Raw genomic sequence first — 56,898 nt, forward strand, 5'->3', positions numbered from 1 at the left:
CCAATCCGCTCGTCTCGACGGTAATGGACGAAGCACGCCGGTTCATCGCCAACGAGACCGACCGCGACGAGGATATCACCGAGAAAGCGGACACGGCACTCGTAGGGCTTGCTGCTCAAGTACTCGATACGGGGAAGGCAGACCACGTTGTTCTCCTTACAACCGACAACCAGCGGGACGGGCGGCCGAAACGCTCCTCCCGCAACACGGCTTCAGCGACCGTATCGAATTCCGGTACGTCAGTGTCGAGTATCTCGAGACGATCACAGCCGACGAATTTCGCTAACGTATCGCCGAGGTGAGGGCCGGTGAGCGACGATCGGTCTTCTTCTGTCTCGAAAGCGCTCTCGACGAGAGCTTCGGGCGCTACCTCCAGGACAAGGGAAAGGCCGCGGTGGCGACGCCGGGAACTATCGACGAAACGCTGCACGCGAGTTGGAACGATTTGCGGAGTGGCCGCCGACGACCGCGGCGGCGATGACTGGACCGGGATTATTCCTGACAACGTCGACCGAGATCCGACCTTCGATGATCTCGATGAACGCGTCTTCCGGGAGTATACCCAGCATCTCAGCGGAGATCGTGGCCTCAAGCAGATACTGTACAAACCTATTACCGCTATATCTCTGCGTGGTGTCGCACAGATGAGACGGAAACAGACCAACAGTACTGGACGACACGCGACCGCGAGCCATCTGTGCCACTGCGACGGCCCGCGTCGACGAAGCCGGATCGGCGATGACATTGACCGTACGGCAGCCTACGCGACCAGGCGCTTGTTTTTGCTCGCCTACTCAGCAGTCCGTAGCGCAGAGCTCGTTGCCGTCTCTATGATGAGGAACGGAACGGCCTGCGGTGGCGTCACGTCGACCTCGAAGCCGGCACAATGCAGGTGTTCGGCAAGAACCGTACCGCGAGTCTGCTCCGATTCTTGACGATGCCGATTCGCCCACTTCGCGCTGGAAGCAACTCCGCGATCCCGATGAAGACGAAGCTGTGTTCCCAGACTCGACAACGCAGCGAAGGCACTGGACCCGACGCCGTCGATCACAACCCAGTCGGCCCGGAACATCTTGGTGGATCTGTGTGAATGATCTGACTCCGAGTTCGAAGACCCACTGAAGCCACATGGCGCCCGCCGAGGTTTCGGGCGAGAAATCTATCGCGAGAATCATCAGTTGGCGCAAGACGTACTCCGTCACAAATCGATCGAGACCACACACGAAGGATACACACAAGAAGCCGCGAAACGCACCCGTGAGGAAGCGAATCAAATAATTTCTGAAAATGAATTAGTGGATGTACCGCCGTTGAAAACACGAAAGTTAGGCATTACCAACCTTCTGTCCCTTTCTATTTACTGATGATCTTTATTATTATGAACAATCGATCAAAATCGCAACGTAATAAATATTCATTCAACGACACATATTAATTCTTAGATCTCATGGATAAAAAGGCAAATATCATGCAGATAAACATTTATATCATATACATTTCATACTGTATAGATGATAAACTAGCTCCATGACTATATCATCAGATACGACTCGTCGACAGATAATCGCGACATTGGGTGGACTGTCATTTTCTACGGGGTGCCTTAGCTTTACTGACAGTAGCGATACGTCACAGACTGCGATAGAACGTACATCACCTAATAGTAGCTCAAGTACAGCATCTGTTCAAACTACGGATACCAAATCGCCAACTCAACGGCTCAATCAAGTACTCCTGCGGTTGAAATCACGGAACATTGGACCTACCAACAGGACGTGACCTCATTTACGACCCAACAAGATCTCGATGAGGGATTGATTGTCTGTTCACCAGAAACGGCATTTGTCCGACTAAAGAAGAGTGATGGTAGTGTTCAATGGCGGCAATCGATCAGTGGATCCGGCTCAACTGATCAGAATATTTCCACTCGCGGCGCTGTGAGCGGGTCGCAAGTGATTGTTGGAGGGGGAACACATCTTTATGCTCTGGATATCAACACCGGAGAAGTCAACTGGGCGACCGAAATTCCAGCACAAGAACCGTTGCACAACACCACAACGGAAATCGTGACTTCAGATAATGTCGCGATTTGTGGATATAGTTATAGTCTGGAAAATGGGGAGGACTTCGCTGGTCTGGCGGGCCTCAATGTTGAATCGGGCGAAATCAAGTGGAACAAAACCCACGATGAGATTGCGTCCACGTATGATAGCTGGCTTGGAATTCAGTCGCTCTTGCCGCCGATTGGGGATCGGGTTATAGTCGCTGGCTGGAACCAGGCGTTCTGGGTTAACATCTCGACAGGTAAGTTGGAAATACGGCTCTGGCTGACGCCCGATATGAATTTCAACTATCTGATGACACACTCTATTCAACAGATGCGGGAAAACTCTACAAGTGGACTATCGGCTCTGGCGGACTAACAGAGGAATGGATGTTTGAACCACTTGGCAGAACGACTTCGGCACCGGCAATTGGGGATGATACGGCCTATGTTCCCGCAGATGATACCGGTATCTACGCCGTCTCTGAAGGGAATCAACAATGGCGGTTCCAAGCTGATAGTACGGTCCAAACCCAACCCGCTGTGGGTGAAACCGGCGTCTGGGTTGCCGAAGACTCGCTATACTGGATTACTAAATCAAGTGGTCAAGGTGTCATGAAAGCTCTTGACCAGATTCCATACGCACTCTCCACAACTGGAAATCGGTGCTTCCTAACTGGTACCGACGGAACCGTTTGTTTCCAGGTTCGTGACTTGTAATCACTGAGTTCGCTTGACTAACCGAATTGAAGAGGAGGCTGTAGGATAAACAAAATAATCCTCTTCAACCGCTGGAAGCAATGACTCTGCTACGCTAGGTGATAGGTCGTGTGTCTGTTTGAGTGTCCCATCCGCAATAGCGAGTTCGTAGAGTGATGATTTTGCAGTGATGAGATGCCCATTGAGGGCCTCAATACGATAGCCAGTTCCAACTTCGGTTCCATTTATAGACCATTGACGACTGCCTGATGTAACATCATACGCATAAATGCCATTACCCCGAGCGGCACAATCACAAGTCCTTGGGTGACGACTGGTTGACCAACGACATTGCCATCCCTGTCAACAGTCGCCCGCCAGCGCTCTTCTCCAGTTGCCGTGTCAAACGCTGCAGTAAGTCCGTAGCGACCGACAAACACCGAGAGAGTACGATCTGATGAGAGTGCAACAGCAGATACCAGCGAATCGCTTGTGATGTCAGTCTTCCATTGGACAGAGCCATCTGTTGGATCTAGCCCGTAAATACGACTTTTTTCACTTGGAATTGTATCCGTATCGCCCGCATCACTCACGATTAGCGTGCCATCCGCTAAATCCGGTTGACCACCCCACGAAGCCGTTCGTTTGTCCCATATACGGTCGCCGGATGCGATGTCAAATGCAGTAAGCCGGGAACCCGATGAATAGTATAAGCGGCCCTGGGAGACAAGCGGCGTATTGATACCGAATCCAGTTATTTGCTCGCTGGTGGAAAACGTTATTTCACCAGTTTCAGTGTCAATGCCGAAGACACCAGCGGGACTACTGCCGTAGATTACTCCTTCAGCATATGTGAGCCCTCTACCGACCTCATCTCCAACATCTACCGCGAACTCTTGCTGTCCAGTCTGCAGGTCAATCTTGTATAGATTGTGATCTTGACATCCAACGAAGACGTTCCCGTCACGAATCAACGGTTGGGTTGTTGGTGGGGCCGGAAACGACTGGGTCCACTCTTTAGCTGGTAGATCCGTTTGTGTCGCCGTGCCCTCTTTTGTGCCTGATTGATCCACTTTCTCTGTTTCCTGTGATTGACTGCCCATCGTGGACCGCAGACATCCACTCACACTACCTGCTAAGACTGCCGTCAGCAGTTGCCTTCGTGTAGATAGACCAGGCATGTTCGATCTAATATTTCCCATCTTTGTTGCTGCTTTAATATCAAGTGAATTCTATTATTTGAAAGTGACCCTTATACGAGAGTCCTTAGTGTCAGATGTGTGTTCTCAAGGTCAGCAGTCTATCCGTTCTAGCCTCAGAAAGAAACCATACCTACGACTGCTGGTGGCATTCGTCGTGGTATCACTGTTCTGCCCAATGGCTAACCGATTGCTATCTTGTTGGTCTCAGAGAATTGGTCCAGGGCGAAGGAACAGGAATATGACCACATTTAGCGCCAACCCGAACAGTGTGGTGACACTCCCCGCTGTCAGCATAAGTGCCCCTTCCCGGGTACTGTACTGTCGTCGAACTACATAGCCACAGATGAGGGCGATTGGACCAAGCACGTATGGGGCAATAACAACAGCGAGTGTGGCAGTAAAGATTCCAGAAAAGAAAAGCAAGCCGTGGCGATTGTTCGCTTTTCCGTGTCGGAGACGGAACTGTGACAGGGCGTAGGCGGCACCCACAACCAAATTGAGTCCTGGAACGAGGGTCCCACCGATGACCGGCCACGAGAATGACCCAGCTTGTCGACTATCAATGGCTACAAGCGGCACCAAAAGAACTGAGGCTCCCCAACAGGCCCAGAGAAGATCCCGGGTAGATCCAAGGGTAAGCAAATACCCAAGCACAAGTCCAGCGATCCAAAGCGACACAGTCACGGTAATTATTAAGGGTAATTTCCCAGCCTGACGAGTCATACTCAACCAATATTATTGTCGATACTAAAAACAGACTATTCAAAAAGTACTATGAAACCAAAAGCTAAGTATCCCTGATAAAATAAGAGGCGTATATGCCTGTGAGAGGTGTGGGGGCAATACTACGCGGTGGATTTGATGCCATCTTTCGCCCGCACAAATTTGTAGAATTTCAAACAGATTCGTATGGGGCTTCCCGACTTGGTGTAATCCGACAATTAGGCTCACTATTGGGAGTCTATGTCGTGAACCTTGCCGCATACGCGATCCCGCTCACCCTCGCTGGCATTGGTATTCAGTCCTCACAGCCTGCCCCAGAAAACTACGCCAGAATCGCTGGTTCATATAGTATTGATCCAGTGGCCAGTTGGCAGTTGCTCATGGCGTTTATTCAGAATTCCTTGTTCATCTCGATAGCAACTGCAATCACGCTAGTGACGTTCCACGCGGGTGTTCTCATCGTTCGGGATTCGCAAGGTATTGTCCAGAGCATGCACACTGTCGTGTACACGACAAGTGCATACCTCGTTGCGACGTTCTCCGCTGTCTGGTATCTGACTAACCAAGCTGGCGTCAGTGGCGCACGCCAACTCATCAGGAACCTTCAGGCCGCGTTCGTCTATGCCATTATTGACGCACTCGGTGCAGGAGTGGAGCTTCCTGGTGGGCGGCCAGACTCTCTTGGCGTTACTACTATTTCGACCGAGGGCCAGTGGATTCTGGCGATCCTAACGCTAACGCTACTATATTACCTCTTTTCACTGTATCTCGGCGCACGAATCAACCATCGGGCAACGCGGAGTAATGCGGCGATTACCGTCCTCGCTGTCGCCCTCTCACCGGTCGTCTACGTTACTGGGTCCATCATCGCATACATTATTTCCTAACATGTCACAACAAGACCAACAGACATCGAATGAATCGAATCAGTCGACTACCACAGGCCAATCAGATGATCACGAAAAAGTCATTCTCGAAACCAATCCGACGACCAAGCCAACGTTGATTCGACTGGCCGTCGTCTTACTCCTCAGTCTGGGTGTGGTTGGGTACCTCCAACTCAATCCAGAGGCACTTGGATCGCCAGATATCACAAATACGGCAGCACTCGTTGTCCTGTTGCTCGGACTTGTATTGACAGTCCGGTTTCTGGTCCGAACTATTATTCTCGTTAGGACAACCTATACTGTTACGAGCAGTCGCGTTGAACAAGAGTACGAGCTCCTGTTCCGTACCCACTCAAAGGGGATCCGATTCGATAAACTCCGGAGTCACGAACTGAACCAGAACCGTATCCAGTCGACCCTGGGGTACGGGACAATCTCGATGAACCGTGGGCTGGGTCCGCTTCGATTAGAGAACGTCGACGAGCCTGAGGCCGTCTACGAAACCATTAGAACGTGTGCCAAGTAATCGGACTAGTCCTGTAAATCGCCTCGGGATCAAGCTTTTCGGCGTCAGTATGCATGATTGCTCATAGCGTGGCCCATCTGATAGAGGCATGCCTGCCGGGGTAAAAGTGAAAGTGCCGGACTATGCCGGCACCGAATGGGGATGGGGTGGGGGTGGGTACACAGACACCGAAAGGTGATTCAGGGTGGTGCCTGTGATTGGATTCGTCTCTTCTCGGCTATCAACCTTCTGGCCTACGTGTTAATCTTCGAATGATTCGTCATCACTATCGACGGTGTTCACCAGCTAACCAACACAAACACCCATTCGACCTGTATATTGGTTAAATTGCTACCACATCAGCGAGCAACAGCAGTGAAGACGTGTCTTCGATTTCTTCGGTCGAAATATCGTGTGTTTCGGGCCGATTGTCAGCACGTTTACCGAGGTTGAAACCGTCCACGGTGTAAATCACGCACGAACCGTCCTCAACGACCGCTACTACTCTTGCTCGGAGGCAAGAGTGAATAAGTGGGTTCTATTCGTCGTCTTCCTCGGGCTGAATATCCCGAAGCCGGCCACCGATCTCCTGCTCGTACTCTTCCAAGAGCTTGTAGAACTCTGCAATCGTCTCCGCAGCAGTCTCACCCTTCGACTTGATGGTCACTCTGTCTTGATCGCGAGTGTCAGTGCCTCGATCCAACCGTGCTTCCATACTGCATCCAAAGTCCGTTCGTTCGACCTTTTCGACTGAGTCTGGAGCCGTGTCTGGCTCTACATCTGGTTCACTTGACATGGGTCTTCTCGGGACGCTCTCACTGGAACGCCCCGCACCCGACTGGGGCACACAAAACAGCCGTCAATCGCTGCCCTCGAACGCATCCAGACTGGCCTGCTCACTTGGGACAGACGTCGCAACAGGAGATGCTTGGTCTTCCGCGCCCGTGTCTGTCCTCTGCGTTGGACTGGGCTGGTTCTCCGCCTCGACCGTATTCTCGAAGGCGTCGGTCACCCACTCGTGAAGCTCTTCGACCTCCTCGTCGTCTAGCTCGCGAACGCTCCCACCCAGCGAAGAGTACGAGGTCTGCCACGCTCGCTGGAACTCAACAGTCAGTGAGTCGCCCTGGATAACGTAGGCACCCAGATTCAGGAAACAGCAGTTCAGCGCCGTCATTCGGGCACACAGTGGGTCCTTGTCTTGCCCGACAAACAGCGCGTCTGGCTGCTTTCGACCGGCGACCAGTAGCGTCCGACCGCTCCCACAGGCTGGGTCACAAACCGTCTCCCGGTCCTCGCTATCGCTCTCGTCTCCGACGCCGGCGATTCCAGCCATTGTCTCGCAAACAGAGTGGGGCGTGAAGTGTTGGCCGAACGCATCGCTGGACATTCCATACGCCTCGTAGACAGCACCCAGAACGTCAGCGTCAGTGGCCGCCATCCGTTCTTGGAGCTGGCCGAACGCCTTGGCGAAGGGGTCGACCGACCGCTGTCCTTCTGGATGGGCCATATCGCCGCGCTCGCGATAGTCGTCAACGATCTCCAGATACGGGTCGTCTCGGTCCTGCAGTGCGAACAGCACGAGGTTGACCCAGTCTCGGAAGACCGTGTGCGCGCTGTGCCCGCGCTGGCGAATTTCCTCAAGCGTTGCAACAATCTCGTCGACGTCGATCTGTGGCGAGCCATGCTCTCTCAGCCACCAGAGAGGCACAAAATCTGGCCTGCCGACAGTCGTGAATCTGGTCAGTTGTAGAACTTATTCTCCCAGTCGCACCGGGCTTGAAGCTCTCGACGCCCACGATTGGTGATTATGTAGCCATTCGTCCGTCCGTCTTTCTTCTCTTTCTCGACGAGACCTTTGTCGATGAGTGTATCCAGATTTGGATAAAGTCGGCCGTAATGAATCTTCTTCTCGTAATATTCTTCAATTTCGTCTTTGATTGCGACACCAGCGGGTTTGGATTTCCCAGCAACTACGAACAATAAGTCTCGTTGAAATGCTGTCAGGTCGTGCATATTCGCGGTTACAATATTACATATATGAGCATATTGGTATGAGAGCGCCGTTTTCACTCCACGTCGTACAGGTCCTCAACCCCCCGTCGGTAGTAGTCCTGGCTGGAGTCTGGAACTGGATCAGCCTCCTCCAGATGCTTCGCGATGATGCTGGTAAACTGCTTGGGCGGCTTCCAACTGTCATCAATTTCGCGGGCCTCCAACTGCCTCATGACCGCATACTCACCGTCGGCGGTAACGTACAGAACGCGGATCCCCGGCTTCTCGCTCAGCGGGCCTCTGAGTAGCTTCCCCGTTCGTGTATTGACCAGCCACTCAAGCAAGAGCCCAGCCCGACACTGGATTGCGTACAGTTGCACCTCATCTTCTTCGGGAGATTCTGTGCGACCGTTGTCGGCCCACGACTGGGGCAGCGACCGATTCTCAGTTGCATCTTTCCAGCGCCACTTCAACTTTTTCGGCCCGGTAGTCCCTCGTCGGTATCCACTACTCATTGTTGGATTCTCTCAGCCACTAGAGAAACACAAAATCCGCTCTGTATCGCCTCTATAGCAACTTTCTTGCTGTTTGAGGATATATGTGTTAGTACGAGGACTCATCATGAAAACAGCCGAGTCCCCAACCGCGACTAGCGAGTGTTCGCCCCCAGATCAGTGGATATCCCGCCAGCCCAGCGGCACCCGTGATCTTGACTTCCAGCAGATCCGACAGCGTCGGTCAGCAACGTGGAACGCCGCCCTCGATGCCAGTGTCGACGTAACGAAGGGCGGTCGCCCGGACCTGTTTCTCGTCTCCGTCGACGGCGACTGTCCTGTGAACTGCTCGCTGGCCGAGCATCCTAACGGGACCCACGCCGGCTGGTGTAGCTGCGAAGTCTTCCAGGCGACGACTGTCTGCCCGCATCTCTGTGTTCTCCGCCAGCACGCTGCCCTCGGTGATCTCGACCTACCGATGCGGGACCAGACCTGAAGCACAGCTCAGTCGTCGCTCATCGAAACGTCGGCCAGCGGTCGGACATCAACGCGCCCAGTCCGATCGTGGTCAAGACACTGGCACAGTCGTTTCCGAACCGTCGCTTGCGAACACGGCTCGACGCCAACCCCTAACCGTGGGTCGTCTCGAATCTGGACATACGCGGCGTCGACGTCCAATGGCGTGTGCTCAACCCGGCACCAGATTGTCTTCGCTCCGGCTTGGTCTAGCTCGGTCACGTACCGAGCAGCCACGGCTTCATGCCGAAGTTCGACAAGGACTCGTTCGACAAACGATGCGACCTTCGTTGGCGACCGTAGCGCTGGGACCGACGCAAAAACACTCGAAGAGTCGTGCTGTGCCGCCGATTCGGGAGTATCTATAACTGACATATGTCTCTCTCAGGACGTGCTTGCTGGCTCGCCCTGCACCCCGCCGGGGCACGCAAAACAGGCCGTCGCGAGAATTCATTCAACGATATGCTCCTCGATCTCCTGGAACCACTGCCGGGCCGTCGTAATATGCACATCCAGTGGCTCGCAGATCGTCGCCTGCGTGAGCCGGATGTCTGACTCTTTCCCGGCGAGGTACAGAGCGCCGGCTGCGATACCGTCTGGTCGCCCGTTGATCTCGGTGGACTCGGTCGCCTGCTCTGCGAGTTCGAGCGCTCGCTGGCGAATATCCGGCGCAATGTCGAATGGAAGGTCCGAACAAATCCGCGCCACCCAGTCCACCGGGAGCGATACTGGGATCGGAAGGTCAAGTTCTGTCAGGAACGTTCGGTAGCAGTTCCATATGTGGGAGTCTGAACACCGGGCAACGTCGGCTACCGTCTCCATCGTCACGAGGCCATTGCATCGGCAGGCAGCGTATACAGCGGCCGCTGCACCGCCCTCAATCGACCGTCCGATCAGGAGGTCCTTGTCTTGGGCTTCCCTGAAGAACGTGGCTGCCTGCTCTTTCACCGCATTGCTCTCAGACAGCGCACTCGCGATGCGTCGGATTTCACCAAGCCCGTGAGCAAGATTCCGGTCGCGCTTGCTGGTGAACTTCGACCGGCCGTGGAGTCGTCGCTGACGAGCAAGCCGTCGACGCCGTCTCGGAGAGATGTCTGCACTATCGACGCTTCCGATGTTCGTCGACAGGCCTCGGTCGTGGCGAGTGACCGTCCGAGGTGCGCCCGTCCGCTGCTGTTCCTCCTGATCGTACGTCCGCCACGATGGCCTGCGGTCGATCCGGTCTTGGTCGGTCACCAGGCCACAGTCCTTGCAGTTCGTTTCTCGCCCGCTGCTATCGAGTTCGCCGCCACACTCGGGACAGCTCGGCGTAGCCGTAGACAACGCTGTCTGGACAGTTTGTGAAGACATATTTCGAGACATCCTCTCACCTGACCAGAGGGGCAGAAAACACACTGCGGCGGCCGGTTAGGCGTCTGGCAGTTTTCCATCCGGGCGGGGGACTCGCTGGGCGTCGATCTCGATCTCGACCCGGCGACGGTGCTTGCATCGCTCGGCCTCATCGGGACAACTGCACGTCTCTTCGAGCACGTCGACCTCGTACCGGCTATCCGACGCCGAATGGACCTCGTAGCGACCGGGCTTTGCAAGGAAGGAAACGTCGATATCTTCCTGCTTCGCTCGTTTCGTACGTGGTTCGTCCTCGGAGGTGACGGCCAAGGGGTCCTCGTTGGGGTCTGTGACACCGCCGTCGTCGAACCGGACCTGCATGACTCCACCGTCAGCGACCGCTTTCCGTGGTTCGCCGTCGACGTGTAGTCCAAACTGGTCGTCTAGGGCGTCGTCGTCCACCCACTGCGGGATGGGCCGCTCGCCGGTCGCGAAGGCGACTCGCTTCTGGTGCTTGCACTCCTCGCCGGGGTTGAACTGTTTCCACTTGCACTCACAACTCCCTGTTCGAGTGTCGACAAGGTACTCTGAGCCAGACCCGGAGTTGACCAAGAAGAGGTCGTCGGCGTTTCGTGCCCGACCAATCGAGTCCAACACGGTCATCACTTCGGTCAGTGCCCGAACGGTCCGGTTGTTCGGGTCAGCCTTCTCCAGTTCGCTCTCGTTGATGCTGCTGGCGTCGCTACGGGATTCTGTAGTAGCCATGAATGACAGGCGGCACGCCCTCTGTGGGACGCCCCTCACCCCGCTGGGGCGCAGAAAATTCGGGGAATAGAGTTTGTAGGAAGGTAACTCTATTCTCTGACAGGAGGTGTCAGTACTGATGAAAAACCGCTCTTTGAGTGAATTACGACTACTTCGGCAACACCGGTTATGCTATAACCTCGCTAAAGACGTTCTATCTCCGGTTTTAGCTCAGCGAAGCAGATTTAATATGTATTAAATCAATTCAAACAGGTGCCTCTGCTTTACTTTCACCGAACCCACGATACCCTTATGCGTGTGACCGCCCAACCCGGGAATTGGCTGCGGCGGCCTACCGCTGTTGAGAAAGACAGAAGGTGTATTCAATGTCTGCTGAATTCTCTGTGCTTGGGGTTACGGCCCCGAGCGTTGCGGTGATTTGCGGAAGTGTGTTGCTATTTGCGAGCCTCTCTGGACCGGTGTTAGGCGCAATTGGCGCTATAATCATCGGTGCAGCACTCTCGGTATGGGGCTACGTGAATAACTAACCGGTCACCACACCCGGTTCCCGCCGCTCGGCGGGTTTGTTGCTGAAAGGTGTATATGTCTGCTGAGTCTCCGCTGACTCATTTGCGGTTATTGCTTTAATCAGCCGTTACGGCGGCTTATTATTCGCAATTCGCGTGTGTTGACTCCGGAACTCTCGGGGTCAACATATGTAATCAGTATCTGCAGAATCAAAGTTGTTGCCCTGAACATCCCAGATCTTGTCTGGAGGCGCATCGACGATCTTGCCTTGGACATTCCGGATATTTCGAGTCTTGTCCGGAGGATTGTTATAAATTCCCCGGAGGTCCCGGACAATGTCTTATGTATTCCGGGCGCTATCCCAGATCTTGTCCTGAGTGTCACGGACGCCACATACACCCTTGGATGTACATATCACCCCTGAAAACTCGCTAACGATTTCTTACACAAACGGAGCTTGAACTCACCGCTTAGTCAGAGTTCTGTCGCCTGCATCTGCTCGTGGGCGTCGGGATTGACCACCGGGATGACGCCCTCAATCTCTTCCTTGCCGTACTCCTCACGAATCAGGTCGTGGATATCGTTCGCGAGAGCAACGGCCTCGTCTTGCTTGTTGGAACTCGCCTCGTTCTCAGGAAAATCTGCTGGCCCGACACCCTCCACGACGATGAACAGCTGGTCGTCACTCATTTTCGACCGCCTCGACGAGCAGCGTCGTTTCCGGCAGGTCGTCGCGAGAGGTCGACAGGAAGTCGGAGGTTTCCAGCGTTTCCTCGACCAACTCGACCAGTTCCTCCGAGACATCGCCAAAGTGAACGATGGCGTCGGGATCGGGGTAGTTGTCATACTGCTGTGCAGCCGTCTTGTCCGTCTTGTTCTTACTCATGATCGGTCAGCAGAGCGCCCTCAGTGGGACGCCCCTCACCCCGCTGGGGCACAGAAAATACACGGCGGCTCGTTCCCTGCCATCCGATTCATCGCGATGAGCCTCACCTACCTCCTGAAGTGGGACCGCCGGACCGGCCTGCCGGTCCAAGGTGGAGCGTGTCCCCCGAGCGCTTGCGCTCGGGAACCGTGAGCGTGAGAGAAAGCGAAAGAGTGGCTGGTACGGCTCCTCGATTATTCCGCGATTACGTTCCCGTTCTCGTCGATGGCATACCTGAGTGGGTACACGTTGCCGTCGATATGCGTGGCCTTCTTCGACAGTGTCTCGTTCAGCCACGCTTCACGGTCGGCGTCGGTTTGGATGTCCTCGTTCGGGGAGTGGACGCTGAACAGGTCCATGCTCACCCAGCGATTGACCGTCAGCTCACCGGACGGGGAATACACCTTCACGCGCTCCTTTTCAGCGTCAACACCGACGACGGCGAGTGCAGACGTGCCCTCGGTCGTTTTCAGTCCATCACCGATATCCACGGCATCAGGGTCGATATCGAGGGCGTCGCACTGCTGTACAGCCGTCTCGTCTGTCTTGTTCTTACTCATAATCGGTATGCGGCACGTCCTCCGTGGGACGCGCCTCACCCCGCTGGGGCACAGAAATTATGCGACGGCTTGCTTCTCGGAATCCGATTCATCGCGACGGATCTCGCGTGCTCGCTCTCGGAGGCGAGACTGGACTGGTGTCCGGTTCTGGTGCTGGTTTTCGTAGGCGAGATACTGCTGGACGGTCTCCATTGAGTGCATACAGTTGATGCCAGCGACGATTGGCTGGAGATGATCGGCGTCCAACAACCGCTCTGGAGGGAGTTCATCGAGAATTGGGTCGCTCATGTATCTTCCTCCCGGAAGTCATCGAGTGTCGTTCTACGTCTGTACCGACAGTTGGGGTAGTCAGCTAGAAGCGTCTTGTCGACGGCCTCCCAGAAGCCGATTTTGTGTGGCGCAACCGACTGCCAGAACCGGGCACGTGCCAGTGCTGCCCCAACTCGTTGGCGTTCCTCACGACGCCACTGCTCGCGCTCGATCATCGCCATGTGGATGCTCCCTCCGGTCGATCCGCCATGTATGAGCTGGCAAGGTCCAGCCCGGCGTCGAGTGACCGTCGCGTCCCGACCAGTTTGGTCGCCCGTTCGAGCGTCCAGCCAGCACCGCTTCGTTTCAGCAGGACGGTCGCTCCAGTGTCGGGAATGTGCCACCCGATCGTGTCGTTGCCAGCGGCGAGAAATTCCCACTCACCCACAGCGGCCTCCTGTGCCGCCCTCTGCGTGTCAATCAGCACATCCGAGCGTGGGCCACCAGCGCCGAAATCGCCCAACGTGGCCGTTCCTGCTGCGTTCATGCAGCGACCTCCCGGCGGCCCCAGCCAGCGAGTTCGGCTTCGATGGCGCTGATGATGGTCGTGATCTGTTCCTCTAGCGTGTCTGCCTGTTCGTCGTCGACGTCCAGAAGCGAACGAAGTTCGAGTACGTCCGGGAGGTCGATACTGTCTGAGCGCCGGGCCACCGTACGGAGGACAACTGCCTGAACATCGGCGCTGCCGGACTGCGCTCGAACGGTTGTCGTGATGGACTCGACGAACTTTGGGATGGTTCGCTGCGACAGGTCTTCCGAACGACGGCAGGACATATTTCGAGACATCCTCTCACCCGCCAGAGGAACACAAAATGGGGGTTGCTACCGCTGTGACTGGAGTTTTATGCTTACTGTGCTGGCTGAGATACCTGCTCAATAAAACTGCAAGTTGCCCGGCTTTTAGACATATATTTTGGCAGATTCAAGTCATTAGCTGGCGGCTCGTGGCGAGATACAGTAAAAATACGGCTGCATCCATACGTGAGCACTTTATAAACTTCCCTGAAGTAGATGGTTCAGGTTATCCAACTCTTCTTTGGCTCCTTCGTGAGTTACATTCGACTGTTCATTCAGTAGGTCAGGCAGGTCCTCGGCTATTTGAGCAAGGTCCTGCCGGGAAGCGTTTCCTACTGCATCGTTGCCGCTGGTCTGCGCCTCATCACAGTGTGGCTTGTGTCCATTACGGGCCGCCCGGGACTCGAAAGTCTGCCCGCAGCTGCTACAGGTAAAGTTCGCTGTATCGCTCTCACTCGGGTCTCTTTCTTCATCGTCCAGAAAGGTTGTGAGCGATTGGCGTACCTGTTTCAATTGGTCGCGCAGGTTGTCACGCTCCAATTTTATCTCTTTCTTCTCCTCTCGAAGTTTCTCCACAAGGCTCACTAACTCTGACTTGTCCATTTCGTCCAAGTCGTTTTCCCACACAGCAGGCAACTCGTACTCTGGTGGAAGCCAAATCGGGTCGTCGCCTTCTTCGCCGAGGTCAAGGTCGGCTAACCGGTGCTCTGGAATCTTACGAACATCGCCCCGTGGTTCGTTGAAGTGATCTTTGTATTTGGGCAGTGTTCCGGGAAGGTCACGGCACTTTTTCTTGTACTCTTCTTTCTTTTCGTAAAAGTGGTTGTAGTGCCGAGCAAGGGGAGACTGGTCCTCATCATCTTTTGTCGCCTCAGATTGTTCCAATGCTGGTCCGACGTATCTCACACCGTCAACGTAGAGCCAATATGCTTCGTACGAGTCAATCCTGCCACCGAAAATTGAGTCGTCATCGCTGTCCCCATCGTCTGGTAGCTCAATATCCATGATTGGCTCCTCTATAATTGTCTGAATAATGCAACAGTAGTACGATTAGTAACAGACTACTGTGATAAGTGTATGTCCTGTACTGCTCATTAGCAGATAAACAGACTCACCGATTTCGTGGAACTACCGCCGGCTACCCAATCCACCCGTCGATCTCAACCTGTGTACTGTCTGCCGGAGCATCGTCTGCTGTCTTCCCAACTGCGTCAAACGGTGGTTCAACGAGACGCGGCACTCCGTCATCGTATGCCCGGTCAGGGCGTTTCACACAGTCGACCGGCAGGATAGGACTGCATTCACTGCAAGAGTGCGTTGCTCCGTCGAAGCCGTTGATACTCACCGACCAGGAGATAACGCTCGCGAGTCGATACGTCTCCGCTGCTGGACGACGAGTACTGGCAGACTGGCAGCCAACAGCGCCACAGACATCGCAAGTAAGGAGATAGTCTTGATCTGCCTCGTAGAAGAGCGAAGCGGCCTGCTCGACGTTGTCGCGGTCTTGAAGCGCACACTCCCGGCAAATCGTGAATCGGAACACGCCGTCTTCTCGGTCGACCTCGTCAGGCCACCGGACATACGTGTACGCCTCGCCGGAGATATCAGCCCTCTCTCCGCAGAACCGACAGCACTCAGCCGTTGCCTCGGGCTGGACGTCGGTCACTGAGACCACCGTGCAAGTGTTGACTGCTCGCGAGCAGTATCCACGGGACAGAGAAACCGCCACTTGTAGCGCTCACGAATCGGCTTGTTCTCGCGGTTGCTTGCCTGCCCTGGTTCACGGTAGCCCGTACAGGTCCAGCCCTTGTCCTGCAGCGCTCGAACCATCGCGCCGTCGTAGTCCGAGCGCACCCACGTCAACAAGAAGCGAGTGTTACGGTCGTCAGCCTGCAAGAATCGCTCCTGTGAGCGGGCTAGCGCCGCCGACGCGAGGTTTGGCATCCGAACGCCCATGCAGATACGCGCGGCCTCGACGAGCGAGTCCCCAGAAATCACCTCACTGTCAACGACTGGTGTGTCCGTCGACGGAAGCACCCGCCGGGCGGTCGCTCGAATCTCTGCTGGAAGACTGTCGATCTCGACGGGCTCGGGACAGAGCTGGCCGTCGACGCCGTACCGGATTCGCTTCTTCGATATGAGCGGGTAGCGGTACGTGATAGCCCCGACTAGCGAGTCCTGAAAGTACAGCCCATGATGAGCGAGATTGACCGACGGCAGTGACCCCATGTAGGAGTGGTGCGCCTCGTACACGGCGGCCGCTGTTTCTCTGTCGATTGGCTCCACGCCGACATGATCGGCAAATCGAATCCCGAGAGGTGCCGTGAACGGGTCGCCGTTGGCGTGAATCGGACAGGAACACTCCCCTGTGTCCGCTGGCGGGCGATGCTGGAACGACTGTGTTCGCGTCGATGCTGAGTGTGTGGACATCCTCTCACCCGCCAGAGGAACAGAAAATCGCTATCGAGTTACCACGGGGTGATGACAATGCCTGCGTCGGGACCTTCGATATACACTGGTTCGCACCCTCGGTAGAAGATCGTGAACCGCTCAGGCTGATACGCAGGATGCTTCGCAAGCGTTGCGATTGCACGGCTCACGTCGGCTGGCGGGAACTGTGGCTCGCCCGACCGGAGTGCAAGGCGGCCAGACTGGAGTGGCCCCCACGACTGGAACTGGTAGTCAGCTGGGGGTGTGAACGTTTCTCGGGCTGTTGCCACAAGACACTCAGCACCGTCGACAACCTGTGCGGCTATCGGATACCGGGCAGACTCCGGACGCACGGTGATAGCCCCATCGAGCGCGGGGACCACTTCATCTTGCCAAACAAACGGCGAGGGAGACTTGACGACTGGAATTGGTTGCTCGTCGACGGGCAATTCGCTGCTGTTCGTGGCTGATCCATCACGGGCTTTGGAGGTGGGTTCTGTCATCCTCTCAGCCACCAGAGGAACAGAAAATCGCCGTCTCAGTCGAGGCCGGGGAGTCGTTCAGCAATGATGATGCCGCCCCTTGGTCCCTCCAAGTACAGTGCTGTGTGCCCCCGGAAGTAGATGGTGTAGCGGTCTGGAACGTACTGGTGGCCGGGTGAAAGCGTCGCGATGGCCTTCGACAAGATCCGCGCCGAGAACAGTGGGTCGCCGTGGTGGTTCGACAGGCGGCCAGATTGGAGTGGGTCCCAGCTGTCGAACTCGTGGTCCGCTGGTGGCGTCAGTGTTGTCCGGGCCGTTGCGATCAGGTAGTCAGCCCCGTCGACAACTTTGGCGGCGGTGTTCGTTACATCTGGAATGAATTCCACATTCCCTCCAAAGTCGGTCATCGGCTCGTTGTCCCAACGCAATGCTTCTGGATGGCCGGCGACCGGCACCGGCGGGCCTCGGAAGCCCTCGCTTCGGATGTGGGATTTTGCTTTGCTCTCGCAACCGAATGTCTCCCCACAGGTGCACTCGAACGATTCGTCGTTGCGATAGTAGCCGTCAGTATCCTGTGAGCGGACGATTTCACCGTCGTCGTCCATGTAGATGGTGTCGACATACCCCCACGAGTATGACGCCTCGATCTCGTGTTCTTGATCTGGCTTGCTGAAGTCGAACCCGGCTTGCTGGTCTGGCTGTCTGTCCTGCGTCTGAGTCGGATCAGTTGCAGTCATCCTCTCACCCGACAGAGGAACAGAAAATCGACCGATATAGCGTATTAACCAACAGAAGCGATGATACTAACTGGCTGTTGGTTAAGTGTTGTGAATACGGCCTCTTTGTTCATCCAACTGGCTGAAACAACCGGTCAGTGAGCGTGCTTATTGAGGATACCCAAGAGGTTCAGCCACAGTCGCTCACGGTGCTGTCTCTCTATAGATTTGCTTGATAATCTCCGGGGGTTTATTGAGCGTGTGCTCGTTAAATTGTCCTTTGCTCCCTTGGTGTTGGTTCCGTGACTCGGTGATTTCAAGAAATGACAGTTCCTCCAAAAGTTGTCTCACACGCTCATGGGTGACTGGATCGACAGCGTGCTCATTGCAGAGTTTTTTGTATGCATCTAATACCTGCGAGGTCCGGAACCACCCTTCATCAGAATTACTAATTGTAAGCGCTGCGAGTGCTCCGATAACATGCTGGGAATGGGCTGGCAAGCCCGTAATAAGGTCGCGAAGCCGTTCAGCTTCAGCCATCTCGCGTACTTTTGGAACATCTTCTTCTGAGATAGTATCATAACCGTTTCGTATGGCGTATTTGCCGAGTGAAAACAACAGTTCAATACCCTTTCGGGCGTCGCCATGTTCTTTCGCAGCGAGAGCTGCCACCCGGGGGATGACTCCCTCCTCAATCACCCCTTCGTGGAAGGCGTCTGATCGGTTCCTAAGAATCTCCCGTAATTGGTTGGCATCGTATGGGTCAAACACGTACTCTCGATGGCCGAACGAACTTTTTGTCCGCTCGTTCATCTGATTCCGGTAGTCAATCTTGTTCGAGATTGCCACGATACTAATGGGTATATCTATTGAACCATTTTCTCGAGCCCGAGAAAGAATCATCAGTGGGGAATCATCGCGAAGTCTGTCGACTTCGTCGAGCGTAATGGCAACACCATCGTAGTGCTGGTTAAGGATCGACCATAGCCGCTCATAGTATTCATCAGTCGAAATACCGCGGGACGGGAATTTGACGCCGCTTTCAGGAGGGTTGATGCGACGGCCAATATTGCGCGGGACTCGGGCAGGACCGTCAGTTTGTGAACAGTTTATATAGGCAGTTCCAACACTGACACCACGACGGTCAGCCTCTGCTTCGACTCTGCCCATTACATGTTTAGCGACAAGCGACTTTCCTGTTCCCGTTTTTCCGAAGATCAGCACCGAACTGGCCGGTTCACCAACAACAAGAGCCCCAATCTCGTGAGCTACCTGTTCAATTTGTTCGTCACGGCCTATAATGCGGTCGGCGTCAGGGACGTGATCCGTGTCGACGAGGTCTCGGTTCTTGAAAATCTCGTTCCGATGCTCCACGACAGGAGCGTCGAAAAGGGGGTCGCCCCCTTGGTCCCCTGCATCTGGCATATCTCGCATATCTTATTGATGGCACAAAAACCTATGGACCTAGTTTGGAGTGAAGATGGTAGTTTTAGCTCCTCATCACTAATTCTATTGGATATTCAATTGACTCCAAATCTATCGGAACACACTGGATTTGGAGTGTACTGGGTGGTTGTATCATATGCCATCAAAATGCAGTCAAAAGGTCCTCAGATTCTGCTGTTGATGAGACATCTCTGTGGAAGATTGGATAAGAGTCGATACTGGGTGTCCATATCTGAAGTCTATTCTAGGAGTTGGGTAAGAAGCGGTCAACACACACACCGGATTTGGAGTCCAGAAACGCGAGAGGCTGGGGACAAGCTCTCGAAGTATGTTTACGGATGTGGCTGGACTCCAAATCTGGTGTCTCCTTCTAGTCTAGTCTAACTAGAATTTGAAAGGAAAGGAAAGATGAGACAGCACAGTAAGTACAGCTTCCGTAAGCGCGGGACTCAAGCACACTCATATTGAGATATCTCGACTCCAAATCTGGTGTGTGTGTAAAATCCCCCATTAGGGGTCTGCTCGTGATTTCCTCCCAGGTATAGACTCCAAACTTGGTGTGTCTGCCGCTAAACTTGACGTTTAATTCTTGGGCTGTATTGACCGAAAGCTCTGTCACAATCTCGTGAATAAGACAGCCGTATTCGCAACGACCGTTAAGACGATGACCACCGTTTCAGGTCGCTCTGGACGTTGGTCTGTCCACGGAACGACAGCCAGTCAGCCATTGGAACGCTCACCGCTTCGCCCTCGCGAGCCACGTAATTATTCAGATATCGGTGGTCATCGTCGCTGTAGCTGCCGTCCTTGTTTGGCTCGCTGTCGGGCGAGACGTAGATGATGCTAAACGCCGGCAAGCCAAACGCTCGAGTTTGCGAGATTTGTAGCACCATCGCGTCACCGGGCCCGTGGCAGTCAATGAGGTCCCCACGATGCAGTTGCTCCCCGAGCGGCGTTCGAGTGGCTTCCGACCGGGAAAGTCGCTGTCCGTCGCGATGGGAGTTCCACGGCTCAAGGAGATCTAGCTCTTGATCTGGGCAGATCCGTGCTGTGGAATCGTCGATCAGCTCCACGACGTACGGGTTTTGCTGGCCGAAGTGGTACTTGTAATCCGGAGACCGCCGGGCTCGCTCGATGTGGGTCTCTACTGCTTCGGCTGCCATCTCCCGGGTTGGGAACAGTCCTTGCCAAGAACAGTGGTTGTCCGAACAAACAGCCAGAAAGCCAGTCTCTGTCATCCGGATCACCTCTCGGTCCAGTGGCGCGTCGACGTGGATATCCGCATCTCGGTCGATATCGCAGGTTTGCGTGCTATCCATCCTGTTCTCCCTCCCCGCCGTCGGTCGCGAGACTTGTTTGTCTCGTGGCAAGGAACCGCTCAGGGACGTTCTCGAATGCATCCAGCCCTGCCTGCTCAGTCCCCTCGACGTCGACGCCACTGTGGCCTGTTTGCCACGTAGCAGAGTCGCGCTCGAAGCCGCCGTCAAAGGCCGAGAGTTCTGATCGTCGGGCTGGAGCCGCTGCTGCCGAGAGTTCTTCGACGCGGTCTGAAAGCCAGCCCATCTGGTCGAACATCCCGTCGAAGTCCCGCTCCTGGAAGGGGAAGCGAACTGTCGCTTTCGGGGGAAGAGCAGTGTAGGTCTCTCGCCCAGTCCGAATCGCAGTTGGTCGGCCGTCGAAGATGTCGCGCTCACGCAGCGCGTCGACGTAGTCGCTGCCGGCCAGAACGACCAACTCCCGGCAGGGGGACTCCTGCTGATCGGCAGCGTATGGCCGCCGGAGCCAATCGCCCAGCGATGAGTGGACACGGAGCGCCCACTGATCTAGTCGGCTCTCAACTCGGTCCCCTGACGGAAGCCGGTAATGTGGCTCTCCCTCGATGGGTTCGCCGCGCAGGTCCTCAATGGTCGTATCGTACGGGGCGACCGTCTGCCGGGGCATCAAGATCCCGTGTTCTGCAGAGAGAACCGCCCAAGTGTTCGCTCGTCGGTCAGCAGTTCGAGCCCACTGGACAGCTGCCTCGGCATACGATCGTTTGACCGAGAAGTACGAGGATGTATAGAGATCGCGAGCTGCAACTGGCTGGTCGGTTTTCGCGTCGCCGCATCCGATGAGTACGAAGCGGCCACGAGTCCGCTCAGTCTGTGTGGTCGTCATCTGTATCTCCCTCAACCAGAAAGGGAGTCACAAAACTACAGTCAGAGTCAGTAGTTGTGGCCGTCTGGCAACGCTTCGGACAGGTGTTTCTCTGGATGGTGAACAGGTGCGTCAACTGACTCAGGTATAATTTTGCTTGGATCCAAAATTGCACGGTAGTTCTTCCGGTCTGGTGTCGCGTCGCGTCCGCATCCCGAACACTCTATCGTACCGTCGTTTCCGTAGTCTCGTGCCTTCGTGCAACCGCAATTCGGACAACTGTACTGTGGTGCCGTCTCCTGTGACGGTTTCGCGCTCATAACTGGAACTCCCTCACCCCACCAGGAGTCACAAAACTCTCTGAGACGACACGTTCGGCTCTAGCCGTGAACTTCACTGGGAGTGAGTCCTGCCCGGTACTCTACTCTGTCTCGCTCGTGTTGGCTCCGGTACGCGAGCGTCTGTCCGTTCTCATACTCGACGACAATCGCATCCTCAAGACCATTTACAGTTGCTCTCGAACCGTCAGCAGCCCAGACGGGGTCCATCGGTTCCGCTGTTAGCGCGCTCCGGTCTGTCTCCACGGTCGGCCACACACCCCGCGATTTCCAGTATGACCGGATGTGCCGCAAGCTCTGTTGAACCGTCTCCCGTATCGAGAGGTGGTCCGCACTCGCGTAGCCGTGTGGCGAAAAATACTCGCCGTGAAGCGCCGCCAGATGAATCCCGTTCCAGTCGACGCCAACGATATCGGCTGGCTCCTCCCCAGTCACACGCGGCTGTGTTAGCTCCTCGATCACCGGATACTGCTTTGTCGGACTTGCCCCCAGCAGATGCACGCGCCGCCCTCGCCAGTCCACAATATCCGTGTACTCGTCGGCGGTCTGGTCGGAGTAGCCCATCGGGTAGCCCAAGATCATATCCTCGTCGATCACGTCGATTGTGTCGCGGCACTTCGGGACGATGATAACCTCTGTCCCCGGAAACTTCCGTTTCAGCTCCCGTGCGGCTTGGTTATACCGTCGCGCTTCCTGCCGGTCGTATGCGTCGCCAAGCATCCCGACCGATGGCTCGTACTGCTCGAAGCGCTCAATGTACCGGTCCAAATCTGGATTCCGAAAGTCGTTGTCTAGAATCTCAATCGGGACGTCGACGTTCCGCAGTTTGGATTGATACGAGTAGTCCTCGCGAACGCCGACGGCGAATCCAAGCCGGTAAGCATCGATTACGAAGGGCTCGCGATGGAGGAACCCGATGTACTCAGCCTGCTGTGCATCGCCGACAGCCGCCGCTGACCAAGAGTGTCGCGCCTCAGAAGACATGGAAAACACCGAGCGCACCGACCGGCGCGCCCAGCTGGCAGGCGCGGCACAAAACGACCCCGCTCCTTAAATACGGAGACGAGCGGAAGTGTCTATCAGAATGAAGGAAGGTATCGAATCGCAGTACGACGACCCTGACAGCTACCGGGGCGAGTACCCACCAGACTGGGCGTACCGGATCGTCTTCCGGAAGCAGTTGGACAACAACACTTGCACCAACTGCGGGACGCGGTTCCCTGCGGAGGATTTGGAAGTTGTGCGACGAATCCCCGCCGAGAGCGGCGGGACAAACGAGACCACGAACCTCCTGACAGTGTGCTCGTTCTGCGAAGAAGATATCACACAGACGGGACGCCTGAACCTGCCAGAGTCAGCGAACCAAGAGCCAGCAAGCAGTCCCGAAACGGACTCCCACAGAGTGCTTGCGTTGCAGAGCGAAGTCCCGATCACCGAGGAAGTCGAGGGCGAAACGGAGGGCAACGGGCAGTCTCGCAATGCCTCTCGTTCGGAGTCTAGCCACATCCAGACACAGTCGAGAAGTCCTCTTGCAGTCAAGACGACGGCCGAGGAAAGCGGCGAGCAGTCCGTCCAGGACGACACTGCCGGCGGGCGTGTTGAATGGAGACGGCTATTCGTCGCATCCATAGGGGGAACAGCGATGTTTCTGATATATCTCTGTGCGATTGCTGTCGCCACTTCCTTGCCCCCGCTTGTGAGTGATGTAGCGTTCTATGGCCTCCCGCTGGCCGGGCTCGTGACTGGTGTCCGATGGCGGCTGTCGACAGCTGTTGCATCCGTTTACATGATTTTGATGTACGCTGGAATCTGGCAGTTCTTCTCGGCGGAGCCGTTCATCTCGGTACTGGCGTGGATTCCCGTGGTTGCGCCACTGGCTGGGGTTGCCTACGGAGTCGTAGCCGAGCGTACTGAGCTCTCGCTGCGGAACCTTCCCTCAGATCCGCGATTGATGGTCCAGCGCTTCCGTTGACGAAATATACGCCAACAACTGGTCCACGACCGAGGGGTCGAACGAGTCAGAAACGTGTCGCACGTTCCACAGCCCAGACTGATACACCTCAGACTTCGGGGAGTGGTATCCAAGCCAATCGAGGTCCGATGGTCCTGCGGATCGACGATGATGCGACACCATCGCGATGGTATTTGACTCAATCTCGGCTCTGTCACACTCTGGGCCGGGCTTGCCCGGAACGTCAACCCAGAGAAACGGCAGATCCCGGATGTACTCCGACACGCGCTGTTCAAGTTCGTGTTCCTGCTCGCGAACAGCAGTCGTCTCGGCGTCGGGATTCGGTTCGCCCCAGTGAGGATACTCGTCGTGCCAGCCGTGCTTCTCGATTAGCGCCCGTCCGACGTGCAAGCGAAAAATCGAACCACGATGGTTGCCACCGCCGGCGTACTTCCCGCGAACGTTCCCACGATGTTGCCTGAGCCGGTTCCAGAGCGTGTTCGACGAACCGGTACTGACGCCGACGGTGCCGATCCGTGAGAGTCGCCAGTCGACCGCTGTCGTTGCCCGAAGGTCGCTTGCTGGCGAGAAGAAAAAGTACACTCCTCGGTCGGGCCACTCCAACCGACCATTGACATCTCCGAGGTAGTACGGCCCTCCGATCTGGTCACGCAACTCTGCTAAGACACTCAAGAACTGTCCGACAGGACTGCCACCTGACGCTGCTGTGGAACGCATATTCGACTCCCTCGGCCACCAGGGGAGTCACAAAACACTCCTCTCAAGCACGTCTGGAAAGACACCGCTCCGTCTCAGCTGGCACCTTCGACGGCGTCGATCAGCCTCGCAGCCGTCTTCGAGATACGGTCCAACCGGTCCCGCAGCGTCTCTGGTGCGTCACCGTCCCACGCCGCCAAGTAGAACGCCGAGTTGTCGGGGTCCAGCCCGAAGTGACGACTGACCACGTAGGCGACTGCCTCGGCTTCGACCTCGCGTTTCGACCGCTCCGCCTCATCCTCGACATTGAAGTGAAGCTCTGCATGGGCGAACTCGTGGATGAGTGTACTCGCGAGGGCGGCCCGATTCTCCCGGTCGACCGCTTCAACCATCGGATTCGTGGTCATGACGTTCCGACGCTCGCAAACGCCCCGTGCAGACCCATGCTCCCACTCTTCGGGAGTGACGATTCTTGCGTCGACACCGATCTCGTCGGTCGCGTCCAACAGGTCCTCGACAAGTCCATCCGGGTCGCCGTGAGCTTCTGTCTCCAGTTCGGGAAGCGGCTCGCCCTCAGTCTGGGAGATATCGAACACCGACGTTGGCCGGAACCCGACCAGTCCCCGCCGCCACTGCTCGGGCTCTGTCTCGTCGTACTCGCAATCAGTGTTCTCGTGATACGACGGCGAGTTCCCGCATTCGGGGCACTTCTTCGTGATGATCGGAGCCCAGATCCAGATCGCGTCCTCGCCTTGCTGGACGTAGCGGTCGAACTCGTCTTGCCACGTATTGTAGCCGGCGACTTGGGTTGCTTCGGGACACTGGAGCTTGATGAGTAGCGTGTTCCGGGCCGAGTAATCGTGGAACTTGCTCTGCACATCGAGCCACTGCTGGAACTGCTCACTGGTCTGCGCTTCGTTCGTGAGGTCGGCGAGGTCTTCGACCCACGCATCGAGTTGGTCGCGCATCTCCTCGTCCCGGGAGTCCGAATCGTCGAAGGTGCAAGTGGTCTGCTGGCTGGACTGCTCTGGGGTGTCTGACTGTATCGTTGACATCGGTCTATCTTCGGGACGCACTCTCGGGCACGCCCCCGCACCTCCACTGGGGGTCACAAAATCGACTTGCTGACTGAGCGAGAGCGAGGTGAGCTGGCTACCTGTACCGCTCTGGCGGGTAGAAGACGACGTGGATAGCCGAGCCAAGGTTGTACCATGACTTTGCGAGAATCGAGACCTCTAGTCCCCACTCGGCGGCAAACTCGAAGACGTCGAACCAGAGATTGTGGGGCGGCTCTGTGGAATCCAATCGCTCGATATTCCCCGGATAGACGTGCATCGAGTACAACGCCGGCTCGCCATCGTCAAGCCAGAGCGTCGAGTGGTCGTCTGCTGGCGGGCTGTGAGGCGGCCCCTTCGGGTCGCTGTCGGCGTCAAGCGGCGAGTGCGGGCACTCATCGTCGCCCGTGATGAGACGGCGTATGCAGGCTGTCTCGGCAGTCTCATCGAGGTCGAAGGCTTGGGCAAACGCATCGCGCTGGTACTCGCCCATGATCGCGCCGAGTGCTTTCCAAATGTCCGCCCACGTTGGGTCCTCTGGCTCGTGATCCAGATAGTCGTGGACGGCCTCGCGGAGCTGCCGGTACTCGTCCCACGCAGGGACAGGCTCGTTCGGGCCGGGTGTCGGCCAGTCAGTGCGGTCCATACGCTTGGGAAAATTCCGATAGGGTATCAACTCTCGGGACGCGCCCATACGCCGCGTCAGAGAAGAGGTCCTGACGCTAACCAACACCGAGTGGAATGTGGGGTACTGTGTTGGTTAGTCTGCGAGTTGGCTACTCCTCGCCTCTAGCCTCCCAGCCTTTGTGGAAGTACACCAGCGCCACGTCGGAGTCAAAACACTGGCCGGAGGGAACGTGCTGTAAGACTTCGTGTTCTGGGATCGGCTCAACCACGCCCTCATCAAGCAGACTGGTGACCACCTCGCGGCCCCGTGGCTCGTCGATCTCGACAGTATCGGGACGCCGTCGGTCGCGGTCCTGTGCGATCTGTTCGCGCTCGAAGCGCTCGTAGTCTGGAACTGTTTCGGTCGGGTCCATGAAGGAAATCCCTCACTCGACCGGGGAGACGCAAAATTAGCGCTAACCAACAGTCGAGAAGTATGGCGGTCGCTGTTGGTTAAGACACACCACCGTTTCCGCAAAACGCTCGAAACTGAGTCAGTTCGGGAGTTTCGGCGCGATCACGAACTGCATCGCTCCATCGGCATCGGGGAACTCCGATTTCAGCACGAGTGGCACCCCGTCTCCGATATGTAGAACCCGATTCGTGCCGTCTGGCAGGCCAGTATTTGCCGATTTGACCAGCGACGAGTCAAGTTTCACTGCGACATCCGCGGGCTCGAAGGCGATGAGATCGGTGTCGTCCCACCGGTAGGTCATGCTGTCAGTGTCGCCGTCTGCGGCAAACCGCACTTCTCCGGCATCGGCGTCAACAGAGAGGTCAAACCGGTCGGCAAGCATATCGGCTGCGTCGAGACCGAGCGAGATGTCGTCTGGATTCAGGTGGACAGTCGCCGGGATGTTGATATCCGGCATCTCGACAGGGTAGCGGAGCGATTCAACCGCATCAAGGTCGATAGTGCGCGTTATCCCATCGATGTTGATTTCCAGTGTGCTATTCGCTGCATCAAGTACGAACTGTGCAAGGTCGCCTGCATCGCCGATTGAGAGTGCATCGCGAACTCGTCCGACATCCACTCCTAGTGTCCCTCTCCCTGCATCGAAGGAGTTGAACGAACTCCCAGAAACACGCAAGTTGACCATCGCGTGTCCCTGCAGGTCAGCCGCCCGGATGGCGATTCCCGACTCTGTAATTCCTATCCGTGTCTTGTCTGCGACCGTGCCAGCCGCCGCGAAAATCCGCTCAAACAACTGGACCTCGCCGCTGATCCGAAGATGCTGCGGGGCATCGAGCGACAGGAGGTCCGCAGTGTCGAGTTCTGCGTCACTGTCTGTCGCCGTCTCTGGCACGCTCGTTTCGGCGTCGGTGGTTGCTGCTTCGGTACTACTGGTCGCTGTGGACTGTGACATTTCGATTTCCCTCCACTTGCCGGAGGGCACACAAAATATGCCGTTGGCGGCGTCGGTCAGGGGACGACTGCCGCGAGTCGATGGGTATGGTAGTCGACCGTCCATCGCGAGTAGTTCCGTGTGATCCGGTACTCGCGAACGACTGCAACGTCTTCCAGCGACTCTTCGGGTTGTTCCCAGGTAAACTCGTAGCCAGCGATCACGTCTCCCTCGTCGAGATATCCAACCGGATGATCCGGCCCGTCCCACTCAACCGAGATTGGATCGCCACCACTGGGGGGCTGGACTCCATGGCCTATCCCCGCCTGAATGACGGATGGATCGGACGTTAACCCGTGCAACTGTGCTAAGTCACTAGCCTTGATCGTGAACTTGTCCTCCTCGCCGACGAACGAGTGCTGGGTTTGCCCACGTACTGTTGCATACTCTACGCCCTCGATATCGACACCGAGAGCGTCGGACAGCAGGTGGGCAAACTCAGCAGCCCCCGTGCGGACTGTTTGGTTCTGCTCCTCGATCTGGAGGGTCGTCTCTGGCGTCCGAAGCTTCCTGGTGTATGGATTCTCCGGCCGCTCAACGGGCATACAGCTGGACAGGAGCGTCCCTTCTGGCCCCGTCAGAATCCACGGCTGCTGCCCGCACGGGATGGCGGTATATTGCGACGCAGTGTATCGGCCACCGCCAGTGAGGACTCGCAATGCCTTTTCGAGTGCTTGGGCGTCAATGCCGTACCCGTAGCTGTCAGCGAGTCCGTCGATGAATGTGACTCGGGTGTCAATGGAGTCAAACTCGCCGTACGTGTTTGGAATTTGCAGGAGGTCGCCAGTTGCGTACTGCTCAACATATGCCCCGACATCCCCATCGACGACCCACCGCGTTTGCTGTTTGGTTGCTCGACCAGCCGACGTGTTGATCGACGACACTGGCCGCTGCGTTGTCAGCCCCCAGTCCTCGTCCGGGGCGGCCCAACTGCTGTCGTCGCGGTCAGGAGCGCGACACGTCGTCGCACATCGGGCGATGCTTGCGGCATCTGGATCGAGGTCGTTGTCGGCGCTGTCTCCGTCTCCGAACGTACCGAGTGAAAGGTCAGTCATCCTCTCACCCGACAGAGGAACACAAAATTTTGGACTGGCTCACGGTCAATACAGAGAGGAATTCGGCTGTCTCGCTGTGTTCTGTAGGAGCCTACCCAGAAGGAGTGTTTCAGAGTCAGAAACACTCTGTGGGGCTTGATTATCCACTGGCCAGTATGTGCAGGTAGCCGCCGGTCGGAGGCGGTCCCCGAAAAGTATCCGACACGCTTGCCCCATCACTCCCCAACTGACCCCCAGTGTTGGCGAGCGCCAAGTTCCCTCTGTCATACCCTCCTCACGCGCTCTATTCCCCATCTTCCACTCTTATCGATTCATTGGGCTTCCAGAGCCTACCACGTTCTCGCTATGAGTTATACTCAAATCAGTCCCATACGTACGGAGATATTGAAGCCCGACAGACTTCCTGCGGCGTCAACTCATTCATAAGCTGACCGCTTTTTGAATTCTTCCACTCCGTGATTAGAATCCACAGGGGACACGGTGAAACGAGACAGACCGACCTACTCAGCCGAGAAAGCCTCAATGGCATATTCCTCAGCCAACTCCACGACATCATAGACGTGAATCCCCGATTTGAACCATAGCACGCGGTCGTCCATCCCGTCGAAATCCGCAGACGAACAGTCTAATCGCTTAGACACAGCGACAATGAGATTATCTCGGTTTGCCTCGCGTATCTTCGCCAACTTCTCAGCAAGGTACTCTGGTGTCCAGAAGCCAACAATCTCGAATATAACTCGCCGGCCGTCTGGATGTTCGATGGCGAAGTCTGGGAGCATAACCTCCGCACCTAAATCCAGCACGTCATCCTCTCGTATGAGTTCCCAATCCGTGTTCGCGCGCTCCCACTTCTTGGCAAGTGTCCGTTCCACATCAGAGTCGAAGTCGCTCTGCGCAGCGTAGTGTGAAGACAGGTCGTCAGTGTCATCAAGCGCAAATGAAAGCGTTTGAGTCGTCGATCCACCCCCATCATCCAGAATGTCGGCCTCCATCTCCCACCGATCACATAACGGCAGTGCTGGCAGAAAGTTCGCCATCCGTATCCCATACTTCCGCGATTTCGAAAAGAGGGACGCCGCCCCATCTAGCGTAGCTTTGTATCCGTCTGCTGCATCGGTACTCCCCACGCGATTGCCGTTGCTGTCGATTGGATAGATACGGTGCATCAACCCGAACAACTTCACGTAACTGAATACCGTCGCAAACGAGTCCCAGACTCGCACCCGCATCTCGGTCGCATCGTAGAGGACAGCCTGTGCTAACGCGAGATTATAGCGAGTGAGAAGCCAGTCAGGCGTAATTGTATCCGCTGCATATGATTCCTCACTATCACCCGTCAGTTGAGTCGTGGTTGAGGACTCCGCCGCATCTTGGCATTCATCGGAAGCACGGTGTCCAAACCGAACAAGTCGTTTGTGTTCCTCCAAGTCGGCGTACATTCCCTGGTGGCACTCTTCGAGTGTGATACCCAGCACATCAGCAACGGAACTGTACACTTCTAACTTCTGCGTATCCTCACCGAGCGTGGGCTGGCGAACAATCGGATACGACTCATTTGCCTTCTCGAACAATCGCTGACGAATCTCATGTGGCTCAACTGGAGCAACCGTCTCGAACTCACACTCATCTTTCAGCAGTTTCGCCAGTCCTTGGACGACTTTGTAGTCCGTATCTGCGATGGTGAGTTGGTCAATAGTGTCCTCCAGATCACCTTTCGGTTCACCGAGATGGGCCTCAAAAATCTGAATGAGTTCCTCGGCTGTCTCCCGATACTGCTGCTCGCTGGCGTCAATGAACAGCGGCGTGATAGTGTCCTCGTGTGTCCGTGAGCGTGCAAGATTAGCTGTCAGCATTCGCTGCCACCCCCTGTCGTCGCTGCTCAGAGACATATGTTTCCACCGTGTCTTCAGCAATAATCTCGTAGAGACGGGCGGGTTGCCTGTCGTCTGTCGGTCGGAGAATCCGACCTAGCCGTTGCGCATACTGCCGTTTTGAGGCACTTCCAGAGAGAATAATCCCGACATTTGCAGAGGGGACATCAATCCCTTCGTCCAGTACCTGTGACGTAGCCAACATCGAGTACTCACCCGTTCGAAACCGCTCCAATATCTCTGTACGTTCGTCAGTCTCAGTTTGATGGGTGATGCAGGGCACGACGAACTCTTGGGAGATCTCGTACGCGAACTCGTTATTGGCGGTGAAAATAATGGTTCGGTCGTTGTAGTGTCGCTTCAGCAGATTGTCGAGCGTATCCAGTTTCTTTGCAGCAGTACGGGCGATGTTTTCCGCCCGTTGCTTGGCAATAAGCGCCCGTCGTCCCTGCGGGTCATACGACGTGCGTTTGAGGAACTCCTGATATCCGTTCTCCTTCCAGAGCTCGAAATCGTGGCTATCCACGTAGTCACGGTATATCTGGTACTCCTCGTCGTACGTTGTCCGTTCCTCGTCTGTGAGTTCGACTTGGAGATGAATGGTCTCGTATTCGCTGAGATACTCTCCAGCAAGTTCATCAACCGCCTCGCGATAGACAACCGTTCCAAGCAAGTCCTCTAATTCTTCGTGTGCTCCATCGGCACGCTCGTACGTAGCTGTGAGTCCAAGTCGATACGGTGCAATCGTCATCTCAGGGATCTGCTGATATGTCGGCGCTGGTAGGTGGTGTACCTCGTCTACAACGAGAAGCCCGAACTGATCCCCATACTCGTTGATATAGCGGTAGGCAGAGTCGTAGGTCGTCACCGTGATGTCCGCTATATTATGGCTACCACCACCGAGAACGCCCACGCTGTCTGGAAGCTGGTCACCGAAAGCGTTGGTGAGAGTCGCGTGCCACTGGTTCATCAGGTCGATGGTTGGCACAACCACGAGCGTACTCACGCCTGCGTCTGCAATGGCTTGGACAGCGAGGAACGTTTTCCCACTCCCTGTCGGAAGGATAACACTCCCCTGTCGGCCATTGTCCTGCCACGCCGAGAGAGCGTCTTGCTGGTACTCCCGTGGTTCGATAGCGACAGACGGTGTGAGATAGAAGTCTGAGTAGGCACGAGCGTCGTCCTCTATCTCATCAACAGTCGCTGTGGATTCTTCGAGGGTCGCTTGTCCATCGGACTCGGTTGCCCACTTTCGGATAGGACGATAGTGCTGTGCCTGCGCCCGATACTCGCCGACGCGATCATCCCATTCGGCATACGGCACAGCGTCAGGAGCGTCTTCAAGCAAAAGCGTGCCATCATCGAATGAGAGACGCATTCAATTCTCTCTATGTAGGTGGGATACTTGTCCTTGCTGGAGTAACACACCAACAGAAGGGTACTACATTGAGAGGTCGTCAGCGATTGAGCGAAGGTCGCTCTTTGTCGGCTGTCGCCCAATGTCGACGGAGTAGTCGCCGACCCAGAACCGAAACTGCTGGTGGTCAACATCGAAGTGGAGTCCACAGGAGACATCTGGCTCTGCTTGCTTGTACTCGGACTTGCTCACGTTCTCGCCCTCTTGAAGCGTTTCAAGAAGGTACTCGGCGGCGTGTGGGCGTTGCTTCATCGCCAAGATATGATCGGTTGCCACGTGTTTCAGCACTTCTCCACCTGTGTCGTATCTGTCGCCAACCAGATAGAATTCTCCGCTGAACTCGTAGGATTCAACGTGGATGCTGAGAGCATATGTCTCGGCCATACGTGATTGTCGTCATTCTGTGACACAAACATTACGCCCCCAGTTGGTGTTAGGACAAGTAATGACAACAGACCGCCGCCCTGACAAAATTGAACTGGATGGGCTTGATCAACAGTTAGCGAGCGCTGACGACGGAGATGTGACCGCCCTCACACGGGCAGTCGCAACGTACGAAACGCGGTTATCGACCGCACATGAGGACGGAGAATCCGACCGCTACCGTAGTATCTCAAGAGCCTATCGTGAACGACTCATCACCGTGCTTGACGACGCAATACAGACCGAAGGGTGGGAGATCCTCGAAGAGTTTCTCAACGCATACCATCCAGAGACAACCGATGGGTTCCCACACGTGACGACAATCCTCCAGAACGTCACTGGTCGCTACCTCATCCGTACCCGACTGTCGGATGGTGTCGATGCTATTCCAGCTCCCGCTCTGGCGTTCTTCAGTTCGATTCTCGACCAAATTGAGGGAGATGGATACGATTTCATTAGAGAGGCACTCCATCCGTACGGCTGGGGAATCGGGCATCCTGACCACTCGGTTGCGGACAACATTCATCAGCACGCCTCAACAGGTCTTCCACTCGTGAATGCGATGCTCGAACACGCGTTCTACGCCGACCAGCATTCAGCGATAGAACTGCTGGAGCAACTGATCAATGACGAAGCAGTTCGACAGACGCTCCCATATCGGTCTGGCAAGATCTCGGGACCACGGTACCTGTTAGATGCTCCCGCCGGTGCGGTCAGCGAATTTAGCCCGACAATTCCACGGTACTGGGAGTGGCAGGAGGACCTTGACTACGAGTTTGTGTTAGACGCGGATGTCGAGAAACGGATTCGAGATATCGTGACTGAGGAAGGGATTGACGGCGACTTGCCCACCGACTGGACGATTGCTGACCTAACCCTGTGATGTGCCCTACCGCTGAATCTGAAGCTTAGGGAGTGAGTCGACAATATTTAATTGTTCGAGTGTTCGCTTTCCGAATGTATGACTGATCTGATAGTCAAATCTGGCGTACGGGAGACAGTTGACGACCACCCAATCTCGGCAGACTTCTACGAAGCTCTCGACGAGAAGGTTGAAGCACTACTTGAGGACGCCGCTCGCCGAGCCGAAGCGAATGAGCGACAGACAGTGATGCCACAGGACTTGTAGGCGTATCTCTACGGAGACACTGAGATTCTTCATCTCCGGCCGGTTACGATTCCATTGCTGCTCTCTGTGCAGGCATGAATCTTTAGCCAATCGTGTGTTTATAACAAACTCCGAGGCCCATTGAATCGTTGCGGTCTTGTGATGCTATCACAATGCAGATTAGATGCCAATTTTGAGTATACTTTCTGCGGCGGCGGTTCTGTATATGAACGGGTGCGGTTTATACGGTACCGTAGAAAGCACTAGCTTTGTGCTGCAAAATTCTGAATATGTACGTAGATCTAATCCATATCCAATTTTATTATCCTAACTGGATTCACAACGACTACGATGACGAATTTGTTGATTTGTTTCGGTTTTCGAGAAATCGATTACACCAAGATGGTAGATCATCCATCGGTCCACTCTCAGTAACGGTACCATCGTTGGTGATCCGAGTGAACACACCATCTCGTCCCCAGCCACACACCAGTGGTTTTAATCCTTGACCTGGTCGGGTTGCGATTTGTTGGTCAAACCGCACTGGTTCTTTACTCACGTCCTGTAGTACTGTGAGAAGTTGCCCGAGAAGTGGGTGCCCCGGCGCAAGATGCTGAACAGATGGGTATTCATCAGCACACTCCGCCGAGAAAGTCACCGCTACGTCGTCAACAGCAGGCGCAATAGCCTGTGCAATCGTCTGTTCCCCATCCCCGACGGGAACCTCAATCAGTGCATCACCTACTGAGAGGCGATATGTACTGTCCGCAAAGTCAAAGTCCCCGTCATCGTACTCGAAATTAATCTCGTGAACCGGGGTGAATTTAATACCGGCCTCGGAAAGCGCATCGTTATCGACTAACACTGACTGAAGACCCGGTGTCTCGAACGGTGGATCGTACTCGTATCCGTCTTCCCCGACCTCAACGAGGTCTGGGTGGCAGTAGGATTGCCACGCATCGAGTTTCGCTTCATCAATGACATCCTGTGCTACGAGATCGTCAACGTCCTCAAGAGACTCGCCAACATCAACGCGGTCGTCCTGCTTCTGGTTTTCAATTTCCTCTGATAACTGTTTATCTGCTTTTTCAACAGTCTCTCGACTCTCATCAGAATCGGCGTTTAGCGTAGCGTCTCGAATCTGTTGGCTGACGCCCGAGAGAATGGGTTGCATTTCTCCCACGACGTTTTCGAAGAGGCCGATTCGGTCGTCAAGACGGTCGTAAATGTCTGTCTCGACAGTATCTTCATAACTGTAGTTGAGAATCGTGACCTCGTCATACCGTTGTCCGATACGGTCGATTCGGCCGATACGCTGTTCGACCCGCATCGGATTCCATGGAAGGTCGTAGTTGATGAGTGCGCCACATTCCTGTAAATTCAGGCCCTCGCTGGCTGAGTCAGTACAAACAAGAATATCGACCTGCCCATCATCGTTAGCGAATTCTCGCTTGACACGCTCTTTACCGACAGTCGTCCAGCCCTCACTGTCAAGGTCATACATCTCGCCACCGCGGCCAGAATATGTCGCGACCGTCGCACCATGAATGGATGTCAGGCTGTTTCGAATGAAGTCCATCGTATCGGCGTACTGTGTGAAGATAATGACCCGATTGTGTCCCTCACGGTCCAGTTTTCCAAGGTCGCTGATGAGTTGACTGACCTTCGGATCTTCGTCGATATGCTTGAGGTCATTCACGAACGACTCCAGTTCCTCGATTTCCTGCTCAAGCAGATTGATTCCTTGGTCAGTGACACTCGGAACAATCTCGGCGAGGTCGGCGTCTTCGAGGTCACCACTGATTTCATCAATCGTATCGAGGTCATCCAGTTCGTACTCAGAGAGGGTTTCCAAGAGGGTCTGGCTGGAGTTACCTTGGGAGTCATTACGATTGGCAGCACGCTGTTTGCCCTTCAGCACGGTCCGCTGAGCGCGAAGCGTTTCGAGACGACTTTGCAGGCTCTGTGAAATCGCGTAGACACTGCTCGTAAGGCGCTGTCGGTAGGTCGTCATCACGAAGCCGATAGCCCTCGTCTCAGCCTCGTCGGACTGCTGAGCGAGCTTGTAGAACTTCCGAGTGTACTCGTCAATGCGGTCGTAGACATCTCGAGTTTCGTCTGTTAGTTCGATCTTCCGCTGCTTCGGGTTTCGATCCGGGACTGTCTCATCCAGCAATCCGACTTTTTCGTACTTGCGCAAAGTGTCGCGCGTATTCCGATGAATGAGCGCATCGACAGGCGTGGATTCTGCAAGGACGTCTCGGACGACTCGCCAACCAGCTTCTGAGAGATCGTCAAGGGCACTGAGTTGATCATTCCGCGAGTAAGTTAGCCACTCTTCCTCAGCCTTCCAGTCTGGGTAGAGAAGGTACTTGAGCTTCTCGTCCTCATTGGCTTCGAACGGGTCGACGTTGTACTCCCGAACTGCAGTTTCGAAACGCTCGACATACCCGTCGTACTGGTCGCCGTGGTCTGAAGCGAGATGGCACGCTTCGAGCACGCGCTGTTTGGCGATTCCGCGTGCGTGCTGCTCATCGGCGACATCAAGTTTCTCCGCGGCAGCGTCGAAGACCCTATCGGAGAGTGCTCGCTCATTTGGTAGCCGATCCTGATACCGCTGTTCGTCTAACGTGGCTTGTGCCGACCATGCTCCTCCTGATGACGCTGCATCGCTTTCGAATTGTTCTTTCAATGCCTGGTTGAGAGCCTGGCGGGTCTCAAAGAACTCGACGAACCGGTCTTTCTTGTCCCAATCGCCGGGGAGGTCAAGCAATGTCATCAGGTCGTAGAGCTCGCCAGCGTGCAGCTGCATCGGCGTCGCCGTCAACAAGTAGTACGTCTGGGTGTGTTCACGAAGCCGCTCAAGGAGTGTATAGAACTTGCTACCGGAGCGGGCGTTGTGTGCTTCATCGATGATGACTGCGTCCCAGACACCCTCTCGGCTGGATGTATCCCGCCCGCGTGCACTCGCTGGAACGTCTTCGCGAGTACGTACGTCGCCTTCGTCGCGCGGGGCAACCTGATTCCAACGGTCGTCAAGCCTGGCAGTATGCCACGACATGATGACGATCGATGGAGCGTCAGTTTGGTTGTCGGACTGCTGATCATAGAGGAATCGCCAAATCGGACTCGCGACCCACGCTTTCGAATGTTCGTCAGCATCAAGATCGAGGCTGCTAGCCGAGGGTGGAGCGTGTTCACGGCCGAACGCATCATGGAAGGCGTACTGGTTCCCGCTTCCCCGATCGAAACGGTAAGCGTTGATATTGAACTTCTCCCAAAGCTCCTCTTGCCACTGAATCGTCAGGCTTGCGGGAACAAGGAGGAGACCGGTTTCCAGATCATCTGTCAGCCCAAGCCGAGAGAGCGTCAGTCCAGCCTCGATTGTCTTCCCGAGCCCGACCTCGTCGCACAGGAGGAAACTATTCGGGTATGTGTTGACAAGTGTGTCTGAGACGACGCGCTGGTGGGGCCAGGGTGTGATCGTACTACCCTCTTCAGCGAGGGCCAATCCGCCAGGAGCGAGCGAGCCGTCTGCGATGATGTTCGCTTTGTCGCGCTCGGTTGGTGGCGCTTCGCCGCGTGCAATCTGGATAGCAGAATCTATCTCAGTATCCGAATCGGGAGCCTTCCAGTCGATAATCTCCTCTTCGATAGCCCTGGGAAGATTGTAAACTTCGACGTAAGGATGATTGTTGTCCCAGAGACGGTCGAACGTGTCGACATCGCCCTTGACGTATTCGCGCTGTCCATCACGCCACTCACGGTGGACCTTGAACCGCTCATAATTGCGCTCCCAGCCGCCTGCAGTTTCGTTGACGCTGCCCTCGAACGACAGCAAGTTCTCCTGATCGTCGTGAAAGATGCCGACTTTCGGATGGAAAATACCCCAGTTTCCTTGCCGAGGCACAGCGACCTTGATTGTGAGTCGGTCTTCTCGAAGAAGTTGAGCGAGGAGTTGGAGTTGGGCGTCAAGCCGCTCATCGTCGAGTTCATCGAGACCCTCGCTGAGTTCGTCCGAGAGAGCTTCCAAAACGGGGCGGTCGGTCTCGTACAGTTCCGCACCGACGATAAGTCGCATCTCTCCATCGTTTTCTACGAGTGCATGGACGCCGCGGGCCGCAACGGCGAGGGCACTGCTCGAGAAGTAGCCTGCCACACGGTCGTACCGAACGCTTCGTTCGAGGGCAGGGACGTAGAATTCATCAACAAGATGAGACCCGCTTGTTGAGGGCTGGCTCTCGTAAATAGAGTCCCAAGAATATGTCTGAAGGTCAGCCATCAGTGAGCTTACTTGATTATCTCATTCTGAGGCTACTTAATCACTCCAGTCGGTCAGCTGTCGTCCATATCTGGAACAAGGGTTAGATCGTCCAAATCTGCGAGAACATCGGCGACGAGTCGGTCGGCGAGGTTCAGCCCCAATCCTACCGCTATCTGGACTGCTTCGACGTAGGTCCCGAACGTGTCCAAGGTAACCGTTCTCCCTCGTGCTGTCATCGAGTGGGAGAGTTCATTCCGCGCATCCCGCAGTGTGTCGTCCAGAACGTCCAGTTCGATATTCTCTGGAGCGAGGCCCTCATCTCGAAGCCATCCTATAACCTCATCAAGCCGGGTGTCATCCAGTTCTGAGTCGACTCCTGTCGCGAGTTCTTTCACTGTGACTGCCCCCACCTCTTCGACCATCGCTGCGCTGGTCAGAACAGCAACCAGTAGCGGCGGGTGGGCGATGTAACTGAACATCTCTGACCCGTACTCTTGGAGGTAACGAGATTCGTCATCCTGGAGATGGGCCGCTAGCTCATCTGCTTGCCAGAGACTTTCACTAATCCACTGGATCCACATCGATGTCTGAAGCGAGAACTCAATTCGGTCCCGTAGCTCTCGTGAATGTCGAAGCCAGCGACGTGACAAGAGTTCGTAGTCGGTTTCATTCCCGAACGTCGCCCGTTTTCGGCACGCATCTATCGACGTGGTGAACTCCTCAAAGGTCGACTCAAAGTTTCTGAGAAGATCCGCGACCTGCCCGATTCCCCAGCTGAGCCGAACAGGTAGCGCATCCAAGACTTGCCCATCAGATGAACGACGGCGTTCGAGGTCGGTCTCGTACACCGACACGGCTGAATTATGCACCTGAAGGCAATACTGGAACCGCTGCCAACAGAGTTCGATAATCGCGGCATGCCACTGACCGTCAGGAAGAGGAACACGAAGCTTCGTCGGCGACCCATCACCCTGCTCCCCGAGAGTGAGGTGAACCGCAGTGAGGTCGCCGAACGCTCGCATTCGGCTTAGTGCTCCCCGAGCGTGCTCTGCGTCGTCTCGTTGCCGTCTTCTGCGAAGACGTTGGGGTTGAAGTCAAGGTCCAACGCGTCGCTCGTCCGGCCGACGGCAAGGTCCCGAGCAAATTCCCAGTCCTCGTGGTTGTGCGGAAGCACCTGGAGCAAGGCTTTCAGCGTCGCCTTGAACTGGCTGTCCGAGTCGAAGTTGCGTTCTCGAAGCCACTCGATGGTCTCGGTCTCGCCACGCTTGGCGTAGACGTGCATCGCGGCGTGGACGGCGTCCAGCGAACGCGGGAACGAGAGGTCGTCAGGGTCAACCGGCAGACGACTGGACCGGTCTTCGGGCTTTTCGTTGATGTTCTGCACGCGGCCGTCGTGTCCGCGGAGGCTGATGTCGCCGCGGCTCTTGCGCCAAGTCTTCGTCGACCGCTTGATTTCGTCGATGTCGACGCCGATTCCGAGGCCGAGTTGGCGACCGTCGTCATAAGAGAATGTCTCGGCTTCGTGGACGAGCCAACAGAGGATATACCACTCTGTAACATCGTCTAGAATGTCGACATCCATCCCTTCCAGATATTCGTCGACGAGGATTTGGGTCACAGCCTCCCGTGCGGTTTCAAGGGCTTTCCGCGGAGGGACCTCCTCGTCCTGATCGTCGACAACAGGATAGGCGTCGGCGAAGACCCGAAGCGTCGGGCCGAACGCAGAGATGATGACGTCGGTCTTAGTCAGAGAGATACCAGATTCAAGGAGGTCACGAGCCGCTTCTTTCGCGGCATTTCGTGTGTCCGCCTCGACGTCGCTCCAGAGTGTAGGGATTGCGTTCTCAGTATCGCGTTCTTCGTGAGGCTTACGGCCTGTTAGTAAGAGAGTTGAGTCTGCAGATGCACTACTCCTCATGTTTGCCCTTTGTGGCATCTCGCTCGTAATTGGATGAGTAGAAGTGATGACGAAACCTGAGTTGATGAGCGACTTAGCCAAAGTATCCCATGCATCGGTCTCTTTGTGAGTGAACATAACTGTCATTACGCCACCCGATGACAGCTGGTTGTAAATATTTGAGAATATCTCGCTCATCTTATTCTCATAGAATTCATTGGCAAGTTCCTTCTTTGAATTGGAACTACTGGAGACGCTATCAAATCTCTCCGGGTTAGCTACCGCCTCGTTCTCTTTATCGGTTAAACCATCTGAGAACAGTTCTGGGTGTACGTCACCAAGGTACTTCTTTAGCCATCCATAGAAGACATCAGCGAGTTCAGAATACATGATGCTGCTATAGTAAGGGGGGTCAACGACCGCTGCTTGGATTTCGCGGCCGGTCGTCAAGTCGGCGGCATCTTCGTTGGTAATAGTCGCCGGCTGGCTACCCTCTGGAAGATACGAGACGAGTTCCTCATATGAATCACGGACTTTCTCGTATAGAGAGTTGAAATCCATCGTACCAAGCAACGGATTATTATCGCAAAATACCCTAGTGAATACTAGAATATTCCCCTTGAATACTGGGTTTGGGTAGCCTTTACTTGTGTCCCAGTCTGCAAGTCGCGCATTTCGGTCAATAAATTTGCTACACGCAAGAGAAAGAACTGAAAGAATCGCCTCTGCCTCATTTTCTTCATGTTCTCGTAATATCTCGGGCTTATAGTGGTTAAACGCCTGAAGGTATTCGTAGTGCGAAATTAATTGCCGAGGTGAAAATAGGTCTCTAAGTTCTGTAACGCCATAGGGGACTGCTCGGTCAGCGTACCCCTCGAATCGCTCAACAGAGAGGATTGTGGAGAGTTCATAATCATTCTCTACGCGCTCTTTCGCTAACTCAAGTGCTTCTCGATCCGTCTGGTTCGGTGCTCGGAAGCCAGATTTACCATTGCTATCAATGTATCTAACGCAGTAAATCTCGTACTCAAAGTCGTTATTTTTGAACTTCTCTCTGATTGTATCCCCCTCCGTAACGACGTTACAGTGAGGGCAATCAGCTTCACCACCCCTATCAACAAACCCATCGTTAGGTTCGAAATCATCGAGATCGGGATGATTAAGATCGGTATAGCAGCGATACGAAACAGTCCGGTCATCCTCTATTTTTGGCTTGACAACTGCGCTCCCAGATTTTATTGTCCATTTTGGAATCAGAGGAATGTCACCGCCACACTGTGGACACTCTACACGATATGACGTGACATATATGTCTGGGCTCTGGCCAGACTCTGATTCTGGATAGAGTTCCTCGAGATTATTGCGCGCTCGGTCATGAATTTTGTCGGCCCAATAATCAAGATCAGAACCAAGAGAACCGGCGGTAGGTGCATACTGAAGAAGGACCTTAAGAATCAGTGACGGTACCGGATTTAGCTCGTTTGCGCTTGTTGGGAGTTCATAACGAATGGATTCGAATGGAATCACTCCACCGCCAGCTGTCGGATCAAGGATAGCTGGCAGTTCGCCATCCCATTGATTACGAAGGAGTGAGTGGAGTTCTTTTGTCTCAGACGGGCTAGGAGACTGCGTGAAAGGACGGGGATACCCATAGTGTTCCCCAAGCGTTCCATTCCGCTCTGATTCAGTTGCCTTCTTCCTCTCAACATACTCAGATAGTCCGCTATCCAGTTCTTTTGGCCCGATCTGCATCCATTGCAGTAATTCGTCTGAGGAAACATCTTGAGGTAGAACCGATGCAAGAATCGCCAGTCTTGAAGCAGGAGTAGGTCGCCGCGCGAACCACGGATGAAGATAGCGGTGTGGCGGCATATGCTTTGGATTCCCTTCCTTCAAGTTCTCAATACCAACTGCCTTCAGCGGAAGCTGTCCTTCGATAGCGAGCGGTTTCAGATCGTCGTTGTGTTCACTCATAGGTGGTCAGTCAGCAAGGTCCGCAGTGCTTTTTCGCCGTTCGGGCTGGACGGGGCGCGACACTTTGCATGCCAGTAGTAACACTCCTCGTCGCCCATGCTGGCGATTCCGCGACAGAGGGCACGCATCCTGTCGACACGCTGGAGCGGTTTGATGCCGCGGAACGCGAGTGCCAGACGCACGCCAACAGTTTCTGGGAGGAAAAGGTCACCAGTGCCGCTGGAGGTGACGATTGTGGCATCAAGTTCCGCGCCGTCGACGGTTTCCTTGATGAGCGGAGAGAGGGCGCGGAAGCGACCACCGTCGAGACGGGCAATTTTCACGGCCGCCCATCCGTCCCAGTCCCAGCCCGTCGCTTCCTTGGCCGACGAATCATCGAAGACCTCCTCGAAGGACTCGACGGTGAGCGAACGCCCGTGGCGTTCGAGCCGATTGCGACGGCTGGCCGCTTGTTCTTCGGGGAGCAGTTCGTACAGCGTGACCTCGCCGCCGTTCGACCCTTCGCGGCGCGTCATCGCGAACGTCGGCCGTCCGCCGTAGACACTACTCCCGAAGGAGGACGCTGGCGCGTCCTCGGTCGCCGTGCTGGCTTGCGTTGAGTCGAGTCCCGTCGTCATTGTGTTGCCTCAGAGGGAACTTCGGTCGGTCCTCTGGCTTGAACTTTCACGTCGATATTGGTCTGGCCGAGGCCCGCCTGTAGTTCTGCGAGCACGTCGTCCTCGGCGTCGGTTATCGGTTCGGGCTCGTCGAGGTCTACACGGAACTTCAGCGTGACGTTGAACGACTCGCCGAACGGATCGGGCTGGTTCGTCACGCGCGAGAAGTCGTCGAGACTTCCCTGATAGCTCGCGCTGTAGCTCGATCCCGTCGACGTCTTCACGTCGTAACTCATCCGAACCGAGACCGCGTCCGACCGGTCAGTGAAGGCATCCCGCTGAGCGATGAACGAGCCCTTCGAGAGCCGATCCTCGCCCACCACTTCGACCGTGACCTGCGAGACGCCTGGTGAGCCACCTGAGGCCGCTTTCGAGAGCGCATGGGTTCGCACCTCGTTGAACGCCCGCGACGCCGCCATCTGGCTTGTCGCCGTGTCCCAGCCCGAGGGCTGAGCGCAGTCGGGGCAGATTCCCTGAGCGTTCAGTTCGCTCTCGTCGTATTTCTCGCCGCAGCTCTGACAACGAGTCTTTTCTGGGGTCTTCTTATGTTTCTCACAATACGCTGGGCCGTCATCTGAGGCTTCGACCTTCGTCGTACAGCCGTCCTCGGCGCACTCGACTTCGGACGCTTCTGGCGGCCGAATCGAGTCGTGGTGTACGTCGAGGAGGGCTTCGATACCCGTGTAGATGACGTAGTCGTTCCCGATCTTCACGTCGGTATCCTGAATCGATGTGCGAACATCGGGCGAGTCAGCGAACGGTGTGCGCTTCCGCCAGTTCTCGGGGTGATCGTCGGCGTCGCCGTCCCAGTACGCGATCTGAGTCTCGGCGTCCCAGTAGGTGTAGCCGCTCTCGTCGACCATCTTCGCGACGGTCTTGCGAAGCGGCTTCGTGCTCAGAAGGTACGGGAGCCCTGGCTTCTTGCCGAACTGCTCGACGAGTTGCTGCGTCGTCATCGAGTCCTGGGTCCGCTGCCAAAGTTTCTGCTTGAAGAACGCGACACCCTTCGCGTCGGCATCAGCCCGAATCAGGCGATCGTCGAGGGTTTCCTCGACTGCATTGACGAGCGAGGTTCCGCCGTTCGCCTCGGTCGCGTTGATCGTAATGTGTGTGAGTCCATCGCGGTCGACGTAGTAGAGATGACGATAGACCCCACGAACGAGTTCACCGAGCAGACCGTACTTTTCCTTCCGCCGCTGTTTGAGGTCCTCGATCTGATCCCCAGAAAGGTCTGCCGTCTGCTGAGAGCCATCGAGGAGCGCTTCGATGGCTTCCAAGTGCCGGGCTTCGTCGATGGCACTTCTCACACGCTCGTCGTCTGGAGCGAGGAACAGGACGTAGTTCTTGTAGACCCGACTCTGGACGTCGCCGCCCTGCTTCGAGGCAGACTTCTGGTACAGCGACTGGACCTTTTCAGGGACGGACTCCGGGTTCGACTCGTCTTCGAGTAGTTGCTTGGTGACCGGCGCCGTATCCATGTGCATCACGGCAAGCTGGGGCGTCGATGCCTTGTCCGGGAGGTCGGCCGGCGACTCGGGGTAAGGAACTGGCTCGAACGCACCAGTCCCGGTTTCACTCTCCAGTCGGGCCTCGAATCGTGAGCGCGCCTGCGCGTCTGGTGTATTGTCGACCCGCTGGTCGATGATCCTGATGAGGTTCGGATCAGATTTGAATCGAACCCGCTCCTCGTCGTAGAGGTAGTAGCACGCGACGCTCATGTCAGATCCCGCCAGCGCATCAAGGGCCGAGTCGTAGTTATCAAAACGAACGTCCGGGTGACCCAGCGTCTCGTTCATTTCAGCCCGGGTAAGCCCGGTTGCTTGTTCTCCGTAGGCTAGGCTATGCCATAGAACGGCGGTAGTCAGATGTGAGCCGAGTTCAGGGATGCCTTTTTCTGTCCACTTGCGATCCTCAAGTTGGGCATGGGCCGTCCCGTCATCGTTGTAGATATCTGCCGAGACAGCCGAACTGAGATCAACAAACTCGAACAACGACTCATGGAGAGTTGAACTGATACTCCCGCTTGGAGCATCGTCAGCTGGCGTGAGGTCGTACAACCGTACCCAATGGCGCTCGTAATGATCTGGGCGATTATTCCAGCGGTAGTAGACAGCGCGGGCAAGAAGCTTCAGTGCTCCACGAGTTCGTTGGAACTTCGGAATCGTGTCGATTTTCTCAGTAAGCGTATCGATAACCGTCGGATGGAACGGATACTCTCGTTCGAGCCGGTCAACGTAACTCGCGTCCGTCGCTTCTTGGGGGAACTGCCGCTCACTGTTGGAGTACAACTGGAAGTACGACTGGGACACCTCGGCTGCGGCTTCATCGTCGATGTCCTCGAAGAGACGATGCTGAAGGACCTTCCCAACTTCACTCTCGTCGGTTGGCGTGACCGTTTTGTGCTGGCGACGCCCAATCTGATTGAGTTCGTCGATTAGCTTACGCACGTCCTCGGCTTCCTCCTCAAAGGCTGTGTCCGCAATCGAGTAGACGATAGTAACATCATCGGACTCAGACGCGGTCTCCAAAAGCGATAGAACAAAGCTGAGTGTCTGGCTGGCCAGCGTTGCACCGCCGACCTCAACGGCAGACGCGCTTTCTAAATAGGCAGCAATCTCATCGATGAGGACTAGCGCCGGGCCGTCGCCGATGTCGAAGAGATCCTTGAGCTTGTTTTGTCCAGGTGCGGTTCGGTTCTGGTCGTACTCCTTCAACTCTTCGTAGCCTTCAGCGCCGTATAGCTGGTAGGCAATCTCTCCCCACATCGTCTTGCTATTCGGGGCATTGGGGTCGCGTCGATCACTGCGTGCATTCCGGGCGTCGACATGGCCTCCGACAAACACAGCTGAGTCGACGGAGAGGCCTTCTTCGACGGCTTCATCATAAGCTTCTGCACTGCTCTCGTCGTCTGGAAGAAGGTGGTCACTGAGGTTGCTGATGTCGTCAGCGTGTTCTGCTAAATGGTAAGACGCGATGAGGTCGTGGGTTTTCCCGCCGCCGAAGCGCGTGTCGAGGCAAAGGATGCTGCTTGTATAATCTGTCTCTTGATTTGTTCCACTTGCAAGGAATCGTCCTGTGAGATTACTCAATAACGTCTTCAAACCCTCAGTGGGGTAGGTCATCTCAAAGAACAGAGAGGCCTCGCGGTAATTCGGTGCAGCTTTGTTGGGATCGTGGGCAACAGTAGCTAAACTCGCAGCGAACTGGTCCTCTTGTAGTGAGCCATCAAGGACGTCGTTACGCGGCTGGCAGGTTTCAAATAACGGCGGAAACTCACTGCTCATCTGAACCCTCCAAGCTAGAGGAACCCACTTCCGGCTTGGATACTATCACGAATTTGTCTTTTGAGCTATTCTCAATGAGGGCTTTTGCGATATCTTTTGATTCAGCAATATCGACTTTTATTCGGTCACCAACCTCAGCGTCGAACTTATTCAGGTCCGGTCCCGATAAATTTACCCGGCCAGAATTTCCGGTATTCTGTCCTATTGTCTTCTGAGTCATCTGGTTAGTTATCCTGTTTAAGTGGAATGTTATAACCTTTACTTAGTCTAAACCAGTTTTGGTCAGTCTACAGAGAGGACAGCAGATTTGGGGGATTTTAGTGCAAAATGGTCGTGATTATCGCGCTAATGCTCCTGGTTCCGCCAGTTTACTGAAGAGCGTGTCCGGTTGATAGACTTAATTACTGGGAGCTGGTAACTTCGGTTTGCAAATTATCAAGTTCTAAGCGGATTTTTATGCGAATATGTCGGACGACGATTCCCATTCTGCTGTTGAGCTTGTCGAAGAGGCCGCCGACCACCTGCAGACCAGCTCTGAGCACGAGCGCCGAGCTAAAGAACTGAGTTATCAGGCTGAGGAAGAGCTGGAAGCTACACTCGCGGAAGAGTTGCCAGATTCAGTAAAGGTCAATGTTGATGCAGAAGCAGACAGGGAAGGTGCGCGGTTGGTAGTTAGCCTGTATGACGATGCAACAATGGAGACCGTCAGTGACGTTGTCGGCGATGATGTCGGTGTCGGTTCGCCCCATCCACAGCAGTTCATTATTGGAGACGATATCGTTGGAGAAGAGTCATCTCAGCGTGAGCGGATTCAGAACGTTAAGGGGATAATTGCAGATATAGAGGATCGATTCGATGCAGGAGCACCGGTCCAGCAGGTGATTCGAGATGCCAGAAGGATTGGAATGGATAAGTCGGAAGCCAAACACGAGATTGACAAGCTCAAGCAGAAGGGAGAGGTGTATGAGCCACGCACCGACTACCTTCGAACGACTTGAGGTACTTTGACGAGCTATCTGACGGTGTTGTCAGAAGCTTTCATCTCCCGGTAGCCGTCGAACGGCATAGCTGAAGCTAACAGCCGGCACAATGGCGTGCCCGCGGGCGTGCTGAGAGCGGTTCAGTGTGGGGAGTCAGTCAGCGACAGTCCCTCCATCAGTCAGTGCCGACGGCTGCTGGCCGCCACCATAGGAGCCCAGCGTCGTCTCGCCGCTGTCAGCAAGCTTCGAGTCGCCGTCGGCGTTCGCGAAGTGTCGAATCGTCCGAGCCATGTCCGGATGGTCGATTTCGAGTTCGGTCAGATTCAGGCGCAGCACCTGTTGTCTGTCTGGTTTGCCGGTCCCGATTCCGAAGTGCTCAGCAGCTGCTTGCATCACTTCATGCATCGTTGGTCTCGAAATCTCGTCGTCGAACACCTCCTGACGTAGTTCTCGCTCAGGGAGCGTCACGTCCTTTGAGGACGTCGCCAGTGCCCGACGTCCAACGGTGTAGATGAGACGGCGCTTCATCTCGTCAGTATCCAGTAGGTCAACCGAGCGGCGGCACTCAGCGGGCGTTTCGTCGGGGGCGATCTCCTCGGCCTGATCGCGAGAGATCCACAGCTCCTCGTTGTTCGGGTGGCGTTCGTAGTCGAGGCGGTCGATCACGAGGTCACGGTACTTCTCCAGCGTTGGGTCAGATGCTTTCGGTCCCTCGGCGGCGATGTTGTGGATGCTCTCGTTCAGGACCGCATCGGTGAACGACTCGCCGACATCGTGGCAGATGGCGATGGTCTTGCGCTGGACGCTGCTGAGACTATCGTCAGAGTCGTTGTTGAGTTCGCCCAGCATAGATTCGGCGTCGTCGACGACGCGGTCGAGTTTGTCTTCCACGCGGCGAGATCGCCCGCCATCGCGATACACGTTCAGTGCGCGTGCGAGGGCGACGCCGTAGTTGTAGTCCGTGTGTTCGTCGACGTATGCACAAAACTCCTCTTTGAGTATCGTCCCGACGCGGATGCCGATGCGGGTCGGTTCCTGGGACGCCAGATCAGATTTTATTTTTTCGCTGGCGTGGTCCGGAGAGCGGCCGGCGGCTGAGACGAGTCGGTCAACGAGCGTTTCAACGCGAGCGTAGCCGTCCGCGTCGATGTATTGCTTCATCGCGAGTTCGGCTTCACGGCCCAGATAGCCATCAGCAACCCCGAATTGGGATTCAACGTGGCGACGGAACTGGTCCCACTCATCTACGGGAACCATCCAGTCTAGTTTCGAGGTGTCCCGCATCAGGACTCCACCTCCCGAAGGGCGGACCCGCACCCACACACCATCTTGGTGTGTGCGGGGGGGTTCACACCCACACCACACACACCTTCTTGGTGTGTGGGTGGGGTGGGGGTGCGCACCCCCACCCCGCCTGCGGTTGCGTCTTGCGACGGACCGCAGTGCGGGTAGACGGCCTGACGGCCGCCTTCGGGGGTCCAGGGGACCCCCGGGGGACACTCCATTCTGCCGCGCAGCAAAAAAATAAAATTCTGCGTGCGGCGGTCGTTCGTGAACGGTTCTGACTGTATGCCTCTCTGGCTACGCTCTCGTTCGTGGTGCTTCATATCCATCCTGGTTAGTGAGCACCCTCCGCCTCTCGACGGCGGCAGATATGGCTGGGGATACCTGTTGCTGGTGGGTAACGCTTAAGCCATTCTGCCGAGAAGGAACCGGTACAGACACGAGGTCGTTCCCAGCGATTCCCGCGCCAACGGGTTCGAGCTGGGAACGCCGGTCCGTTCTCAGGCAAGTTGCTTTCTCGTAGTGTCTTCTCTGTCCTGCGACTTGCACATCCGGTGACTTAAAACCGCTAGGAGCGTCAGACATCCGTTGACCCCATCCGGTTGAGGGATGCCTGTGTCCGTTGCGGCTGTCAGCGGTGCAGGTCTTGTCTTAAACATAAATTTCTAGACTAGACGTATATACCTTATCATGTCAGCAAAGTGGTACTACTTTCGATTTACTTACCAACTATATAGTCTATATTGTCTAGATTTGTACTGCATAAGATAAGTGATAAGACACCGAATATGAGGTCTGATTTCACCCTCGGTGCTACATTAAAAATCAAGCAACAGAACGGGTCCGTAGTATCCTCTATAATACTAAGTATTATAGAGGATCAAGGTTAAGTTGATAGACAAGATTTTAGTTAATCCCACTGTCATAATTTGCTGGCGTATTCAAGACAGAATTCAACAATAGTATAAGAAAACCAACATAGAATCCGTAGCGGATTACCGGTGGGGAATCGGTGGACAAGCAAGACCGCAAAAACAGAGACATCCATGTCAACTCAAACCAACGCATCGAACGCATCGACCACACAACCAACACTCTACACGCACGCAAAGCGGCGATTCGCTGACGCGTGGCTCACGCCCGGCGTGCGACAGACAACGCAGTTACTGCTGGTCCTCACGCTGTTTGCTGGCTCGGCGATGGGCCAGACCGACGTCGGGAACATCTACTGTGACACTGCTGTCGAGGATGGCGTCAACGTCGTCTTTGGCGCGCTGGCTGGTCTTGGCCTGCCAGCAACGATGGTGTTCGTCGGTCGCAGTGGCCTGTCGTATATGCGGGCTTCTGGCAACCCGAACCAGCAAAACGAGGCTCGCCGGGACCTCATCCTCTCGCTGGTCGGCCTCGGCGTCGTCGTGCTGGCAATCGTGGCTCCAGAACTCATCACGAAGTTCGGGGACAACGTCGGCTTCGGCTTCTCGGACTGCGTGACCCCATTCTAAGCACACGATGGGACTCCGCTCACTGCTGATGATCGCGGCCCTTTGCTCGCTGCTCTCGACAGCCGCAGCTGCGGGGCCGGCATCCGCTGGTGGCAACCCAGCTCAGATTGAGCGGGGGACGGCACAATCCCTCACTGACGCGAGTCACGGTGGCACGGGGGTACTCCAACAAAACGCCACCGCACCGAATGGCTCCAGCGGCGAGGGAACGGAAGCAAACGACACTGACAACAACGAATCCAGCGTCCAAGACCCAGTAGGCAACGGGACAACAGCCAACGGAACCGAAGGCAACGAGTCCATCGACCGGGGACCAGCGGCGAACCAGACAGATGTGAACAGGTCCGTCGAACTCGGAGCAAGGCAGAACCTCAGCGCGAAAGTCTCGTGCTACGAGAACGCCTCGGACCCGCCGGCCAATGCCTCTGTCGGGGACAACGCGACAGCAGGCGTTGTGCCCCCGAACCGGTCCTACAACCACAACCACACGTTCTTCCGTGCGCTGTGGTCCGGCGACCCTGACCATCCGAATCTCACACGGGCTGACCGGGCCGAGGCTGAGAACGGCACGCTGGCCGTCCTCCCCTCTTGCACGGGAGATATGGTGTCTCGCGAGCCATCGAACACAACGCTGTGGAACCGGCCCGAACACGACTCGTTCCGGACTGGCATCGAGAACGCCTCGTATCCAGTGAACGTCACGGACACTCGCTCTGGACTCTGGATTCGTGACGCCTACGTCGCGTTCTTCAGCGTAGAGCCGTCGACGGTCGTCCATCAAGAGGGAAGCACGGAACGGCTGGTCCGTCCGAACGGAACCGTGCGTGCCATCCACGACTATCGGGTGTACATCTCGGAGTTCTTCGAGGATGACTTCCGCGTCCTGAACACGTCGACGAACACGACGCTGTACGCCAACGGCACTGCGATGGACAACAGCACTGCCGCCCAGCCCACGCTCAACTACACCGGGATCAACGGGACCACGGAACTCCAGTTGGTCACCACGATCTCGACGAATATCTCGGAGATTGGCGATGACGAGATTGACGAGTACGAACTGACGGTCACAGACTCACGGACGGTCCGGGTGGAAAATCTCTCCGAGCGGGAGATGGTCGTCGAACCCGGCGTCGTCCCCAACGGCAGAGGGGCCACGACCGACGACTATCGCATCGGGACTGTGATCCCCGGCAGCTGGCAGAGCGTCCAGTTCGATGGCGGATACGAAGTCCAGAGCAAGTGGCGGTTCTATACTCGCTCACCGCCTGGGTGGGAAAACTGGTCGGAGAACACGACGACGCCAGTACGACCGCTCGAAACCCACGCTGTCCGAACGACGGAAGGCCCGGCAGTCACGGTCAACCGCGTCCAAAACGAGAGTGCCGACGGCTGGCGGTTCGTCCCATCGCTCGAAGCGACGTATCCGGTGAATGCGACTGCAAACACGACGGGGAACACGACCGCTACCGCGATCAACAGGACGACGCTCCCGCCGGAGATTCGGATCAACCGTTCGGAGACGTTCACGACGGCAGATCGGTTCACGATTCGGAGTGCGGAACAACTCCGGACGGAGAACTTCGAGATCAACGGACTCGTCCGCGGGAACAGTATCGAACAGCCAGCGGACTCGACGAACCCGACGCCAATCCGGGAAGTCAACATCACCTCCGAGGTCGTCAACTCGACTGACAACTCGACGGACCTGCTGGTCCGGGTCGAACCGACGGCTGGCTTCCCGATTGCGGCAGGGAACGTTACCGTCGCAACGGGGCAGTCCCGGGTCAAACAGTCACTGTCTGGTGATGATGAGATTACGGTCACCGTCGACCAGGGCGAAGTCTCCTCAGCGATAGTCACGTATCGCCCGGCTCAGATCTGGTGGGAGCAAGGGCGTGCTGTCCCAGTGCGAGACACCCAAGAGCGGGTCGCGTATGAACTCGATCTCCCGGACCTTGCGGAGTTCATCGACCTCGCTGTGGTGACGCTCCTGACGGTGTTGCCGGCTGTGCTGGCGCTGTATGGCTACGACGTCTGGACGAGAGGCAAATTTGTTGGTTGGTATAATCCATGACAAAGCAAGATATACCACGAAACAGCAGTATCGACCGCAGAACAGTGCTTGGACTCCTTAGCGGGAGTCTTGCCGCGCTTGCAGGATGCAGTGGCGGGCTGTCTGATAGTAGTGACGGAGACGGTAGAAGCGCCGACCCGCCAGACGAGCAGTCCGACTACATCGAAGAGACGTCGATTGAGATTGTCAAGAACGGCCGCCAATTGGCTCTGGAAGTGGCTGTGACTGATGAGATCGAGCCCTCATCGGTCAGCATCATCACAGAGTCCGGTCGAGAGTTCGTCAGCGACTATTTCAGCCCCGGTGAAACCCGGACACGCCTTTCGCTAACAGAGGGAGAGGACTCGAATGAACCGCTGCCTCGGGGCCAGCACACGCTCTATCTCCGTGGTGACGACGTCGAAACTAAACTCCCACTCGAACTTGGCACCACGTTTGAACTTGAGGAAGTCGTCCCCGGGTCCGAATATGAAGAGGTTGGTGACGACAGCTTGGGAGTGGTTCTTCGGAATGTGGGACAGCGAACTGGCGCAGCGGTTCGGACGATTGTCAATGGGGAAAACAGAGACAGCGATCCGTTCGCTCCGATAAAGCCTGACGAAACCGGTATTGTCGAATTCAAATTCCTGCTTAATGATCGAGTTGCCAATTGTGCAAAAGTTGAAGAGACAACTGAGAGGGCTGAAAAATTAACTGTGGAATTCCTTTGGAGTAATCCAGTTATACTCACTCAAACGATCAGCTACGATAACTCAAAAGGATGTAAAAAGTCGCTAGCTGGTACTCCTGAAGAAATTACCGAGAAATCAACGGAGACGGAGACATAGCAATGCAGTCTGGCATTGGTGATGAAATCCTTGAAGAGATTGTCGAGAGGGTGATTGGAGAACTCTCGTCGGCAATTACAGCCGGTATGAGTGGTTTCCTTGATGAACTCAGAACGGATGTCGTCGATTACTTCGAGGGGTTCTTTGAGTGGCTTATTGACCCGATGGTAGGCACACCTTCTCCGGAAGGGCCGAATTCAGCAGCCCCCGTCGACATTGCATTTGAGTCTGCGACTAACGCTCCGTGGGACGCGTTAATCTCGAATATATACTTCGATGCAATCGTTGGGTTAGCGCTCGGTATCCAGTTTTCTGTTCTGGCGATGATCGGGCTTAGATACGGGTCGATGAACCCAGTCATTCGGAAGAAGCTTCTACGCCGACTCGGAGTCGCCTTCCTTTCGCTGTTCTTCTGGCTTCCAGTAGCCTCACTCGGAACCCAGTTCTTCGACGCTATCGGTCGTCAGCTCTACGCTTCTGGACACACGGAGGCAGAGGCGGTTGCACTAATCAGTTCAGCCCAGCAGATTGCGGATCTCAGCCTTGGGATCTTCGTCGTTCTGATGATCGTTGGACTGTACGTTTACCTCAAGGCGGCGTTCATCTTTATCACCAGATGGCTGCTGGTCTTCCTGCTGACCCTGTCGATGCCGCTGGTTGCGACGTTCTGGGCAGTGGAAGTCTGGCCGCTGAACCGCTTCTCGGGACTGGCGAAACAGGTCGCCGGCGCGTACCCCGGAGTCCTCGCTGCGGGTATCCCGCCTGCAATCCTGATACGCATGAGCTTTGAAGCGACAAACTGGGGACTGGCTTCTGAGCTGTCCCTGTTTATCAGCCTCGTGACGCTGTACTTGGCGGCAAAGTCTCAGAAGGTCCTCATCCAGCGGAGTAGCCGCGTGGCAATCCAAGTCAGCGAACAGGCCCTTGCTGGTGGGAAAAAGCCACTCAAGATCGGTGCGGCGGCTGGTGGTGCAGCGGCGACAGCCGGCGCTGGCGCGGTCGGTGGCCCCGGCGCAGCAATGGCGACGGGTGGCACGATTCGAGCTGCCTCAAGCGCTGCAAAAGGGCGTGTCGGCAGTGCTGCTACGGGTGCCCAAATGGTCCACCGCCAGATGGCTGCTAACCCCGCCGGCATGAAGAGCGGTTCCAGCAGCGGCCTCACCGGCTCCGGAGGTGGCGGCAACAGTGGTTCCGGCGGCGGTGGCTCAGGCGGTGCAGGCGGTTCCGCTCCGCCCTCTGGTGGCGGCAGTGGCAGCAGCGGGTCTGGTGGCTCACCACCCTCTGGCGGCGGGAGCGGGTCCGGTGGAAGTCCCCTCAACAGCAGGTTCACCAACGGTGGTTCGTCCGGCTCGTCTGGCTCGTCCGGCGACTCTGAGAGCGACGACACCCCGGTTAGCGAACGCCAGACGAAGATGGAGCAACAAACCAAGATGGAGCGCCAGACGCAGATCAACTCCGGCGATACCAGAGTGTTCGAGTCTGAGGTTGACCCGCCGTTCTCCGACGACGACTTCGACGAGAACGATACTGAGACCACTGACTCCGATGAGTCGGAGTCGTATGACTCGCTGCAGGACGTGTTTGCGACTGATGACGATGTATTAGGGCCGGATGTGTACCGCGACGGCCTGCCGCATAAGGAGGATGACGACTAATGGCCGACTCAGAAGAAGAGTACAACACGAACATCATCCACGAATCGCTCGGTGATTCGACCAACTTCTGGGGCGACTACACGCTGGGGGAACTCATCCTGTTCCTCATCCCGCCGTTTGGCTTCCTCGTCGCGATGGGAATGCCATTCGTGCCGGCGGCGCTGTTCTTCCCCACGTTGGCTCTCACAGCGGTCGTGGAAGTCTTCCTCTACATCCTGCACAAAGTCCGGCCAGATCACTATCGCCTGACTGAGTGGCTGCGGGTCAAACTGTTCTGGCTCGTCAAAAAGCGTCAGTACACTCACGGCCAGGGCAATCAGGACACTCGGCAGGTCACCCGACTAGAGCGGGTTATGCCCCACGGCATTGAGCGCGTCGACGGAGCGTACGTCGGTGCGGTCGAGGTCGAGCCCGCCAATATGTCGCTGCAAGATGACGAGAAATGGGACAAAGCCGTCAAGTCGCTCACACGCTTGTCCGAGTCACTGACTGGCCGGGCGAAACTCCACGTCACGACAGCCGAAGTCGACAACGAGTCCCACATACAGGCACACGTCGACCGACTCGACGACCCCGACGCGGAGAGCCATTCGATCTTCCGGGGCGTCCTCATGGAGTTCGTCAACCGCTACACCGACGACAGCGGCAACGTTGAAACTGAGACCGAACTCCAGCGCAAGTACTACATCGTCGTTTGGGTGACTGACGACGACATTCACGACCTCCAGATGAACAGCGACTCCATCGCGGATTACCTGACCGGGATACCGGTTATTGGGCGGCTGTTCACTCGGTTCGACAGTGACACGCTCACTGACGCCGAGCGAGAGGAATTCAAGGCCAAGAAGCTCCACGACCGGCTCGAAACCGTCGACAGAGCAGTCAACAATATGTTCCGGTGTCGCAGTCGGTCGGTCAGCCCGCATGAGCTGGCGCACTTGACCGAGGACTACTGGGCTTGTGAAACGCGGTCCGAGCGGGAGTACGAAGAGGCGGCCTCCGTCTCTCCGGTGACGTACTCGGCACGGGAACTCATCAAGCACGGCGAGGGTGCCGCAGCCCACGACGCTGCGGAGGGCATGGACACCGACGACGTCGGTGGGACCGACTACGAGGTCGACGAGACCGACTTCGTCTCCCAGTTGCATAGACCGGGAGAGAACCATCGGTCACTGGTCGCGCCGACGGATATCGAATGGGAAGCCGACCACGCTCTCATCGACCAAGAGACGCACGCACGTTGCTTCTGGATCGAGACGTATCCCGAGCATCCGACGAGTGGAATGCTAGAGCAACTACTGCTGGATACGGACCTTGCCGTCGACGTCTCAATCCACATCGACCCATACGACGCTGATACAGCAGTGTCGGTCATGAAAGAGTGGATCTCCTCGCTGAAGATGCTGCAAAACGACAAAGGAGAGTTGGAAGCGGAGGATATCGAACAGGAGGTCAACCAGGCAAAGTACATCCGGCAGATGGTCCGGCGGAACCACACGTCGCTGTTCCGTGTCGGGGCGTTCATCCGGCTGACTGCGGAGACCGAAGAAGACCTCCGGAAGCAAACGAACCGGCTCGAAACGCTGCTGCGAGACTCGCCCTCTAACTGCGGGGTCAAGCGAACGACCCGCCGGCAGGAAGCAGGACTGGTGACTGTCTCGCCGATCGGGGCCAACGAACTCGGGCAGAACCGACTCTCCTCAATGACCGGGGAAGCGCTCGGATCGCTGTTCCCGTTCTCGTCGAACTACCTCCGAATGGAGGACGGCATCGAGTACGGACTGCACGGACACAACGATTCCTCGCTGTTGATCGACCCGTGGGAACTGGAAACCGGCCACTCAGAGCTGGTCACTGGGATGCCCGGCGGCGGGAAGACGCACGGCACGCAGGCTCGGGCGATGCGGATGCTGAAAAAGCGGTCGGACGTCAAGCAGATCTACATCGACCCGGTCGGGGATATGCACGGCAGCGCGAAGATGTTGGATGCAAAGACAATCACGATCAGCGGCGAGACGCCGCTGAACCCGTGTGAGATGCATCCGACGCCGCCGCATGTCCTCGAACAGTCCCCGGATATGCAGCCCGTCTCAGCGAAGAAAGACGAAGTGTACGGAGTGATCGAGAACTTCCTCCAATCTCGCGATGTCGATCTGGAGATGCACAGCGGCCTCATCACGTTCCTGATCGACAAGATATTCACTGAATCGGATATCGACCCAGCGGACCCATCGACACATACGCCGGAGAACTCGCCGGACCTGAGCGACTTCCTCGAAGTCGTTGACCGCCTCCAGGAAGAACCGGGAATGTTCCCCGGAGCGACAACGGAGTCCTCCCAGCAGAAAATCCAGCAGTACGCAAACGAACTCTCGATTGCACTGCATCCGTTCCGCCCGGGGAGTACGTTCGGCAACCTCTCGAAAGAGTCGGACCTGCGGCTGATCGACGACAGCAGCAAGGCCGTCTATCTGGATCTCCAGCAGGTCGAAGGCTCTGGTAGTGGCCTCGGTAAGCAGTCGTTCATCATGCAGCTGCTGCTGAGCACGCTGTACCAGCAGGCCAAGAATATGCAGCAAAAGGTCGAGATCATCATCGACGAAGCTCACTACCTGTTCAACGACGACGCAAATCTGGAGTCACTGAACCAGATTGCTCGCCACCAGCGCCACGCCGGACTGCGACTGGTGATGCTGTCCCAGACGCTCTCGGAGTTCGAGGACAAGGGCGCAGCCGAGGAAATCGCGGGAATGTGCCCGATCAAGGTGCATCACCGCGAGCCAGAGCTAGGCGACGAGACAGCAACAAGCGCTGGACTGACGGATGAACAGCAGTCCTACATCCAGCACGCCGAAGCCGGCAAGGAGTCACTGGGTGACGGACAGGGCTACTCACAAGCGCTGGTTCGCGTCGACGAACATGGCGATTACCCGCTGACGATCAAGACGTCGTGGGAAGAGAAGCAGATCATTGACCTCGACGCTGACGCAGAAGATGCGCTCGACGTTGTTGCTCACGAGGCTGACTCC

Annotated in this window: 55 protein-coding genes and 2 pseudogenes (1 of these 57 only partly in view); 16 read left to right on the forward strand and 41 right to left on the reverse strand. The window is 56.0% G+C overall.

The window, feature by feature from the left end:
* Positions 1 to 286, forward strand: a pseudogene (locus AV059_RS20705) (hypothetical protein); the annotation flags it as partial.
* A 124-nt stretch (positions 287 to 410) separates the two neighbouring features.
* Here the strand turns inward: AV059_RS20705 and AV059_RS23185 are convergent.
* Positions 411 to 569, reverse strand: a complete 159-nt coding sequence (locus tag AV059_RS23185; RefSeq protein ID WP_195156700.1) for a hypothetical protein — start codon at positions 567 to 569, stop codon at positions 411 to 413.
* A gap of 71 nt (positions 570 to 640) precedes the next feature.
* Here AV059_RS23185 and AV059_RS23190 point away from each other — a divergent pair.
* From AV059_RS23190 to AV059_RS23195, 3 genes and pseudogenes are all read left to right on the forward strand, one after another.
* Positions 641 to 1,283: pseudogene (locus tag AV059_RS23190) on the forward strand (tyrosine-type recombinase/integrase); the annotation flags it as partial.
* 492 nt (positions 1,284 to 1,775) lie between these two features.
* Positions 1,776 to 2,423: a PQQ-binding-like beta-propeller repeat protein gene (locus AV059_RS21690; protein WP_195156701.1), complete on the forward strand. Its 648-nt coding sequence runs from the start codon at positions 1,776 to 1,778 to the stop codon at positions 2,421 to 2,423.
* Positions 2,405 to 2,764 carry a PQQ-binding-like beta-propeller repeat protein gene (locus AV059_RS23195; protein ID WP_369815304.1) on the forward strand — a complete coding sequence of 120 codons (360 nt, stop codon included), beginning with the start codon at positions 2,405 to 2,407 and terminating at the stop codon, positions 2,762 to 2,764. Before AV059_RS21690 ends, AV059_RS23195 begins: the two co-directional genes overlap by 19 nt.
* A 224-nt stretch (positions 2,765 to 2,988) precedes the next feature.
* Here AV059_RS23195 and AV059_RS21695 read toward each other — a convergent pair whose 3' ends face one another.
* Positions 2,989 to 3,846, reverse strand: a complete 858-nt coding sequence (locus AV059_RS21695; protein ID WP_195156702.1) for a PQQ-binding-like beta-propeller repeat protein — start codon at positions 3,844 to 3,846, stop codon at positions 2,989 to 2,991.
* Positions 3,847 to 5,048: 1,202 nt separating this feature from the next.
* Here AV059_RS21695 and AV059_RS20725 point away from each other — a divergent pair.
* Both AV059_RS20725 and AV059_RS20730 read left to right on the forward strand, forming a co-directional pair.
* Positions 5,049 to 5,555: a hypothetical protein gene (locus AV059_RS20725; RefSeq protein ID WP_058997866.1), complete on the forward strand. Its 507-nt coding sequence runs from the start codon at positions 5,049 to 5,051 to the stop codon at positions 5,553 to 5,555.
* Between the two features lies 1 nt (position 5,556).
* On the forward strand, positions 5,557 to 6,081 hold the full coding sequence (locus AV059_RS20730) for a PH domain-containing protein (RefSeq protein ID WP_058997867.1): 525 nt from the start codon (positions 5,557 to 5,559) through the stop codon (positions 6,079 to 6,081).
* 517 nt (positions 6,082 to 6,598) lie between these two features.
* Here AV059_RS20730 and AV059_RS21700 read toward each other — a convergent pair.
* The 4 genes from AV059_RS21700 to AV059_RS20745 all read right to left on the reverse strand — a co-directional run bounded on the left by AV059_RS21700 (position 6,599) and on the right by AV059_RS20745 (position 8,567).
* Positions 6,599 to 6,856, reverse strand: coding sequence for a hypothetical protein (locus AV059_RS21700; RefSeq protein WP_079990837.1), 258 nt, complete (start codon positions 6,854 to 6,856; stop codon positions 6,599 to 6,601).
* A 63-nt stretch (positions 6,857 to 6,919) separates the two neighbouring features.
* Positions 6,920 to 7,768 (reverse strand): N-6 DNA methylase, encoded by an 849-nt coding sequence (locus tag AV059_RS20735; RefSeq protein WP_228841860.1) that lies wholly within the window; start codon positions 7,766 to 7,768, stop codon positions 6,920 to 6,922.
* Between the two features lie 32 nt (positions 7,769 to 7,800).
* Entirely contained in the window at positions 7,801 to 8,073 is a 273-nt protein-coding gene (locus AV059_RS20740) for a PadR family transcriptional regulator (protein WP_058997869.1), read from the reverse strand.
* 53 nt (positions 8,074 to 8,126) lie between these two features.
* Entirely contained in the window at positions 8,127 to 8,567 is a 441-nt protein-coding gene (locus AV059_RS20745) for a hypothetical protein (protein ID WP_058997870.1), read from the reverse strand.
* 106 nt (positions 8,568 to 8,673) lie between these two features.
* Here AV059_RS20745 and AV059_RS20750 point away from each other — a divergent pair, with 106 nt between their 5' ends.
* Entirely contained in the window at positions 8,674 to 9,042 is a 369-nt protein-coding gene (locus AV059_RS20750) for a hypothetical protein (protein WP_058997872.1), read from the forward strand.
* A gap of 8 nt (positions 9,043 to 9,050) precedes the next feature.
* Here the strand turns inward: AV059_RS20750 and AV059_RS20755 are convergent, their stop codons facing one another.
* The 19 genes from AV059_RS20755 to AV059_RS20845 form a co-directional block, all read right to left on the reverse strand.
* Complete coding sequence (locus AV059_RS20755; protein WP_058997874.1) at positions 9,051 to 9,437, reverse strand: hypothetical protein; 387 nt, start codon at positions 9,435 to 9,437, stop codon at positions 9,051 to 9,053.
* A gap of 75 nt (positions 9,438 to 9,512) precedes the next feature.
* Complete coding sequence (locus tag AV059_RS20760; RefSeq protein ID WP_058998024.1) at positions 9,513 to 10,412, reverse strand: transcription initiation factor IIB family protein; 900 nt, start codon at positions 10,410 to 10,412, stop codon at positions 9,513 to 9,515.
* A gap of 57 nt (positions 10,413 to 10,469) precedes the next feature.
* Positions 10,470 to 11,156 carry a hypothetical protein gene (locus AV059_RS20765; RefSeq protein WP_058997876.1) on the reverse strand — a complete coding sequence of 229 codons (687 nt, stop codon included), beginning with the start codon at positions 11,154 to 11,156 and terminating at the stop codon, positions 10,470 to 10,472.
* 981 nt (positions 11,157 to 12,137) lie between these two features.
* Complete coding sequence (locus AV059_RS20770) at positions 12,138 to 12,353, reverse strand: hypothetical protein (protein WP_014030690.1); 216 nt, start codon at positions 12,351 to 12,353, stop codon at positions 12,138 to 12,140.
* Positions 12,346 to 12,549 carry a hypothetical protein gene (locus AV059_RS20775; RefSeq protein WP_058997878.1) on the reverse strand — a complete coding sequence of 68 codons (204 nt, stop codon included), beginning with the start codon at positions 12,547 to 12,549 and terminating at the stop codon, positions 12,346 to 12,348. The genes AV059_RS20770 and AV059_RS20775 overlap by 8 nt, the downstream gene beginning before the upstream one ends.
* Before the next feature lie 233 nt (positions 12,550 to 12,782).
* On the reverse strand, positions 12,783 to 13,148 hold the full coding sequence (locus AV059_RS20780) for a hypothetical protein (RefSeq protein ID WP_058997880.1): 366 nt from the start codon (positions 13,146 to 13,148) through the stop codon (positions 12,783 to 12,785).
* Positions 13,149 to 13,205: 57 nt separating this feature from the next.
* Complete coding sequence (locus tag AV059_RS20785; protein WP_058997882.1) at positions 13,206 to 13,436, reverse strand: hypothetical protein; 231 nt, start codon at positions 13,434 to 13,436, stop codon at positions 13,206 to 13,208.
* Entirely contained in the window at positions 13,433 to 13,639 is a 207-nt protein-coding gene (locus AV059_RS20790) for a hypothetical protein (protein ID WP_058997884.1), read from the reverse strand. Before AV059_RS20790 ends, AV059_RS20785 begins: the two co-directional genes overlap by 4 nt.
* Positions 13,630 to 13,944 carry a hypothetical protein gene (locus tag AV059_RS20795; protein ID WP_058997887.1) on the reverse strand — a complete coding sequence of 105 codons (315 nt, stop codon included), beginning with the start codon at positions 13,942 to 13,944 and terminating at the stop codon, positions 13,630 to 13,632. The genes AV059_RS20790 and AV059_RS20795 overlap by 10 nt, the downstream gene beginning before the upstream one ends.
* On the reverse strand, positions 13,941 to 14,231 hold the full coding sequence (locus AV059_RS20800; RefSeq protein ID WP_058997888.1) for a hypothetical protein: 291 nt from the start codon (positions 14,229 to 14,231) through the stop codon (positions 13,941 to 13,943). The genes AV059_RS20795 and AV059_RS20800 overlap by 4 nt, the downstream gene beginning before the upstream one ends.
* 216 nt (positions 14,232 to 14,447) lie before the next feature.
* Complete coding sequence (locus tag AV059_RS20805) at positions 14,448 to 15,257, reverse strand: hypothetical protein (RefSeq protein WP_058997890.1); 810 nt, start codon at positions 15,255 to 15,257, stop codon at positions 14,448 to 14,450.
* A 133-nt stretch (positions 15,258 to 15,390) separates the two neighbouring features.
* A complete protein-coding gene (locus AV059_RS20810) occupies positions 15,391 to 15,918 on the reverse strand; it encodes a hypothetical protein (RefSeq protein ID WP_195156703.1) in 528 nt (175 codons plus the stop codon).
* Positions 15,915 to 16,682 carry a hypothetical protein gene (locus AV059_RS20815; RefSeq protein WP_058997895.1) on the reverse strand — a complete coding sequence of 256 codons (768 nt, stop codon included), beginning with the start codon at positions 16,680 to 16,682 and terminating at the stop codon, positions 15,915 to 15,917. Before AV059_RS20815 ends, AV059_RS20810 begins: the two co-directional genes overlap by 4 nt.
* 38 nt (positions 16,683 to 16,720) lie before the next feature.
* Positions 16,721 to 17,185, reverse strand: coding sequence for a hypothetical protein (locus AV059_RS20820; RefSeq protein WP_058997897.1), 465 nt, complete (start codon positions 17,183 to 17,185; stop codon positions 16,721 to 16,723).
* 35 nt (positions 17,186 to 17,220) lie between these two features.
* On the reverse strand, positions 17,221 to 17,901 hold the full coding sequence (locus AV059_RS20825; RefSeq protein WP_058997898.1) for a hypothetical protein: 681 nt from the start codon (positions 17,899 to 17,901) through the stop codon (positions 17,221 to 17,223).
* 183 nt (positions 17,902 to 18,084) lie between these two features.
* A complete protein-coding gene (locus AV059_RS20830) occupies positions 18,085 to 19,305 on the reverse strand; it encodes an orc1/cdc6 family replication initiation protein (RefSeq protein ID WP_008313598.1) in 1,221 nt (406 codons plus the stop codon).
* A 677-nt stretch (positions 19,306 to 19,982) separates the two neighbouring features.
* Positions 19,983 to 20,645: a hypothetical protein gene (locus tag AV059_RS20835; protein ID WP_058997900.1), complete on the reverse strand. Its 663-nt coding sequence runs from the start codon at positions 20,643 to 20,645 to the stop codon at positions 19,983 to 19,985.
* On the reverse strand, positions 20,638 to 21,483 hold the full coding sequence (locus tag AV059_RS20840; protein ID WP_058997902.1) for a DUF6884 domain-containing protein: 846 nt from the start codon (positions 21,481 to 21,483) through the stop codon (positions 20,638 to 20,640). Before AV059_RS20840 ends, AV059_RS20835 begins: the two co-directional genes overlap by 8 nt.
* Positions 21,484 to 21,842: 359 nt before the next feature.
* A complete protein-coding gene (locus AV059_RS20845) occupies positions 21,843 to 22,784 on the reverse strand; it encodes a DUF6610 family protein (protein WP_058997904.1) in 942 nt (313 codons plus the stop codon).
* 100 nt (positions 22,785 to 22,884) lie between these two features.
* Here AV059_RS20845 and AV059_RS20850 point away from each other — a divergent pair, with 100 nt between their 5' ends.
* On the forward strand, positions 22,885 to 23,772 hold the full coding sequence (locus tag AV059_RS20850; protein ID WP_058997906.1) for an HNH endonuclease signature motif containing protein: 888 nt from the start codon (positions 22,885 to 22,887) through the stop codon (positions 23,770 to 23,772).
* Here AV059_RS20850 and AV059_RS20855 read toward each other — a convergent pair.
* From AV059_RS20855 to AV059_RS20895, 9 genes are all read right to left on the reverse strand, one after another.
* On the reverse strand, positions 23,737 to 24,489 hold the full coding sequence (locus AV059_RS20855) for a hypothetical protein (protein WP_228841861.1): 753 nt from the start codon (positions 24,487 to 24,489) through the stop codon (positions 23,737 to 23,739). The genes AV059_RS20850 and AV059_RS20855 overlap by 36 nt on opposite strands.
* Positions 24,490 to 24,563: 74 nt before the next feature.
* Positions 24,564 to 25,523, reverse strand: a complete 960-nt coding sequence (locus tag AV059_RS20860) for an ArdC-like ssDNA-binding domain-containing protein (protein WP_058997908.1) — start codon at positions 25,521 to 25,523, stop codon at positions 24,564 to 24,566.
* A 97-nt stretch (positions 25,524 to 25,620) separates the two neighbouring features.
* Positions 25,621 to 26,169, reverse strand: a complete 549-nt coding sequence (locus tag AV059_RS20865) for a hypothetical protein (protein ID WP_058997910.1) — start codon at positions 26,167 to 26,169, stop codon at positions 25,621 to 25,623.
* A 130-nt stretch (positions 26,170 to 26,299) separates the two neighbouring features.
* Complete coding sequence (locus AV059_RS20870; RefSeq protein ID WP_058997912.1) at positions 26,300 to 26,563, reverse strand: hypothetical protein; 264 nt, start codon at positions 26,561 to 26,563, stop codon at positions 26,300 to 26,302.
* Between the two features lie 120 nt (positions 26,564 to 26,683).
* Positions 26,684 to 27,556, reverse strand: a complete 873-nt coding sequence (locus AV059_RS20875) for a hypothetical protein (protein WP_058997914.1) — start codon at positions 27,554 to 27,556, stop codon at positions 26,684 to 26,686.
* A 56-nt stretch (positions 27,557 to 27,612) separates the two neighbouring features.
* Positions 27,613 to 28,650 (reverse strand): hypothetical protein, encoded by a 1,038-nt coding sequence (locus AV059_RS20880; protein WP_058997916.1) that lies wholly within the window; start codon positions 28,648 to 28,650, stop codon positions 27,613 to 27,615.
* Between the two features lie 500 nt (positions 28,651 to 29,150).
* A complete protein-coding gene (locus AV059_RS20885) occupies positions 29,151 to 30,503 on the reverse strand; it encodes a DUF790 family protein (protein ID WP_058997918.1) in 1,353 nt (450 codons plus the stop codon).
* The gene (locus tag AV059_RS20890) at positions 30,490 to 31,899 is read right to left on the reverse strand and encodes a DEAD/DEAH box helicase family protein (protein WP_058997921.1); all 1,410 of its coding nucleotides are present in this window, start codon (positions 31,897 to 31,899) and stop codon (positions 30,490 to 30,492) included. The genes AV059_RS20885 and AV059_RS20890 overlap by 14 nt, the downstream gene beginning before the upstream one ends.
* 63 nt (positions 31,900 to 31,962) lie before the next feature.
* Complete coding sequence (locus AV059_RS20895; RefSeq protein ID WP_058997923.1) at positions 31,963 to 32,322, reverse strand: hypothetical protein; 360 nt, start codon at positions 32,320 to 32,322, stop codon at positions 31,963 to 31,965.
* Between the two features lie 61 nt (positions 32,323 to 32,383).
* On the opposite strand from AV059_RS20895, the gene AV059_RS20900 reads away from it, so the two are divergent.
* Together AV059_RS20900 and AV059_RS20905 are read left to right on the forward strand one after the other, a co-directional pair.
* Positions 32,384 to 33,244 carry a hypothetical protein gene (locus tag AV059_RS20900; protein ID WP_058997925.1) on the forward strand — a complete coding sequence of 287 codons (861 nt, stop codon included), beginning with the start codon at positions 32,384 to 32,386 and terminating at the stop codon, positions 33,242 to 33,244.
* A 78-nt stretch (positions 33,245 to 33,322) separates the two neighbouring features.
* A complete protein-coding gene (locus tag AV059_RS20905; RefSeq protein ID WP_058997927.1) occupies positions 33,323 to 33,490 on the forward strand; it encodes a hypothetical protein in 168 nt (55 codons plus the stop codon).
* 325 nt (positions 33,491 to 33,815) lie between these two features.
* On the opposite strand, the gene AV059_RS20910 is transcribed toward AV059_RS20905, so the two are convergent.
* From AV059_RS20910 to AV059_RS20940, 6 genes are all read right to left on the reverse strand, one after another.
* Positions 33,816 to 37,751: a helicase-related protein gene (locus AV059_RS20910; RefSeq protein ID WP_058997929.1), complete on the reverse strand. Its 3,936-nt coding sequence runs from the start codon at positions 37,749 to 37,751 to the stop codon at positions 33,816 to 33,818.
* A 53-nt stretch (positions 37,752 to 37,804) separates the two neighbouring features.
* Positions 37,805 to 38,755, reverse strand: coding sequence for a hypothetical protein (locus AV059_RS20915; protein ID WP_154021065.1), 951 nt, complete (start codon positions 38,753 to 38,755; stop codon positions 37,805 to 37,807).
* 5 nt (positions 38,756 to 38,760) lie between these two features.
* On the reverse strand, positions 38,761 to 41,604 hold the full coding sequence (locus tag AV059_RS21705; RefSeq protein ID WP_079990838.1) for a DUF1156 domain-containing protein: 2,844 nt from the start codon (positions 41,602 to 41,604) through the stop codon (positions 38,761 to 38,763).
* Positions 41,601 to 42,221: a hypothetical protein gene (locus AV059_RS20930; protein ID WP_058997934.1), complete on the reverse strand. Its 621-nt coding sequence runs from the start codon at positions 42,219 to 42,221 to the stop codon at positions 41,601 to 41,603. Before AV059_RS20930 ends, AV059_RS21705 begins: the two co-directional genes overlap by 4 nt.
* Entirely contained in the window at positions 42,218 to 45,025 is a 2,808-nt protein-coding gene (locus AV059_RS20935) for a DUF499 domain-containing protein (RefSeq protein ID WP_058998030.1), read from the reverse strand. Before AV059_RS20935 ends, AV059_RS20930 begins: the two co-directional genes overlap by 4 nt.
* A gap of 508 nt (positions 45,026 to 45,533) precedes the next feature.
* A complete protein-coding gene (locus AV059_RS20940; protein WP_058997936.1) occupies positions 45,534 to 45,764 on the reverse strand; it encodes a hypothetical protein in 231 nt (76 codons plus the stop codon).
* 244 nt (positions 45,765 to 46,008) lie between these two features.
* Between AV059_RS20940 and AV059_RS23200 the strand changes: the two genes are divergently transcribed.
* Positions 46,009 to 46,542: a hypothetical protein gene (locus AV059_RS23200; RefSeq protein WP_058997938.1), complete on the forward strand. Its 534-nt coding sequence runs from the start codon at positions 46,009 to 46,011 to the stop codon at positions 46,540 to 46,542.
* A gap of 135 nt (positions 46,543 to 46,677) precedes the next feature.
* On the opposite strand, the gene AV059_RS20950 is transcribed toward AV059_RS23200, so the two are convergent.
* A complete protein-coding gene (locus tag AV059_RS20950) occupies positions 46,678 to 47,808 on the reverse strand; it encodes a hypothetical protein (RefSeq protein ID WP_058997941.1) in 1,131 nt (376 codons plus the stop codon).
* Between the two features lie 1,046 nt (positions 47,809 to 48,854).
* Here AV059_RS20950 and AV059_RS20955 point away from each other — a divergent pair.
* The 5 genes in view from AV059_RS20955 to AV059_RS20975 are tightly spaced (at most 7 nt apart) and all read left to right on the forward strand, a layout consistent with a single transcriptional unit that may run on beyond the window.
* Positions 48,855 to 49,310, forward strand: a complete 456-nt coding sequence (locus AV059_RS20955; RefSeq protein WP_058997942.1) for a pilin — start codon at positions 48,855 to 48,857, stop codon at positions 49,308 to 49,310.
* Positions 49,311 to 49,317: 7 nt separating this feature from the next.
* Positions 49,318 to 51,387, forward strand: coding sequence for a hypothetical protein (locus AV059_RS20960; RefSeq protein ID WP_058997945.1), 2,070 nt, complete (start codon positions 49,318 to 49,320; stop codon positions 51,385 to 51,387).
* Positions 51,384 to 52,214, forward strand: a complete 831-nt coding sequence (locus AV059_RS20965; protein ID WP_058997947.1) for a hypothetical protein — start codon at positions 51,384 to 51,386, stop codon at positions 52,212 to 52,214. The genes AV059_RS20960 and AV059_RS20965 overlap by 4 nt, the downstream gene beginning before the upstream one ends.
* Before the next feature lie 2 nt (positions 52,215 to 52,216).
* Positions 52,217 to 53,869, forward strand: coding sequence for a hypothetical protein (locus AV059_RS20970; protein ID WP_058997949.1), 1,653 nt, complete (start codon positions 52,217 to 52,219; stop codon positions 53,867 to 53,869).
* A protein-coding gene (locus AV059_RS20975; RefSeq protein ID WP_058997950.1) for a VirB4 family type IV secretion system protein crosses the window boundary here: on the forward strand, positions 53,869 to 56,898 show its 5' portion. The gene runs 237 nt beyond the window's last position; 3,030 of the gene's 3,267 nt are visible here — the first part of the coding sequence; the start codon lies at positions 53,869 to 53,871; the stop codon falls past the right edge of the window. Before AV059_RS20970 ends, AV059_RS20975 begins: the two co-directional genes overlap by 1 nt.

It is taken from the genome of Haloarcula sp. CBA1127 (assembly GCF_001485575.1).
Classification (GTDB): Archaea; Halobacteriota; Halobacteria; order Halobacteriales; family Haloarculaceae; genus Haloarcula.

What these genes read in the sequence shown, in the direction of transcription:
- AV059_RS20935 (WP_058998030.1), bottom strand. Translation starts at nt 45,025, where the DNA reads ATGTGGGGAGAGATTGCCTACCAGCTATACGGCGCTGAAGGCTACGAA.
- AV059_RS20725 (WP_058997866.1), top strand. Translation starts at nt 5,049, where the DNA reads ATGGCGTTTATTCAGAATTCCTTGTTCATCTCGATAGCAACTGCAATC.
- AV059_RS20845 (WP_058997904.1), bottom strand. Translation starts at nt 22,784, where the DNA reads ATGTCTTCTGAGGCGCGACACTCTTGGTCAGCGGCGGCTGTCGGCGAT.
- AV059_RS20870 (WP_058997912.1), bottom strand. Translation starts at nt 26,563, where the DNA reads ATGGACCCGACCGAAACAGTTCCAGACTACGAGCGCTTCGAGCGCGAA.
- AV059_RS20800 (WP_058997888.1), bottom strand. Translation starts at nt 14,231, where the DNA reads ATGTCCTGCCGTCGTTCGGAAGACCTGTCGCAGCGAACCATCCCAAAG.
- AV059_RS23200 (WP_058997938.1), top strand. Translation starts at nt 46,009, where the DNA reads ATGTCGGACGACGATTCCCATTCTGCTGTTGAGCTTGTCGAAGAGGCC.
- AV059_RS20905 (WP_058997927.1), top strand. Translation starts at nt 33,323, where the DNA reads ATGACTGATCTGATAGTCAAATCTGGCGTACGGGAGACAGTTGACGAC.
- AV059_RS20915 (WP_154021065.1), bottom strand. Translation starts at nt 38,755, where the DNA reads ATGCGAGCGTTCGGCGACCTCACTGCGGTTCACCTCACTCTCGGGGAG.
- AV059_RS20835 (WP_058997900.1), bottom strand. Translation starts at nt 20,645, where the DNA reads ATGGATAGCACGCAAACCTGCGATATCGACCGAGATGCGGATATCCAC.
- AV059_RS20855 (WP_228841861.1), bottom strand. Translation starts at nt 24,489, where the DNA reads ATGCGTTCCACAGCAGCGTCAGGTGGCAGTCCTGTCGGACAGTTCTTG.
- AV059_RS20900 (WP_058997925.1), top strand. Translation starts at nt 32,384, where the DNA reads ATGACAACAGACCGCCGCCCTGACAAAATTGAACTGGATGGGCTTGAT.
- AV059_RS21705 (WP_079990838.1), bottom strand. Translation starts at nt 41,604, where the DNA reads ATGAGTGAACACAACGACGATCTGAAACCGCTCGCTATCGAAGGACAG.
- AV059_RS21695 (WP_195156702.1), bottom strand. Translation starts at nt 3,846, where the DNA reads ATGGGCAGTCAATCACAGGAAACAGAGAAAGTGGATCAATCAGGCACA.
- AV059_RS20950 (WP_058997941.1), bottom strand. Translation starts at nt 47,808, where the DNA reads ATGCGGGACACCTCGAAACTAGACTGGATGGTTCCCGTAGATGAGTGG.
- AV059_RS20755 (WP_058997874.1), bottom strand. Translation starts at nt 9,437, where the DNA reads ATGTCAGTTATAGATACTCCCGAATCGGCGGCACAGCACGACTCTTCG.
- AV059_RS20895 (WP_058997923.1), bottom strand. Translation starts at nt 32,322, where the DNA reads ATGGCCGAGACATATGCTCTCAGCATCCACGTTGAATCCTACGAGTTC.
- AV059_RS20960 (WP_058997945.1), top strand. Translation starts at nt 49,318, where the DNA reads ATGGGACTCCGCTCACTGCTGATGATCGCGGCCCTTTGCTCGCTGCTC.
- AV059_RS20850 (WP_058997906.1), top strand. Translation starts at nt 22,885, where the DNA reads ATGAAGGAAGGTATCGAATCGCAGTACGACGACCCTGACAGCTACCGG.
- AV059_RS20890 (WP_058997921.1), bottom strand. Translation starts at nt 31,899, where the DNA reads ATGCGTCTCTCATTCGATGATGGCACGCTTTTGCTTGAAGACGCTCCT.
- AV059_RS20860 (WP_058997908.1), bottom strand. Translation starts at nt 25,523, where the DNA reads ATGTCAACGATACAGTCAGACACCCCAGAGCAGTCCAGCCAGCAGACC.
- AV059_RS20875 (WP_058997914.1), bottom strand. Translation starts at nt 27,556, where the DNA reads ATGTCACAGTCCACAGCGACCAGTAGTACCGAAGCAGCAACCACCGAC.
- AV059_RS20780 (WP_058997880.1), bottom strand. Translation starts at nt 13,148, where the DNA reads ATGAGTAAGAACAAGACAGACGAGACGGCTGTACAGCAGTGCGACGCC.
- AV059_RS20910 (WP_058997929.1), bottom strand. Translation starts at nt 37,751, where the DNA reads ATGGCTGACCTTCAGACATATTCTTGGGACTCTATTTACGAGAGCCAG.
- AV059_RS20840 (WP_058997902.1), bottom strand. Translation starts at nt 21,483, where the DNA reads ATGACGACCACACAGACTGAGCGGACTCGTGGCCGCTTCGTACTCATC.
- AV059_RS21700 (WP_079990837.1), bottom strand. Translation starts at nt 6,856, where the DNA reads ATGTCAAGTGAACCAGATGTAGAGCCAGACACGGCTCCAGACTCAGTC.
- AV059_RS20785 (WP_058997882.1), bottom strand. Translation starts at nt 13,436, where the DNA reads ATGAGCGACCCAATTCTCGATGAACTCCCTCCAGAGCGGTTGTTGGAC.
- AV059_RS20795 (WP_058997887.1), bottom strand. Translation starts at nt 13,944, where the DNA reads ATGAACGCAGCAGGAACGGCCACGTTGGGCGATTTCGGCGCTGGTGGC.
- AV059_RS20805 (WP_058997890.1), bottom strand. Translation starts at nt 15,257, where the DNA reads ATGGATATTGAGCTACCAGACGATGGGGACAGCGATGACGACTCAATT.
- AV059_RS20830 (WP_008313598.1), bottom strand. Translation starts at nt 19,305, where the DNA reads ATGCCAGATGCAGGGGACCAAGGGGGCGACCCCCTTTTCGACGCTCCT.
- AV059_RS20760 (WP_058998024.1), bottom strand. Translation starts at nt 10,412, where the DNA reads ATGTCTTCACAAACTGTCCAGACAGCGTTGTCTACGGCTACGCCGAGC.
- AV059_RS20940 (WP_058997936.1), bottom strand. Translation starts at nt 45,764, where the DNA reads ATGACTCAGAAGACAATAGGACAGAATACCGGAAATTCTGGCCGGGTA.
- AV059_RS20730 (WP_058997867.1), top strand. Translation starts at nt 5,557, where the DNA reads ATGTCACAACAAGACCAACAGACATCGAATGAATCGAATCAGTCGACT.
- AV059_RS20885 (WP_058997918.1), bottom strand. Translation starts at nt 30,503, where the DNA reads ATGCTGACAGCTAATCTTGCACGCTCACGGACACACGAGGACACTATC.
- AV059_RS20765 (WP_058997876.1), bottom strand. Translation starts at nt 11,156, where the DNA reads ATGGCTACTACAGAATCCCGTAGCGACGCCAGCAGCATCAACGAGAGC.
- AV059_RS20815 (WP_058997895.1), bottom strand. Translation starts at nt 16,682, where the DNA reads ATGTCCACACACTCAGCATCGACGCGAACACAGTCGTTCCAGCATCGC.
- AV059_RS20745 (WP_058997870.1), bottom strand. Translation starts at nt 8,567, where the DNA reads ATGAGTAGTGGATACCGACGAGGGACTACCGGGCCGAAAAAGTTGAAG.
- AV059_RS20770 (WP_014030690.1), bottom strand. Translation starts at nt 12,353, where the DNA reads ATGAGTGACGACCAGCTGTTCATCGTCGTGGAGGGTGTCGGGCCAGCA.
- AV059_RS20955 (WP_058997942.1), top strand. Translation starts at nt 48,855, where the DNA reads ATGTCAACTCAAACCAACGCATCGAACGCATCGACCACACAACCAACA.
- AV059_RS20825 (WP_058997898.1), bottom strand. Translation starts at nt 17,901, where the DNA reads ATGACTGCAACTGATCCGACTCAGACGCAGGACAGACAGCCAGACCAG.
- AV059_RS20965 (WP_058997947.1), top strand. Translation starts at nt 51,384, where the DNA reads ATGACAAAGCAAGATATACCACGAAACAGCAGTATCGACCGCAGAACA.
- AV059_RS20930 (WP_058997934.1), bottom strand. Translation starts at nt 42,221, where the DNA reads ATGACGACGGGACTCGACTCAACGCAAGCCAGCACGGCGACCGAGGAC.
- AV059_RS20775 (WP_058997878.1), bottom strand. Translation starts at nt 12,549, where the DNA reads ATGAGTAAGAACAAGACGGACAAGACGGCTGCACAGCAGTATGACAAC.
- AV059_RS20820 (WP_058997897.1), bottom strand. Translation starts at nt 17,185, where the DNA reads ATGACAGAACCCACCTCCAAAGCCCGTGATGGATCAGCCACGAACAGC.
- AV059_RS23185 (WP_195156700.1), bottom strand. Translation starts at nt 569, where the DNA reads ATGCTGGGTATACTCCCGGAAGACGCGTTCATCGAGATCATCGAAGGT.
- AV059_RS20880 (WP_058997916.1), bottom strand. Translation starts at nt 28,650, where the DNA reads ATGACTGACCTTTCACTCGGTACGTTCGGAGACGGAGACAGCGCCGAC.
- AV059_RS20750 (WP_058997872.1), top strand. Translation starts at nt 8,674, where the DNA reads ATGAAAACAGCCGAGTCCCCAACCGCGACTAGCGAGTGTTCGCCCCCA.
- AV059_RS20790 (WP_058997884.1), bottom strand. Translation starts at nt 13,639, where the DNA reads ATGGCGATGATCGAGCGCGAGCAGTGGCGTCGTGAGGAACGCCAACGA.
- AV059_RS20740 (WP_058997869.1), bottom strand. Translation starts at nt 8,073, where the DNA reads ATGCACGACCTGACAGCATTTCAACGAGACTTATTGTTCGTAGTTGCT.
- AV059_RS20865 (WP_058997910.1), bottom strand. Translation starts at nt 26,169, where the DNA reads ATGGACCGCACTGACTGGCCGACACCCGGCCCGAACGAGCCTGTCCCT.
- AV059_RS20970 (WP_058997949.1), top strand. Translation starts at nt 52,217, where the DNA reads ATGCAGTCTGGCATTGGTGATGAAATCCTTGAAGAGATTGTCGAGAGG.